50 protein-coding genes (2 of these 50 cut by a window edge) are annotated in these 57,146 nt (G+C 62.6%); 29 read left to right on the top strand and 21 right to left on the bottom strand.

Features of this window, described 5'->3' with window-relative positions; genetic code table 11:
• On the top strand, positions 1-2,777 hold the 3' portion of the coding sequence (gene dnaE / locus NKI41_RS11135; RefSeq protein ID WP_352682957.1) for a DNA polymerase III subunit alpha. 751 nt of this gene lie to the left of the window's left edge; only the last 2,777 of its 3,528 coding nucleotides appear in the window; its start codon lies beyond the left edge, outside the window; it ends in the stop codon at positions 2,775-2,777.
• A gap of 14 nt (positions 2,778-2,791) precedes the next feature.
• Here the strand turns inward: dnaE and NKI41_RS11130 are convergent, their stop codons facing one another.
• Positions 2,792-3,673, bottom strand: coding sequence for a DMT family transporter (locus NKI41_RS11130; protein WP_352682956.1), 882 nt, complete (start codon positions 3,671-3,673; stop codon positions 2,792-2,794).
• Positions 3,674-3,846: 173 nt separating this feature from the next.
• On the opposite strand from NKI41_RS11130, the gene NKI41_RS11125 reads away from it, so the two are divergent.
• Entirely contained in the window at positions 3,847-4,347 is a 501-nt protein-coding gene (locus NKI41_RS11125) for a hypothetical protein (RefSeq protein WP_352682954.1), read from the top strand.
• 150 nt (positions 4,348-4,497) lie between these two features.
• Here NKI41_RS11125 and NKI41_RS11120 read toward each other — a convergent pair whose 3' ends face one another.
• Positions 4,498-5,826: a DNA polymerase IV gene (locus tag NKI41_RS11120; RefSeq protein ID WP_352682952.1), complete on the bottom strand. Its 1,329-nt coding sequence runs from the start codon at positions 5,824-5,826 to the stop codon at positions 4,498-4,500.
• A gap of 68 nt (positions 5,827-5,894) precedes the next feature.
• Between NKI41_RS11120 and NKI41_RS11115 the strand changes: the two genes are divergently transcribed.
• Positions 5,895-6,470, top strand: coding sequence for a GNAT family N-acetyltransferase (locus tag NKI41_RS11115; protein WP_352471783.1), 576 nt, complete (start codon positions 5,895-5,897; stop codon positions 6,468-6,470).
• A 96-nt stretch (positions 6,471-6,566) separates the two neighbouring features.
• A complete protein-coding gene (locus NKI41_RS11110; protein ID WP_352682950.1) occupies positions 6,567-8,147 on the top strand; it encodes a hypothetical protein in 1,581 nt (526 codons plus the stop codon).
• 9 nt (positions 8,148-8,156) lie between these two features.
• Here NKI41_RS11110 and NKI41_RS11105 read toward each other — a convergent pair whose 3' ends face one another.
• Both NKI41_RS11105 and NKI41_RS11100 read right to left on the bottom strand, forming a co-directional pair.
• Positions 8,157-8,810 (bottom strand): hypothetical protein, encoded by a 654-nt coding sequence (locus tag NKI41_RS11105; RefSeq protein WP_352682947.1) that lies wholly within the window; start codon positions 8,808-8,810, stop codon positions 8,157-8,159.
• Positions 8,807-9,106 carry a DUF3572 domain-containing protein gene (locus NKI41_RS11100; RefSeq protein WP_352471779.1) on the bottom strand — a complete coding sequence of 100 codons (300 nt, stop codon included), beginning with the start codon at positions 9,104-9,106 and terminating at the stop codon, positions 8,807-8,809. Before NKI41_RS11100 ends, NKI41_RS11105 begins: the two co-directional genes overlap by 4 nt.
• A 217-nt stretch (positions 9,107-9,323) precedes the next feature.
• Between NKI41_RS11100 and NKI41_RS11095 the strand changes: the two genes are divergently transcribed.
• The 8 genes from NKI41_RS11095 (at position 9,324) to NKI41_RS11060 (ending at position 17,845) form a co-directional block, all read left to right on the top strand.
• The gene (locus NKI41_RS11095) at positions 9,324-9,695 is read left to right on the top strand and encodes a response regulator (RefSeq protein ID WP_006334976.1); all 372 of its coding nucleotides are present in this window, start codon (positions 9,324-9,326) and stop codon (positions 9,693-9,695) included.
• A 33-nt stretch (positions 9,696-9,728) separates the two neighbouring features.
• Positions 9,729-11,102, top strand: a complete 1,374-nt coding sequence (locus tag NKI41_RS11090) for a PleD family two-component system response regulator (protein ID WP_352540644.1) — start codon at positions 9,729-9,731, stop codon at positions 11,100-11,102.
• A 461-nt stretch (positions 11,103-11,563) separates the two neighbouring features.
• On the top strand, positions 11,564-12,298 hold the full coding sequence (locus NKI41_RS11085) for a FadR/GntR family transcriptional regulator (RefSeq protein ID WP_023679986.1): 735 nt from the start codon (positions 11,564-11,566) through the stop codon (positions 12,296-12,298).
• On the top strand, positions 12,295-13,482 hold the full coding sequence (locus NKI41_RS11080) for a PLP-dependent transferase (protein WP_352682945.1): 1,188 nt from the start codon (positions 12,295-12,297) through the stop codon (positions 13,480-13,482). The genes NKI41_RS11085 and NKI41_RS11080 overlap by 4 nt, the downstream gene beginning before the upstream one ends.
• A 29-nt stretch (positions 13,483-13,511) precedes the next feature.
• Entirely contained in the window at positions 13,512-14,789 is a 1,278-nt protein-coding gene (locus NKI41_RS11075; RefSeq protein WP_031212851.1) for an ABC transporter substrate-binding protein, read from the top strand.
• A gap of 212 nt (positions 14,790-15,001) precedes the next feature.
• Complete coding sequence (locus NKI41_RS11070; RefSeq protein ID WP_352613811.1) at positions 15,002-15,925, top strand: carbohydrate ABC transporter permease; 924 nt, start codon at positions 15,002-15,004, stop codon at positions 15,923-15,925.
• Entirely contained in the window at positions 15,925-16,773 is an 849-nt protein-coding gene (locus NKI41_RS11065) for a carbohydrate ABC transporter permease (RefSeq protein WP_352502457.1), read from the top strand. Before NKI41_RS11070 ends, NKI41_RS11065 begins: the two co-directional genes overlap by 1 nt.
• A 4-nt stretch (positions 16,774-16,777) precedes the next feature.
• Entirely contained in the window at positions 16,778-17,845 is a 1,068-nt protein-coding gene (locus NKI41_RS11060; RefSeq protein WP_352682943.1) for an ABC transporter ATP-binding protein, read from the top strand.
• A gap of 68 nt (positions 17,846-17,913) precedes the next feature.
• Here NKI41_RS11060 and rpmG read toward each other — a convergent pair whose 3' ends face one another.
• The 9 genes from rpmG to NKI41_RS11015 all read right to left on the bottom strand — a co-directional run bounded on the left by rpmG (position 17,914) and on the right by NKI41_RS11015 (position 27,596).
• A complete protein-coding gene (gene rpmG / locus NKI41_RS11055) occupies positions 17,914-18,081 on the bottom strand; it encodes a 50S ribosomal protein L33 (protein ID WP_006201775.1) in 168 nt (55 codons plus the stop codon).
• 318 nt (positions 18,082-18,399) lie between these two features.
• On the bottom strand, positions 18,400-18,768 hold the full coding sequence (locus NKI41_RS11050; protein ID WP_352471772.1) for a YybH family protein: 369 nt from the start codon (positions 18,766-18,768) through the stop codon (positions 18,400-18,402).
• Positions 18,769-18,819: 51 nt separating this feature from the next.
• Positions 18,820-19,281 carry a YqfO family protein gene (locus NKI41_RS11045; RefSeq protein WP_352471771.1) on the bottom strand — a complete coding sequence of 154 codons (462 nt, stop codon included), beginning with the start codon at positions 19,279-19,281 and terminating at the stop codon, positions 18,820-18,822.
• 110 nt (positions 19,282-19,391) lie between these two features.
• Complete coding sequence (locus tag NKI41_RS11040; protein WP_352502459.1) at positions 19,392-20,567, bottom strand: MFS transporter; 1,176 nt, start codon at positions 20,565-20,567, stop codon at positions 19,392-19,394.
• A 16-nt stretch (positions 20,568-20,583) separates the two neighbouring features.
• Complete coding sequence (locus NKI41_RS11035) at positions 20,584-21,318, bottom strand: NUDIX hydrolase (RefSeq protein WP_352682941.1); 735 nt, start codon at positions 21,316-21,318, stop codon at positions 20,584-20,586.
• A gap of 72 nt (positions 21,319-21,390) precedes the next feature.
• Entirely contained in the window at positions 21,391-21,843 is a 453-nt protein-coding gene (locus NKI41_RS11030) for a DUF983 domain-containing protein (RefSeq protein ID WP_023679976.1), read from the bottom strand.
• Complete coding sequence (rnr, locus tag NKI41_RS11025; protein ID WP_502898793.1) at positions 21,843-24,149, bottom strand: ribonuclease R; 2,307 nt, start codon at positions 24,147-24,149, stop codon at positions 21,843-21,845. Before rnr ends, NKI41_RS11030 begins: the two co-directional genes overlap by 1 nt.
• A gap of 6 nt (positions 24,150-24,155) precedes the next feature.
• On the bottom strand, positions 24,156-26,771 hold the full coding sequence (gene topA / locus NKI41_RS11020) for a type I DNA topoisomerase (protein WP_352682939.1): 2,616 nt from the start codon (positions 26,769-26,771) through the stop codon (positions 24,156-24,158).
• A gap of 447 nt (positions 26,772-27,218) precedes the next feature.
• Positions 27,219-27,596, bottom strand: a complete 378-nt coding sequence (locus NKI41_RS11015) for a COG4315 family predicted lipoprotein (protein WP_352471767.1) — start codon at positions 27,594-27,596, stop codon at positions 27,219-27,221.
• A gap of 188 nt (positions 27,597-27,784) precedes the next feature.
• On the opposite strand from NKI41_RS11015, the gene NKI41_RS11010 reads away from it, so the two are divergent.
• Entirely contained in the window at positions 27,785-28,531 is a 747-nt protein-coding gene (locus tag NKI41_RS11010; protein ID WP_352471765.1) for a cytochrome c biogenesis CcdA family protein, read from the top strand.
• Between the two features lie 24 nt (positions 28,532-28,555).
• On the opposite strand, the gene NKI41_RS11005 is transcribed toward NKI41_RS11010, so the two are convergent.
• A complete protein-coding gene (locus NKI41_RS11005; protein ID WP_352502463.1) occupies positions 28,556-29,449 on the bottom strand; it encodes an SDR family oxidoreductase in 894 nt (297 codons plus the stop codon).
• A 129-nt stretch (positions 29,450-29,578) separates the two neighbouring features.
• Between NKI41_RS11005 and NKI41_RS11000 the strand changes: the two genes are divergently transcribed.
• Complete coding sequence (locus tag NKI41_RS11000) at positions 29,579-30,526, top strand: AraC family transcriptional regulator (RefSeq protein WP_352502464.1); 948 nt, start codon at positions 29,579-29,581, stop codon at positions 30,524-30,526.
• 129 nt (positions 30,527-30,655) lie between these two features.
• Positions 30,656-32,017: a bifunctional UDP-N-acetylglucosamine diphosphorylase/glucosamine-1-phosphate N-acetyltransferase GlmU gene (gene glmU, locus NKI41_RS10995; protein ID WP_352682937.1), complete on the top strand. Its 1,362-nt coding sequence runs from the start codon at positions 30,656-30,658 to the stop codon at positions 32,015-32,017.
• 1 nt (position 32,018) lies between these two features.
• Here glmU and NKI41_RS10990 read toward each other — a convergent pair whose 3' ends face one another.
• On the bottom strand, positions 32,019-32,372 hold the full coding sequence (locus tag NKI41_RS10990) for an ADP-ribosylation/crystallin J1 (protein WP_352502466.1): 354 nt from the start codon (positions 32,370-32,372) through the stop codon (positions 32,019-32,021).
• A gap of 227 nt (positions 32,373-32,599) precedes the next feature.
• Between NKI41_RS10990 and glmS the strand changes: the two genes are divergently transcribed.
• Together glmS and NKI41_RS10980 are read left to right on the top strand one after the other, a co-directional pair.
• A complete protein-coding gene (gene glmS / locus NKI41_RS10985; RefSeq protein WP_352682935.1) occupies positions 32,600-34,423 on the top strand; it encodes a glutamine--fructose-6-phosphate transaminase (isomerizing) in 1,824 nt (607 codons plus the stop codon).
• A gap of 80 nt (positions 34,424-34,503) precedes the next feature.
• Positions 34,504-35,256 carry a DUF502 domain-containing protein gene (locus tag NKI41_RS10980; protein ID WP_023680026.1) on the top strand — a complete coding sequence of 251 codons (753 nt, stop codon included), beginning with the start codon at positions 34,504-34,506 and terminating at the stop codon, positions 35,254-35,256.
• On the opposite strand, the gene recG is transcribed toward NKI41_RS10980, so the two are convergent.
• Positions 35,208-37,316, bottom strand: coding sequence for an ATP-dependent DNA helicase RecG (gene recG, locus NKI41_RS10975; protein WP_352682933.1), 2,109 nt, complete (start codon positions 37,314-37,316; stop codon positions 35,208-35,210). The genes NKI41_RS10980 and recG overlap by 49 nt on opposite strands.
• A 91-nt stretch (positions 37,317-37,407) precedes the next feature.
• On the opposite strand from recG, the gene NKI41_RS10970 reads away from it, so the two are divergent.
• The 6 genes from NKI41_RS10970 (at position 37,408) to NKI41_RS10945 (ending at position 44,393) form a co-directional block, all read left to right on the top strand.
• Complete coding sequence (locus NKI41_RS10970) at positions 37,408-37,695, top strand: FAD assembly factor SdhE (protein ID WP_023680023.1); 288 nt, start codon at positions 37,408-37,410, stop codon at positions 37,693-37,695.
• A 13-nt stretch (positions 37,696-37,708) separates the two neighbouring features.
• The gene (gene mfd / locus NKI41_RS10965; protein ID WP_352682931.1) at positions 37,709-41,206 is read left to right on the top strand and encodes a transcription-repair coupling factor; all 3,498 of its coding nucleotides are present in this window, start codon (positions 37,709-37,711) and stop codon (positions 41,204-41,206) included.
• A gap of 179 nt (positions 41,207-41,385) precedes the next feature.
• The gene (locus tag NKI41_RS10960) at positions 41,386-42,759 is read left to right on the top strand and encodes a class II 3-deoxy-7-phosphoheptulonate synthase (RefSeq protein WP_352540630.1); all 1,374 of its coding nucleotides are present in this window, start codon (positions 41,386-41,388) and stop codon (positions 42,757-42,759) included.
• Positions 42,760-42,908: 149 nt separating this feature from the next.
• Positions 42,909-43,328, top strand: a complete 420-nt coding sequence (locus tag NKI41_RS10955; RefSeq protein ID WP_352682929.1) for a GFA family protein — start codon at positions 42,909-42,911, stop codon at positions 43,326-43,328.
• Positions 43,329-43,405: 77 nt separating this feature from the next.
• Complete coding sequence (locus tag NKI41_RS10950) at positions 43,406-43,765, top strand: diacylglycerol kinase (protein WP_352471749.1); 360 nt, start codon at positions 43,406-43,408, stop codon at positions 43,763-43,765.
• Between the two features lie 40 nt (positions 43,766-43,805).
• Positions 43,806-44,393, top strand: coding sequence for a hemerythrin domain-containing protein (locus NKI41_RS10945; RefSeq protein WP_352502472.1), 588 nt, complete (start codon positions 43,806-43,808; stop codon positions 44,391-44,393).
• A gap of 3 nt (positions 44,394-44,396) precedes the next feature.
• On the opposite strand, the gene NKI41_RS10940 is transcribed toward NKI41_RS10945, so the two are convergent.
• Together NKI41_RS10940 and NKI41_RS10935 are read right to left on the bottom strand one after the other, a co-directional pair.
• The gene (locus tag NKI41_RS10940; RefSeq protein WP_352502473.1) at positions 44,397-44,984 is read right to left on the bottom strand and encodes a DedA family protein; all 588 of its coding nucleotides are present in this window, start codon (positions 44,982-44,984) and stop codon (positions 44,397-44,399) included.
• Complete coding sequence (locus NKI41_RS10935; protein ID WP_023680015.1) at positions 44,981-45,544, bottom strand: DUF1003 domain-containing protein; 564 nt, start codon at positions 45,542-45,544, stop codon at positions 44,981-44,983. The genes NKI41_RS10940 and NKI41_RS10935 overlap by 4 nt, the downstream gene beginning before the upstream one ends.
• An 83-nt stretch (positions 45,545-45,627) precedes the next feature.
• On the opposite strand from NKI41_RS10935, the gene NKI41_RS10930 reads away from it, so the two are divergent.
• The 5 genes from NKI41_RS10930 to gltX all read left to right on the top strand — a co-directional run bounded on the left by NKI41_RS10930 (position 45,628) and on the right by gltX (position 52,225).
• A complete protein-coding gene (locus tag NKI41_RS10930) occupies positions 45,628-46,341 on the top strand; it encodes a DNA-3-methyladenine glycosylase I (protein ID WP_352682926.1) in 714 nt (237 codons plus the stop codon).
• A gap of 65 nt (positions 46,342-46,406) precedes the next feature.
• Positions 46,407-48,089, top strand: a complete 1,683-nt coding sequence (locus NKI41_RS10925) for an NAD+ synthase (RefSeq protein ID WP_352682924.1) — start codon at positions 46,407-46,409, stop codon at positions 48,087-48,089.
• A gap of 27 nt (positions 48,090-48,116) precedes the next feature.
• Positions 48,117-48,530 carry a GNAT family N-acetyltransferase gene (locus NKI41_RS10920; RefSeq protein ID WP_352682922.1) on the top strand — a complete coding sequence of 138 codons (414 nt, stop codon included), beginning with the start codon at positions 48,117-48,119 and terminating at the stop codon, positions 48,528-48,530.
• A 382-nt stretch (positions 48,531-48,912) separates the two neighbouring features.
• Positions 48,913-50,718 (top strand): ABC transporter ATP-binding protein, encoded by a 1,806-nt coding sequence (locus NKI41_RS10915; RefSeq protein ID WP_352613797.1) that lies wholly within the window; start codon positions 48,913-48,915, stop codon positions 50,716-50,718.
• A gap of 133 nt (positions 50,719-50,851) precedes the next feature.
• Positions 50,852-52,225, top strand: a complete 1,374-nt coding sequence (gene gltX / locus NKI41_RS10910; protein WP_352682920.1) for a glutamate--tRNA ligase — start codon at positions 50,852-50,854, stop codon at positions 52,223-52,225.
• On the opposite strand, the gene NKI41_RS10905 is transcribed toward gltX, so the two are convergent.
• Positions 52,143-53,327 carry a DUF2865 domain-containing protein gene (locus NKI41_RS10905; protein WP_352682918.1) on the bottom strand — a complete coding sequence of 395 codons (1,185 nt, stop codon included), beginning with the start codon at positions 53,325-53,327 and terminating at the stop codon, positions 52,143-52,145. The two genes, gltX and NKI41_RS10905, sit on opposite strands and share 83 nt — an antisense overlap.
• 115 nt (positions 53,328-53,442) lie before the next feature.
• Here NKI41_RS10905 and NKI41_RS10900 point away from each other — a divergent pair, with 115 nt between their 5' ends.
• The gene (locus tag NKI41_RS10900) at positions 53,443-54,216 is read left to right on the top strand and encodes a DUF1287 domain-containing protein (protein WP_352682965.1); all 774 of its coding nucleotides are present in this window, start codon (positions 53,443-53,445) and stop codon (positions 54,214-54,216) included.
• A 12-nt stretch (positions 54,217-54,228) separates the two neighbouring features.
• Here the strand turns inward: NKI41_RS10900 and NKI41_RS10895 are convergent, their stop codons facing one another.
• Entirely contained in the window at positions 54,229-56,553 is a 2,325-nt protein-coding gene (locus NKI41_RS10895; RefSeq protein WP_352682916.1) for an NADP-dependent malic enzyme, read from the bottom strand.
• A 225-nt stretch (positions 56,554-56,778) separates the two neighbouring features.
• Positions 56,779-57,146, bottom strand: partial view of a hypothetical protein gene (locus tag NKI41_RS10890; protein WP_352471736.1) — the 3' portion only. It continues 70 nt past the right edge of the window; 368 of the gene's 438 nt are visible here — the last part of the coding sequence; the start codon falls outside the window, past its right edge; it ends in the stop codon at positions 56,779-56,781.

Below are 57,146 nucleotides of genomic sequence, written 5' to 3'. Positions count from 1 at the left end.
CCATCGCCGAAGGTTCCGTGGTTGCGGCCGACAATCGCCGCCGCCTTTCGCCCGACCACTTCCTGAGAGGCCAGGCCGATATGGCGAGGCTGTTCGCCGACCTGCCGGAAGCAATCGACAACACCGTCGAGATCGCGCTGCGCTGCTCGTATTACCCGAAGACCCGCAATCCGATTCTGCCGCGCTTTGCCGGCCGCGATGTCGCCGACGCCGATGCTGCGGTCAAGGCGGAGGCGCAGGAGCTTGCCAGGCAGGCGCATGAAGGGCTGGAGGCGCGGCTGGCGGCGCACGGCCCGATGCCCGGCTATACCGTCGAGCAATATCGCGAAAGGCTGGATTTCGAGCTCGGCGTCATCGAGAAGATGAAATATCCGGGCTATTTCCTGATCGTTGCCGACTTCATCAAATGGGCCAAGGCACAAGGCATTCCGGTCGGCCCGGGCCGCGGTTCGGGCGCCGGCTCGCTGGTCGCCTATGCCACGACCATCACCGACATCGATCCACTGCGTTTTTCGCTGCTGTTCGAGCGCTTCCTCAATCCCGACCGCGTGTCTATGCCCGACTTCGACATCGACTTCTGCCAGGACCGGCGCGAGGAAGTCATCCGCTACGTCCAGCAGAAATACGGCCGCGACCAGGTTGGCCAGATCATCACCTTCGGCACGTTGCAGGCGCGCGCGGTGCTGCGCGACGTCGGCCGCGTGCTGCAGATGCCTTACGGGCAGGTCGACAAGCTGAGCAAGATGGTGCCGTCGAACCCGGCCAATCCGGTCAAGCTCGCCGACGCCATCGCCAACGAGCCGCGCTTTGCCGAAGAGGCGGAGCGTGAGCCGATCGTGCAGACGCTGCTCGATACGGCGCAGAAACTGGAAGGTCTTTATCGGCACGCCTCGACGCACGCCGCCGGCATCGTCATCGGCGACCGGCCGCTGTCGGAGCTGGTGCCGATGTACCGCGATCCGCGCTCGGACATGCCGGTCACGCAGTTCAACATGAAATATGTCGAGCAGGCCGGGCTGGTGAAATTCGACTTCCTTGGCCTGAAGACGCTGACGGTGCTGGACAGGGCCGTCAAGCTGATCCGCCGCCGCGGCATCGAGATCGATCTTGCCCACATTCCGCTCGACGACCCCGAAACCTACGCCATGCTGTCGCGCGGCGAAGTGGTCGGCGTGTTCCAGGTGGAAAGTGCCGGCATGCGCAAGGCGCTGATCGGCATGCGGCCCGACTGTATCGAGGACATTATCGCGCTGGTCGCGCTCTACCGGCCGGGGCCGATGGAGAACATACCGACCTACAACGCCAGAAAGCACGGCGAGGAGGAGATGGCGTCGATCCACCCGAAGATCGACCATCTCGTCAAGGAGACGCAAGGCGTCATCGTCTACCAGGAACAGGTGATGCAGATCGCGCAGGAGCTCTCCGGCTATTCGCTGGGCGAAGCCGATCTGCTGCGCCGCGCCATGGGCAAGAAGATCCGCGCCGAGATGGACAAGCAGCGCGAGCGCTTTGTTTCGGGCGCGGTCGAGCGCGGCGTCGGCAAGCCGCAAGCCGACTTCATCTTCGACCTGCTGGCAAAGTTTGCCGACTACGGTTTCAACAAATCGCATGCCGCCGCCTATGCCGTCGTCTCCTACCAGACCGCCTATCTGAAGGCGCATTACCCCGTCGAATTCCTGGCGGCATCGATGACGCTCGACATGGGCAATACGGACAAGCTCGCCGATTTCCGCCAGGATGCGCTGCGCCTCGGCATCGAGGTGGTGGCGCCGTCGGTCATGACGTCGTTCCGGGATTTCGAGGTCGGCGAGAACCGCATCTTCTATTCGCTGGCCGCGCTCAAGGGCGTCGGCGATGCGGCGGTCGAGCACATCGTCGCCACGCGCGGCGAAAAACCCTTCAAGAGCCTCGCCGATTTCTGTGAAAGGGTCGATCCGAAGATCGTCGGCAAGCGCGTCTTCGAAAGCCTGATCATGGCCGGCGCGCTCGACTGCTTCGGTCATGACCGCGCGGCGATGATGGCCGGCGTCGAGCGGATGATGGGGCTGGCGTCGCTGGCGCAGCAGAATGCCGTCACCGGCCAGCATGACATCTTTGGCGCCTCGCTCGGCGCACAGTCGCAGGCGCTCAACTTGCCGGCGACCGATCCCTGGCTCGCCGCCGACCGCCTGCACCGTGAATTCCAGGTGGTCGGGTTCTATCTCTCGGCGCATCCGCTCGACGAATACAAGGCGGCGCTGCAGAAAATGCGGGTGCAGACCTGGGGCGAGTTTTCGGCCGCCGTCAAACGCGGTGCTGCCGCCGGCCGGCTCGCCGGCACGGTGACCACCAAGCAGGAGCGCAAGACGCGCACCGGCAACAAGATGGGCGTCGTGCAGTTCTCCGACACGTCCGGCCAGTATGAAGCGGTGCTGTTTTCCGAGGGGCTGGCGCAATACCGCGACCTGCTCGAACCCGGCCGCTCGGTGGTGATCACCGTTTCGGCCGAGGACAGGCCTGAAGGCGTCAATCTGCGCATCCAGACCGTGCAGTCGTTGGAGGAAGAGGCAAGCCGTATCCAGAAAGCGTTGCGCATCTTCGTCAGAAATGACGCACCGGCATCGACAATCCAATCGCAGCTTGGCCAGCGTGGCGACAGTCAGGTGAGCATCATCGTCATCAAGGAAGGCGGCGAGGGCGAGGTCGAGATCGAGTTGCCCAACCGCTACCGCGTATCGCCGCAGATCGCGTCGGCGATGCGGGCGGTGCCGGGCGTGGTCGAGGTGGAACTGGTCTAAGAGTTAGCGCACGCTTATGAAGCGGCGATCTCCGCCGGTTGCGGTGCTCTCCGCTGCAGATTGAGCAGATTGCCGAGCAGGATCAGCAGGGCGCCACCGGCGGTGAAGGCGTCGATCTGCTCGTGATAGAGCAGCCATCCGATCACCGCCGACAGCGGCACGCGCAAAAAGTCCATTGGCGAGATGACCGTCGCATCGGCATAGACAAGTGCGCGGGCCATGCAGAAATGCGACGACATGCCGGTGAAGGCGATGAGCAGGATCCACGGCCAGAGCTCAAGCGGCGGGTTGCGCCATTCGTAAAGCGCCGGGACGAGGCCAAGCAGCGACTGGATGATCAGCATCCAGAAGATGATGCGCACGACGCTGTCCGTCCGCGTCAGCGATTTGACGAGGACCACCGAGACGCCGAAGCAGACCGCGGCTCCCAGCACGATGACATGTCCCGGATTGACCGCGCCGACGCCCGGACGCACGATGATCACAACGCCGATCAGCCCGAGCACGATCGCCGCGAGCCGTGGCCGGGACAGCCTTTCGCCGAGGAAACCGACGGCCAGCAAAGCGGTCCAGATCGGCGTCGTGAATTCGATCGAGATCAGTACCGCAAGCGGGATCAGCGTCAGGGCGTAGAGCCAGGCAGCCTGGCCGGTATAGTGGACGACGTTGCGGGCGATATGAGCCAGCGGGCGTCCGGTGCGCATCGCCGCAAAACCGCCTGACATCATGACCAGCGGCAACAGGATGAAAAAGCCGATCACCGAGCGCAGCTCGAGCACCTGGAAGACGTTTAGTTCGGCCGTCGTGGCGCGGCCGGCCACCGACATCGCCAGGAACGAGGCGATCGACAGCGCCATCCAGAACGCGGCCTTGGGGATCGAGGGTGCGGGTGCCATGCGGCTATGTCGCAAGCCGGAGCGCTCATCGCAACCGCTAGCCGACGCATTCTACTGGGCCAGCCGCGCAGCGTTGCAAACAGTGATGTTGAAGCCGGAACCCGCCGCTGAGGGGAGCGTTGGTCCCTCAGTGTTTGCGTGCTGTGTTTTGGATACCAACGAGGAGCGGTCCGATGAAATCACTTGCACGATTTGTACTTGCCGGCTGCCTGACGGCCGGGGCAGCGCATGCCGACGATCCGGATTTTCTTCGCTCATTCCAGGGGAATTTCGCCGGCAAAGGCATCGTCAAGGTGACCACCGATGCGCCGACGGTGAATGTCTCCTGTCATTTCAATTCCGACGCAACGTCGAGCTCGCTGTCGCTCGACGGCAGCTGCCGCGGTCTTATCGTGGTAACGCGCGCCATCAGCGCCGATCTCAAATCGAGCGGGACGAAATACACCGGCACCTATGTGGGATCGCGCACCGGGCCGGCGCAATTGAGCGGCAGCCGCTCCGGCAACGCAATCAATCTCGGCATCCGTTGGGCCAAGGAGGTCAATGGCGATCGCAAGGCGCAAATGACGGTCGAGAAGAACGGCGAGAATGGCATGCGGCTGATCGTCGTCGATACCGATCCGAAAACCGGGAAGAGTGTGGTGACCACCCGGATCGATCTGCAGCGCACGTGACTGGGGCAAGTTGATATTCAGGTGAGGCCGGCCTGCGAAAGGCGGTTTCCTGCGCATCCAGTGCTCACGTACTCACAAGTGCGCTCCGCTCCGGTTCTCGGAAACCACCCTTCTCGACTCGGCCTGACCTGAATCTCAAACATGCCGGTATCATTCCTCGACCGGTTCGGGCGGATGGGCATCGCGGCCCTTGCCGAAGGTATAGCCGGTTTCCACCGCCCTGCGGCCGAACTTGCCGCGCAGCGTGTCGATGGCGCCTTCGGCCATGGCGCGCTTGCGTGACTGGACGTCGACCAGGTCGGGCGGGTCCGCCCGGTCATCGTCGGAGAGATCGCTGACGCCAATGCCGAGCAGCCGGTATTTCGTGCCATCCGCTTCCTTGCGCAGCAGCTCGAGCCCGGTCTGAAAGATGCGGTCGGCCAGCCGGGTCGGATCGCCGAGCTGGCGATTGCGCGTGCGGATCTTGAAATCCTGGGTCTTCAGCTTGAGGACGACGGTGCGTCCGGCAATGCCGGATTTCTTCAGCCGGGCCGAGACTTTTTCCGACAGCGCCCTCAGCACCGAAACCAGTTCGTCGACGGAGGCGATGTCGGTATCGAAAGTGGTTTCCGCCGAGACGCTTTTCGCGTCCTGGTCGGGAACGACGCGACGGTCGTCCTCGCCGCGCGAAAGCCGGTAGAGCCGGTCGCCCATGACGCCGTAGCGGCGCATCAGATCGCTACGTTCCATGCGCTGCAACTGGCCGATGGTGCGGATGCCGTCGCGCTCGAGGGTGGCGGCAAAGGCCTTGCCGACCCCCCAGATCAGCGTCACCGGCTGCTCGGCCAGGAAGCCGATAGCCTCGGCCTCGCCGATCACCGAAAAGCCGCGCGGCTTGCGGAAGTCCGACGCCACCTTGGCCAGGAACTTGCAGTAGGAAAGGCCGGCCGAAACGGTGATGCCGATCTCCTTTTCCACGCCGAGTGCGAAGCGCGCCAGCACCACCGCAGGCGGCAGGCCATGCAGGCGCTCGGTGCCGGCGAGGTCGAGAAAGGCCTCGTCGATCGAGAGCGGCTCGACCAGCGGCGTCAGCGCCTGCATCATGGCGCGCACCTCACGGCCGACGCGGACGTATTTTTCCATGTCCGGCGGCAGGACCACCGCTTCCGGGCAGGCTTCGAGCGCCTTGAACATCGGCATTGCCGAGCGCACGCCGTGGATGCGGGCAATGTAGCATGCGGTGGAGACGACGCCGCGCTTGCCGCCGCCGATGATCAATGGCCGGTCCTTCAACGCCGGGTTGTCGCGCTTTTCGACCGCCGCGTAGAACGCGTCGCAATCGATATGGGCAAGGCGCAGCCGGTAGAGCTCCGGATGGCGGGCGAGCCGTGGACTGCCGCAGCGCTCGCAACGGCGTGCCTCGCTGCGCTGAAAACTCAGGCAGTCGCGGCAAAAACCGTGTTCGGGATTGTTGACAGGGGCCGCCATCGCTGCGAACATAAAGAGAACAAATGCAATGGTACGTCAGGACGGATGCCACGACAAGGCGGTGGGCCGGGAGAGAGCTCATGAATACGACCATAGCGCCGCTAGTGCCCGAGCTTTGGGCGGATTTCGAAGATCTTTTCGGTAGGCAAGGCGCCTGCTACGGCTGCTGGTGCACACATTTCCGGCTGTCGCCCGCAGCGCGCCGCGCGAGCAACCGGGAGCGCAACAAGGACCACATCAAGGCGCGGATCGAGGCCGGGCCGCCGCCGGGCCTGTTGGCCTTCGAGGGTGGCCAGGCGGTCGGCTGGATGCAGATCGGCCCGCGTGCCGACGTGCCCGAATGGAACAACCAGGGCAGGGGGTCGGCGCCGATCGACCCCGCCGACGCCAGCGATCCGGGCGTCTGGGCGATCTCCTGCTTCTTCATCCGCACCAAAGCACGCGGCAAGGGCCTGTCGCACCGCCTGGTCCAAGGCGGCATCGAGTTCGCCCGCGAGAACGGCGCGCGGCTGATCGAGGCCTGCCCGATCGACCTGTCGAAGGATTCGCGCTCGATCGGGCTGTTCGTAGGCTCGTCGCGGGTCTTCGAGAAGGCCGGGTTCCAGCGATTGGTCGAACGTAAGCCAGGCCGACCGCTGGTGCGGCTGGTGCTTTAGCCGGATGCGCTTTTGGCCTACAGTCGGCGTCTTGCGGCTGTAACGCTGTTTCACTAATACAAGCAATGATTTGGCCCGAGACAACGGAGAATCGACGTGAAGCGTGTATTGCCACTTGTTCTCGCCGTCGCGTTTAGCGCGCCCGCTTTCGCCCAGACCGTCGACACCCAAGGCGCGAAGAAGCTTACCGATGATCTGGCACATTATTTCGGCAGGCAGGGTTTCGATATCGGGCTGGTGAAAATCACTGCCGACGGCGATGCGTACAAACTCGCCGTCGATTTCAAGCCGCTCGTCGCTTTGCTGTCGAAACAGGATTCCTTCAAGTTCGACGTCACGCCTTACGACATGCGGGTCAAGCCGCGCCAGGACGGGCAGTGGGACGTGTCGGCGGATACGTCGCTGACCGGATCGTTCGATTTCAAGGGGCCTCAAGGGCCGCAGCACATCGACTTTTCGGTGTCGAACAACAAGTTCACCGGTGTGTATGATCCGGCCCTGGTGGCCTTCGTCAGCGCCACGGGGTCAATGGACGCTATGACGATGAAAACCCGGGAGCCGAAGCAAGAGGCCGATGTCTCTGCCGGTGCCGGCACCGCCACGCTAAATTCGACGAAATCGGCGAACGGCGGCATCGATTTCACTGTCGCGGAAAAGATCTTGAATTTTGCTGAAGTCCTCAAAATCAACGATCCCGAGCGAGGGTTGAATTTCCCGGTCACCCTCAATGCGCCGGAATTTTCGGTGCATGCAAACGGCAAGGGTGTTCGGACAAAGCCGTTGATGGATCTGCTTGCTTTTGCCGTCGCTAATGAAGACGAGGCGAAACTGAAAGTAAATCAGGCGGAACTTAAGTCACGTCTCCTTGCGGCGTTGCCTGTCTGGGAAAGAATCGACGGAACGTACGCCTTCAAGGATTTCGCAATTGAGAGCCCAGTCGGCAAGTGGGGTGCGAAGCAGTTGGATTTGGCCAGCGGCATGGATGGCGTCTCCCAGAACGGCAAGATCAACTATGGGATCAAGGCCTCCGGTCTGACGATCCCCCGGCAATTGCTGCCCGCCTGGACTGGTCCACTGGTGCCGACGGATATCGACCTCAACTTCGGCGGTGCCAATATCGATCTCGACACGATGGCGAAGAAGGCGATCGAAGCCTTTGATCTCAATAAGAATCCGCCGTTGCCGGGGGAATTCGGCAAGGTTTTGGTCGCCGATTTCAAGGCCAAGAAACCCAAAGTAATCCTCGGCCACTCGACCGTGAAGAATGGCGACGTCGAAGTCGCCATGGAAGGCGAGATGACTTTCCCGGGCGGCGAAAAGCCTGATGCGACCGTGACCGTCGCTGTGGCCGGCTACGACAGGATCGTCGATGCCTTGAAGGAAGGCGCCAAGAGCGATGAGCAGATGGCGCAGGCCTTCCCCTTTGCGCTGGCCGTCAAAGGTTTTGGCAAGACGCTGCCGGATGGCCGGCTGGAATGGGTGATCAACACCAAGGCCGATGGCTCCGTTGCGGTCAACGGCGCCATGCTGAAGGGGCCGGATGAAGTCCAGGACGACAGCGCCGGCCAGGATGACAACTCGGGCGATGATGGCGCGAATGGAACGGACAATTCGACCGGGGGCGAGGATTCGGACGGCGGCGACAATGGCGGGGCAGGACCGAAGCTGCAGCCCTGAGCGCTCCCATTAAAGCCCCAGAGCGCTCGCGATCTTCGGCGCGGCGTCGCGCCAGTCTTCGACGACTCTGACGCCGTCCGGCGGCGGCGGCAGGAAAGCGCGCAGCGAATTGTCGGCCATCAGATGGAAGAGATACGCATCGGCGACCGAGTTCTGCACCGACACAAGATTGGACGGCTGATCGTCGACGAAAGCGACCGGGCGGCCCTTGTTGCCGCGCAATTTGGCCACCGCCGGTCCCTTGGCCATTTCGGTGGTCAAAAGCGGGTAGGGCAATCCGAGCGCGTCGAGATGCGCACGGCGCACCACGCGGTGCTTGTGCGGCATGGCGGTTAGCAGAACGATCTCGGCGCTGTCGCTAAGCGCTGCAAGAGCATCCTCGGCACCGTCGGTGATGCTTTGCCAAGCGGCCTGGGCGTCAAAGAATTCCCCCAGAAGTGCCGTAACCTCGGGCTGTTCGATCAAACGGCCGCTCGCCGTTTCGGTGATGTTGCCGGTGAGGCGGAAGGAAGCCAGCGTCAGGCCGAAGCCGCGCGATTTGAGGAAATGCGGAAACGGCCGGATGAATTCGAGCACGACGTCGTCGACGTCGAGCACCATCAGCGGCCGGTCGTCGTCGGCCAGCTCCTCGATCTGCCGCGCCGTCTCGGGATCGTCGCTCATACCGAATGCTCATGATTGTCGTCGCCGAGCGGCAGCGCCCGCAATGCCTTGCCGACTGCGGCGGGCGGCGTTCCGGTCTCCTCGGAAAAACGCATCAGCGTCGGCTCGTGGGCAAGGATGAACTGCAGCACGCCGGCCAGGAATCCAGGCTCGCCCGCCGCCCGGCGGATGGAATGGGCTTCGATGCCGGTGATCGCCAGGAAGCGGGGCAGAAGTTCCGGATCGGCGGCGACGAAGCCCAACGCCTTTACGGCAAGGGTTTCCGCTTCCTCGCGCATTGACGCTGCGTTTGCCATCGCTACCTTCCTTCATGGGCGGAATCGTTCTGTTTTCGCAGTAGTGGCAAGTGTCGCCGGCAGCAAGCTCGCCGATCTGGAATCCGAACGCTTTTAGGGCGGCCGGTTTGCGTTTCGTCAATCATATTGCCGTATAGTGGGAACAGGTTTGGTGCGTGCCGACAAGGGGCGCATGACGGCACCCTTCGAGTGGAAGGTCAGCCGGGACGGGAAATCGATGCCAAAGAAGGTTATGATCGTCGAAGACAACGAGCTCAACATGAAGCTCTTTCGCGACCTCATCGAAGCGAGCGGCTACGAGACGGTGCGCACACGCAACGGCCTGGAAGCGCTGGATCTGGCGCGGCAGCACAGGCCGGACCTCATCCTGATGGACATCCAGCTGCCGGAAGTGTCGGGCCTCGAGGTCACCAAATGGCTGAAGGAGGACGATGATCTCCACGTCATCCCGGTCATCGCCGTCACCGCCTTCGCGATGAAGGGGGACGAGGAGCGCATTCGCCAGGGCGGCTGCGAGGCATATATCTCCAAGCCGATCTCGGTGCCGCGTTTCATCGAAACCATCAAATCCTACCTGGGCGATGCCTGATGTCCCTTTCCAGCCGAGCCGGAGCTTTGTGAAATGACCGCGCGGATCCTCGTCGTCGACGACATCCCAGCCAATGTCAGGCTGCTGGAGGTTCGGCTGCTCGCCGAATATTTCGAGGTCCTGACCGCCACCAACGGGCCGGACGCGATCGAGATCTGCGAGAACGGCAAGGTCGACGTCGTGCTGCTCGACGTGATGATGCCCGACATGGACGGGTTCGAGGTCTGCCGGCGGCTGAAGGGCGACCCGGCGACATCGCACATCCCTGTCGTGATGATCACCGCGCTCGACCAGGTTTCGGACCGGGTGCGCGGCCTCGAGGCCGGCGCCGACGATTTTTTGACCAAGCCGGTCAACGATCTGCAGTTGATGACGCGCGTCAAGAGCCTGGTCAGGCTGAAATCGCTGACCGACGAGCTGCGGCTGCGCGCCTCGACGACACGCAATATCGGCATCGAGGAGCTTTTGAGCCGCAACTTCGCTACCGACGATGCGGTGCCGAAGGTGCTGCTGGTCGACGAGCGCAAATCCTCGTTCGAGCGCATCCAGAAGATGCTGCGCGGCAGTGCCGATCTCGACGTCGCCAACGATCCGCATGCAGGCTTCTTCCAGGCCGCCGAGCAGCCGTATGAATGCGTGATGATCTCGACGGCCTTCGCCGATTTCGACCCGCTGAGGCTCTGCTCGCAATTGCGCTCGCTCGATCGCACCCGTTTCCTGCCGATCATCCTTCTGGCGGACGAGGGCGAGGAGGGGCGTATCATCCGCGGCCTCGAACTCGGCATCAATGATTATCTGATGCGGCCGATCGACCAGCAGGAGCTGACCGCGCGGCTGCGTACGCAGGTGCGCCGCAAGCGCTACAACGACCAGCTTCGCGCCAGCGTCACCCAGACCATCGAGATGGCGGTGACCGATGCCCTGACCGGCCTGCACAACCGGCGCTATCTCGACAGCCATCTGCAGACGCTGTTCGACCGCGCCGTGGCACGGCGCCGGCCGCTGTCGGTGATGATCACCGATCTGGACCGCTTCAAGAGCATCAACGACGCGCATGGCCATGACGGCGGCGACGACGTGCTGCGCGAATTTGCGCGGCGGCTGCGCAAGAATGTGCGCGGCATCGACCTGGCCTGCCGCTTTGGCGGCGAGGAGTTCGTCGTGGTGATGCCGGACACCGACGGCGCGGTGGCCGAAAAGGTCGCCGAGCGCATTCGCGCCGAAATCGCCCAGCTGCCGTTTCCCGTCGGCGCCGAAGGCAAAGCCGTCGAAGTCACCGTCAGCGTCGGCGTGTCGTCGGTGCTGAAGGGGGTAGACACGGTCTCCGCGCTGATGAAACGCGCCGACCTTGCGCTCTACGAAGCCAAGAGCGGCGGCCGCAATCGCGTCGTCGCCAAGGCGGCTTAGCACCGAACACCAATTGCCGGGTCAACGCGACAAGGTTACGAATTTACCTTAATCCAAGCGATTTGCGAGGCTTGGTTAAGAAACGGTTGATTTCCATAAGTTGTTGCGCAAATGTGCAGCCCTTAGACGTAACCGGCACGAGGCTAGATCGCCGGTTCGACCCGAAGAATACCCCATGATGCTCAGGTCCGCCGCATCTCCTGGGTCCGTGGGGTCGGCCGGCCGGCGCTGGCACATAGTGGCCTCCTCGTACCGCTGCCAAACGCCGGCCGGCCCCCAATTTTCAAAACACATCAGGATTCTACGCCAAGACCCGGAAAACGCTTGGTTTTTGTTGCGGCAGCGACAGCGACCTTTGAAATAGCCGGCTGGGCAGGGCGTATGCGCCCGCAGTCGATTGACAGGGCCGGTCTTCTATGCAGAAATTGGTTGGACCATTGAGCCATTTGGTGACCGTTGGCATGACCGAATTCGGCCTTTCCCCCATACAGGCAACTGCTCGCGACGACGCGGTGCTCAAGGCGCTGGCCGGCTTTGTGATGCGGGAAGCTCTCGGGCCCGGCCAGAGACTGCCGACCGAACGCATCCTCGCCGAGCGCCTCAAGGTGAGCCGCAACACCGTGCGCGAGGCGTTGACGCGCTGGGAAGGGCTCGGCCTGGTCGAACGGCGGCAAGGCAGCGGCACCTATCTCAAGGGAGTGGTCTCGCTGGACATGCTGCACATGCCGCTGACGCTGGCCGGCGGCAATGATTTCACCAGCCTGATGCAGACGCTGGAAATCCGCCGCGCGCTGGAGGCGGAAGCCGCCGCCCTGTGCGCCGTCCGCGCGGGCCAGGCAGATCTCGTCGAGATCGGGCGCAAGCTCGACATTATGGAGCAGGCCTTCCACACTCGCGCCGGGATGTCGGCGGAGGAGGACTGGGAATTCCACCAGTCGATCTACCGCAGTTCCGGCAATCCGCTGTTCGAGCAGATCATCGCCGCCATGCACGAACTTTTCCATCGTTTCTGGGAGCATCCGCTCGGCGTGCGTGATTTCGGCCACGCCAGCTTTCCTTACCACCGCACCATCTACGAACGCATCGCCGCGCACGATCCGGAGGGGGCCCGGGCCGAGGCGCTCAAGCTGATCGCCACCGTCGAGGACGATCTGAAGCGCGGCGCGGCCAAACTCGAACTTTCAGGCCAGAAATGAGCGATCATCCCGCCGGTTTCGAAAACGACTATCTCGCCGAGGCAGCGACGCTTCTCGCCCATGACGAGCCTTTCCCCGGCGGCGCGGTGGTCCCGCCGATCTACCAGACTTCGCTCTTCACCTTCGCCAACTATTCCGAGATGGCCGACACATTCGCCGGCAGGCGACGTCAGCCGATCTATTCGCGCGGCGACAACCCGACGGTCATGGAGTTCGAGGCGCGTGTCGCCGCTCTCGAAGGCGCGGAGGCCGCGCGCGGCTTTTCCAGCGGCATGGCGGCGATCAGCGCCACGGTGCTTGCTTTCGTCGGTGCCGGTGAGCGCATGGTTGTCGTGCGCAATTGCTACGGCGATGCCTACCGGCTGTTCGAACGGCTTTTGCCACGGCTCAACATCAAGGTCGACTATGTCGACGGTTCCGATCCGGACGCGGTCGCGGCAGCACTTCCCGGCGCGAAGCTGCTCTACCTGGAAAGCCCGACGTCGATGATGTTCGAGCTCCAGGACATAACCCAGCTGGCGCGGCTGGCCAAAGAGCAGGGCATCATCACCTCGATCGACAATTCCTGGGCGACGCCGGTGTTCCAGAAGCCGATTTCGCACGGTGTCGACCTGGTGCTGCATTCGGCCTCGAAATATCTCGGCGGCCACAGCGACACCGTCGCCGGTGTGGTGGCCGGTTCGGCCGCCCATATCCGACATATCAACGAGCAGACCTATTCCTATCTCGGCGGGAAACTTTCGCCTTTCGAGGCCTGGCTGTTGCTGCGTGGCCTGCGCACATTGCCGCTGCGGTTGCCGCACCATATGAAGAGCGGGCTGACCATCGCCGAACGGCTGAAAGCGCATGACCATGTCGAGCGGGTCAACCACCCGGCCTATTCCAACCATCCAGGCAAGGCGACGCTTGCCGGCTATGCCGGGCTGTTCTCGTTCGAAGTGACGGAAGACGTCGACATCCCGGCTTTCGTCGATGCGCTGAAACTCTTTCGCATCGGCGTCAGCTGGGGCGGCCATGAGAGCTTGGTCGTTCCGGCAAAGGCCTCGCTCGAGCAGACGCCGGGCCTGAATTCGATGGCGCGCTTCGGCGTCAGCCCACGAACCATCCGCTTCAGTGTCGGATTGGAAAGTGTCGAAGACCTGTGGGCGGATGTTGCCCAGGCCTTCGACAGAGCAAAAAGATAAAGGAGCCGTTCAAAATGGGAGTGCTGAACATGAAAAAACTGAGCATCCTTCTTGGTGCCGTCGCGGGTCTGGCGATTTCCGCCGGCAGTGTGCTGGCCGATTCCACGGTCAAGATGGTCGAGGTCATCACCAGTCCGCCGCGTACCGAATTCCTCAAGAAGCAGATCGCCGAATTCGAGGCGGCCAATCCGGGTGTCAAGGTCGAGCTGGTATCGCTGCCCTGGGGCCAGGCGTTCGAGAAGTTCCTCACCATGGTGCAGGCCGGCGACACGCCCGACATCGTCGAGATGCCGGAGCGCTGGATGGGCCTCTATGCGACCAACGGCCAGCTCGAGGATCTCGGGCCATACATGGCCAAATGGGACGATGCCAAAACGCTTGGCGAGCGTGCCAAGCAGTTCGGCTCGACGGTCGATAACAAGCAGTACATGATCCCTTACGGCTATTACCTGAACGCGCTGTTCTGGAACAAGAAGCTGTTCAAGGAGGCCGGTCTGGACGGTCCGCCGGCGACGCTCGATGAATTCGTCGAGGACTCCAAAAAAATCTCGGCGATACCGGGCAAATACGGCTACTGCCTGCGCGGCGGCCCGGGCGCCTTCAACGGCATGCATATGTTCATGAACATCGCCGCCGGCAAGGGCGGGTATTTCAACGAGGACGGCACCTCGACCATCAACGAGGAAGGCTCGGTCAAGGGCCTGCAGATGCTCGCCGACATGTACAAGAACGGCCTGGCGCCGAAAGATGCGGTGAGCTGGGGTTTTAACGAGACCGTCACCGGCTTCTACAGCGGCACCTGCGCCATGCTGAACCAGGATCCCGACGCGCTGCTCGGCATCGCCGACAAGATGAGCGCCGACGATTTCGCCGTGGCGCCGATGCCGGTCGGGCCGAGCGGCAAATCCTATCCGACGCTCGGTTATGCCGGCTGGGCGATGTTCGCCAATTCCCAGCACAAGGACGATGCATGGAAGCTGATGGCGACGCTGTTGTCGCCCAAGGACAATCTGGAATGGGCAAAGGAAGTCGGCGTCATTCCAATCCACAACGGCGCCGACCAGGACGCCCACTTCAGGACCGAGCAGTTCAAAGGCTGGTTCGAGGAACTGAACAACGGCGACAAATACGAGATGGTGACGCCGCCGACTCACCTGGAAAACCTTGGCAATTTCGTAGACCAGGTGGCGATCAAGAATTTTCAGGAAGTGCTGCTTGGCCAGAAAGCGGCCAAGGACGTGGCTGACGAATGGGCCAAGTTCCTGACCAAAGAACAGCAGGACTGGCTGGCCAAGAACAAGAAATAGCTCTTCTTCCTTCTCCCGTTCACGGGGAGAAGGTGTCACGAAGTGACGGATGAGGGCGGCGCCAACCCGTCGTGGCTCGTGTTGCCTCTCATCTGCCTGCCCGTCCTCCGCAGCAGCTGCGCTGCAGCTGCGGAGGGTGGACCGGCATCTCCCCGTAAACGGGGAAGGCGCTGTCGCCAGCCCGTGCTTACCCAGGAGACGATCCAGTACCAATGACCTATGCCGTGTCCGAAATCCGATCCGCCGGCAGGCCGCGAAAGAAGCGGCTATCCCACGCCGTGATCGAGCCTTGGCTCTATCTCAGCCCGGCGATCGCGCTGCTGGTCGTCGTGCTCCTGGTGCCGCTGGTTATCGGTGTCGGCTACTCGTTCCGCAAATTCTCCGCTTTCAAATCCGAATATGTCGGGCTTGGGCAGTATCAGGCGATGCTGTCGGATCCTGTGCTCGGGCAGGCGCTCGTCAACACGCTATGGTGGACGGCAGCCAGCCTGTTCTTCCAATTTTTCCTTGGACTTGGCCTGGCGCTGCTGCTCGATACGCCGTTCCGGGGCAGAAAGATCGTGCAGGCCGTGGTGTTCCTGCCTTGGGCGGTACCGTCCTTCCTCTCGGGCCTGACCTGGGCCTGGCTGTTCAACCCGATCATCGGGCCGCTGCCGCATTGGCTCTACGCCTTGGGGCTGAAAGCCGAGCCAACCAACGTGCTCTCCGATCCCTCGACAGCCATGTGGGGGCCGATCGTCGCCAATGTCTGGTTCGGCATTCCCTTTTTTGCCATCACCCTTTTGGCGGCGTTGAAGTCGATCCCGTCAGAACTGCATGAGGCGGCGGCGATCGACGGCGCCTCGCCGTGGCAGCGCTTCACCAAGGTGACGCTGCCGTTCCTGGCGCCGACCATCGTCATTACCGTCATGCTGCGCACGATATGGATCGCCACATTCGCCGACCTGATCTTCGTCATGACCGAAGGCGGGCCTGCCGGTTCGACCGCCACAGTGCCGGTCTATATCTATGTCAGCGCGTTCAAGTCGCTGGACAAAGGCTATGCCTCCGCAGTGGCGGTCCTGCTGCTTGTGCTGCTCATCGTCTACGCGGTTGCGCTTATCGGCATCCGCCGTTCGCTGGTGAGGCACGTCTGATGATTGCCGGACGCTCCGCTTCCTCGCGCGTCCTCGGCGGTATCGGCCTTTACGGCGCCATCGCCGCCTATATGGCCTTCGCGCTGTTCCCGATCTTCTGGACGTTGAAGATCTCGGTTACGCCGGAGCGGCTGCTCTATTCCGAAGGCATCACTTTCTGGCCGTCGCAAGCGACGCTGCAGAACTTCGTCACCGTGCTCGAAGCCACCGATTTTCCACGCTATTTCCTGAACAGCGTTATCGTTTCGGTGTCGACGGCAGCCTTCGTAACGGTCATTGCCACGCTGGCCGGCTACGCCATGTCGCGATTTTCCTTCCGCGGCAAGGCGACCCTGGCCATCCTGCTTTTGCTCACCCAGACTTTTCCGCTGGTGATGGTCATTCCGCCGATCTACCGCATCATGGGGCAGATCGGCCTCATCAACAGCCTGACCGGCCTCGTCATCATCTACACCGCGTTCAATACGGCCTTTGCGACCTTCCTGATGCAATCTTTCTTCGACGGCATCCCGCGAGACCTGGAAGAGGCAGCGATGATCGACGGCTGCACGCGCCTGCAGGCGATGCGCAAGGTGATCGTGCCGCTGACGCTGCCCGGCATGGGCGCGACGCTCGGCTTCGTCTTTACCGCCGCCTGGAGCGAGTTGCTGTTTGCGCTGATGCTGATTTCCAGCGACGACCAGAAGACCTTCGCGGTCGGCCTGCTCACCTATATCGGCAAATTCGCGGTCGACTGGGGACAGATGATGGCGGCTTCCATCCTGGCGCTGATCCCGGTCTGCGTCTTCTTTGCCTTCCTGCAACGCTACCTCGTCACCGGCCTTACCGCCGGCGCCGTCAAGGGATAGATCGATGGCCTCCGTTACACTCGACAAAGTCCGCAAAGACTATGGAGCGGTGCGCGTTCTGCACGCAGTCGATCTCGAAATCGCCGACGGCGAGTTCGTCGTTCTGGTCGGTCCGTCCGGCTGCGGGAAGTCGACACTGCTGCGTATGATCGCCGGGCTGGAGGAGGTCTCCGACGGCGAAATCCATATTGGTGAGCGCCTGGTCAACGATATTGCGCCAAAGGACCGCGACATTGCCATGGTATTCCAGTCCTACGCGCTCTATCCGCACATGGACGTGTCGAAGAACATGGGCTTCAGCCTGATGCTGAGAAAGGCCGGGAAGCCGGCGATCGATGCAAGGGTGGACAGTGCCGCCAAGCGGCTCGGGCTCGATGCGCTTCTGCAGCGCCTGCCTCGGCAATTGTCCGGCGGCCAGCGTCAGCGCGTCGCCATGGGCCGTGCCATCGTACGCGACCCGAAGGTCTTTCTCTTCGACGAGCCGCTTTCGAACCTCGATGCCAAGCTGCGCGTTCACATGCGTGCCGAGATCAAGGCGCTGCACCAGCAATTGAAGACCACTTCGGTCTATGTCACCCACGACCAGACCGAAGCGATGACAATGGCCGACCGCATTGTCGTCATGCATGACGGCCTCGTCCAGCAGGTCGGTGTGCCGCTCGATCTGTACGACCGGCCGGTCAACATGTTCGTCGCCGGGTTCATCGGCTCGCCCGGCATGAATTTTCTGTCTGCCGTGGTTGAAAAGGGCGCCAAGCCGGATGCCATCCTGGCCGACGGCCAGAAGCTGAGGCTGCCGGACGGCCTGCCGCTCAGGGATGGCGATGCGATCACCGTCGGCTTGCGGCCCGAGCATATCCGGCTCGCCGACAATGGCGCGCTGAAGGGCGAGGTGGGTGTCGTGGAGCCGCTCGGCCTGTCCACCCAGTTCTATGCCAGGCTTGCCGGCCAGCAGGTCTGCGTGTTTGCCATGGGCCGGGCCAGCGTGAAGCCGGGTGAGGCCGTGCGCCTGTCGGCTGATCCGGCATCGCTCCATCTGTTCGATCCGGCAAGCGGCGATCGCATCGGCTAGCCCTGTATCCCCGAAATGAAAAACGCCGCCCGGAAGGCGGCGTTTCGGTACTGCGAGAAAAAACCCGATTACTTGATCTTGGTTTCCTTGAATTCGACGTGCTTCTTGGCGACCGGGTCGTATTTGCGGAACGACAGCTTGTCCGTCTTGGTGCGGCTGTTTTTGCTGGTCACGTAGAAGAAACCGGTGTCGGCGGTCGACAGAAGCTTGATTTTGATGTTTGCGGCTTTGGCCATGATGTTCGTCCGTTGAATGTTCCTGGAGTTTTGGCCGCTGGAGCACGGGAAACACCCGGACGCGGGAAACTTGCCGCGACACATAAAGAACGCGCCCGGAAAGTCAACCCTTGTCCAGGTTCTGTGTCGTAAGCAGATGAGTTGTCCGGATTAGGTAGCACATGAGTTGTCCGGGTTTATGCCAGCCGATGGAGGCTGGGGACGAAGCGGACATTGAGTGCTACCAAAACCCGACAAGTTGATTGGGTGCCGACAGCCGCGGGAGGCTCCTGTGTGCCTCCGGCCGTCCTCTGGGTGGCGTCTCAGTTTGAATGCTGGCTATGAATATCGAGCGATGGACGGCTGATCGATCACCCAAAGCCAGTTCCCGTCACCTTGCCGGCGAGCGATTTCCGCAGTAACGGTGCCGTCGGCAAGGCGCGTGGAAGTGAGCGCCAAATCCCTGTTGATGATAGCCGGACGCTGATCTCCGAGATCAAACTTTCGTCCCGCTGCCACCAACTTGGCGTAAAATCGGCGGATGGCATCTCTGCCGCAGGCCAACTGTCCGTTGCCGGTATCGAGGATGGCACCGGGTTCGTAAAGAGCAGCCATTCCTTCCGCGTCTCCCGCTTGCTCGCGAGAAACCAATAGCCGCGCCAGGTCCTGGGGATCGCTTGCCGGTTTGCGGTTTGCTTCATCATTCATCGGCAGGCTTCCTGACAGCCAGATTCAAACCGAGATACGACCAGGTTCCGGTCACTCCGCCGCGACGGTTTCCGGTTGTAACGCCTTCTTCCAGTCTCCCGTCGTGTTCCACCAGCGGTTCGGGTTGGTGCGGTCGTCGAGACCCTTGGAGCGGCTGGCAAGCAGTGGCTGAATGCGGATCACCGGTTCCTGATAGCTGTGAACCTGATAAATCGCCTCGACGACGCGTGCGGCGAGCTTCTGGTCATCAGGCAGTTCGAACGACACCTCGACAGTCCCCGACCGCCTGCGCAATTCCGTCTCGGCGCCGGCGGCGGCACCTTCAAGCGGCCGGTAACGTTCGATGCCGTCCGCCGACTGAAAGGCATTGCTGTCATATTTGCCCATTTCGAGCGGCGCGATCGCGACCACCGCCTCCATGATGCGGTCGACATCGGCTGCCGGTGCCTGAAAGGTCACCAGCAGCAGCAATTCCATCCGCAGCGATTTCGTTTCAAAGCCACTATCGATCATCCGAGGTCTCCCTGCTTATGCACTTTGGGGGAGCATATACTCGAGCCCTCCTGACATGGTTGTGTCAGGAGTTGGTCAGCAGTGGGAGCGATGTCGGCAGCTGGGCCGACTCAGAGGATTTTGCGGAGCAGCCTGGTGCCGACCAGCACGATATAGCAGGCGAAGAACAGGCCGAGCGCCCAACCGAAGCCCGACGGACCGAAAGCGTCCATGCCGATGCCGATCGCCTGCGGGCCAAGCACCATGCCGACGCCGTAGCAGAGCACGAAGGCGGCGTTGGCGGAGGCCAATTCGTGGCCGGAAAGCTGCGAGCCGAGATGCGCCAGGCCGATTGTGTACATGGCAGCGACCACACCGCCCCAGACGAACAGAAGCGCTGCCATCAAATGCCAGTTCTGCGCGAAGTACGGCATGAAGACCGTGCCGGCAAGCCCGACGGTGGCACAGGCCATCAGCAGATAGCGACGGTCGCTTACGCGGTCGCTGATCATGCCGATCGGGATCTGCAACAGCACGTTGCCAAGCCCGATCATGGTGAGCAAAAGGGCGGCGTCCGCCTCTGAGTAGCCGATGCGGCTACCGTAGACCGGGAACAGTGCAAAGCCGCCGGTCTCGACCGCGCCGAACACCAGCACGGCCGCGGTCGCCGTCGGCACCAGCCAGATGTAACGCAGGAAATTGCTGGTTTCGCCGTCCGAGACGATCGTCGGGCTCTCGTTGCGTGCCGCCAGGACCGGTATGGCAGCGAGCGTAACCAAGGCGATGGTAACGCCGAAGGGCAGGAAGCCACTGCTGCCGAGATGGGCGAACAGCCAAGGCCCGGCGGCAAAGCCGAGAGACAGCACGGTGGCATAGATGCCGAGGACCAGTCCGCGCCGGTGTGGCGGCGCCGAGGTGCTGATCCAGAATTCCGACAGGATGAACAGCACCGTCAGCGCGATATGCAGCAGCACGCGCAGCGGAAACCACATCCAGAAAGCTGGCGCGAAATGGAAACCGACAAAGGCCAGCGCCCCGGCGGCGATCATGGCAAGCATCGTCCAGGCGACCCCGAACCGCATGGCAAGCGGGGTGGCGAGCGGCGCGCCGGCGATAGAGGCGAGGCCGGCGACCGCGGTGTTGAGACCGATCATCGACGCGGAATGGCCACGCGTTTCCAGGATCACGCTGAGCAGCGGCATGCCAAGGCCGATGGCAATGCCGACGACGCTGATCGACGAGATCGCCGCGACCATCGGCAGCCAGTGTACGCGTTCCTTGCCCTGCGGCTGGGTATCGACTGTCATGGAATGCCTGGCTGCTCTAGAGAATTTCGCGGACGAAGCGATTGCGGACAAGCCGGTAGAACGGCACGGGACTGCCGGGGCTCAGCAACGGATCCCAGGCGAGCCGCATTTCCAGTTCCTCCAGGACCGTGCGCGTGATGTCTGGAATATCGGCTTGCCTGGCCTTGGCCAGCGGCAGCCAAACGACGTCCTCCAACTCGTTGGTCGGACCGCCACCCGGCAGTTCAACGGCGACATCGTCGCGCCATGCGGCGAGAAAGCGCGTATCGAAGCGGCGCACCCGGTTGGGCGGGGTGATGGCGCGTGCGACGAAGCGCAGCGCTTGCAGTGATGGGATGACCCCGTGTTCGACAAAGCCCTGCCAGTCGCGCCTGGCGGTTGCGAACACGCCTTTTTGACCGATCAGCAGGCCGGCCTCCTCATAGGTTTCGCGGATTGCCGACAAGGCAATGGCGCGGGCGCGAGCCGGGCTGGTGCGACCGATGCCAGCGGTCAATCTCGCTTCTTCCTCGGGATGAAGTGCGGTGGCTGTCGAGATGCGGCTGTCGGCCGGATCGGTGCGGCCGCCGGGAAACACGAATTTTCCCGGCATGAAGGCATGACCGGCGTGGCGGCGGCCCATCAGCACCAGGAATTCGTCGCCTTTGCGGTCAAGCAGGATCAGCGTCGCGGCGTCGCGCGGGCGTATAGGCTTGGCCTCGAGCGCGATCCGCTCAACCTTGTCGACTTCCGCCTTGGTCATAACGTCCATGCGGTCGACCTAGCGGAATCTTCTCCGATGCGAAAGTGGCGTCCAGCCATGCCGATTGCGCCAGCCTCGATTTCAAGCCTCGGGATGCGACTCGATCAGATCTTCTTCACCGCCAAAGCCGTGCATATAAAACGCCCATTGCAGGCCGATGACAGCGCCCTTGACCGGCTGCAGCAGGACGACGGCCAGAATGATGGTCAATGGCACCCAGATGGCGATGTGCTGCCAGGTAGACAGCGTCGAGGTCGCCTCGACACCCATGAAGGCCCCGAGCACGATGTGGCCGACAATGACGACCACGAGATAGGCCGGCAGGTCGTCGGCGCGATGGTGGTGGAGCTCCTCGCCGCAATGATCGCATTTGTCAACGGTCTTGACGAAGGCGCGAAACAGCTTGCCCTCGCCGCAATGCGGGCAGCGGCCGAGCATGCCGCGCTTCATTGCCGTCCATAGCGGCCGGGCGGTCCGGCCCGAGTGATGTTCGCCACCGAAAATCCGTTCTTCCACCTGCAGTTCTGTTGGCATTACCGTCTCCTGCCGCGCGAGCCTGGACGCGATTGCGACGCCCGGGCGCGGCCTTTGGCCTTGTGGAACGACCGTTTGGAGCCGGGCAGCGGCTTGGGCTCGGTCAGCATCTCGAAACGCATCGCGCCGGCCATCGGCGCCACCTCGATCAGGCGAACCTCGACGCGATCAGCAAGCTGATAGCCCTTGCCGGTGCGTTCTCCGAAAAGCGATCGAGCAGTTTCGTCGTATATATAGTAGTCGCCGCCCAGGGTTGAAACCGGAATGAAGCCATCCGCGCCGTACTGCGGCAATTGGACAAACAGGCCCGATTTGGTGACGCCCGAGATGCGGGCGTCGAAACGGTCGTCGATGCGCTCGGCGAGATAGGCGGCGATCAGCCGGTCGACCGTGTCGCGCTCGGCGGCCATCGCGCGCCGCTCGGTCGCCGAAATCAGCGCCGAGACCTCTTCCAGCCGCTCCGCCTCGTCCTGCGTCAGGCCCCCCGGACCAAGGCCGAGTGCGGCAATCAGCCCACGATGCACGATCAGGTCGGCATAGCGACGGATCGGCGAGGTGAAATGCGCGTAGCGCTTCAGGTTGAGGCCGAAATGGCCGATATTGGCGGGCGAATATTCGGCCTGGCTCTGCGAGCGCAGCACCACTTCGTTGACCAGCCCCTCATTATCGGCGCCGCGCACGCGAGCGAGGATGCCGTTGAACTGGTTCGGCAGCATTTGCGCGCCGCGCGCCAGCGACAGGCCGAGCGTCTGCAGGAATTCACGCAGCGATTCCTGCTTGGCGAGCGAGGGCGCATCGTGGATGCGGTAGACCAGCGCCTGGCGCTTCGCCTCGAGTGTCTCGGCGGCGGCGACATTGGCCTGGATCATGAACTCTTCGATCAGTTTGTGCGCGTCGAGCCGCTCCGGCACGACGACCTTGTCGACGGTGCCGTCCTGCTTGAGCAGGATCTTGCGCTCGGGCAGATCGAGTTCGAGCGGCTGGCGGGTGTCGCGGCCGCGCTTCAGGATCGCGTAGGCGTCCCATAGCGGCTTCAGCACCGTATCGAGGATCGGGCCAGTCGTGTCGTCCGGTGCGCCGTCGATCGCCGCTTGCGCCTGCTGATAGGCGAGTTTCGCCGCCGACTTCATCATGACGCGATGGAAGGAATGTCTGAGTTTGTGGCCATCGGCCGAGAAAGTCATACGCACCGCTATCGCCGGACGATCCTGGCCCTCGCGCAGTGAACAGAGGTCGTTCGAGATGCGCTCCGGCAGCATCGGTACGACTCGGTCGGGAAAATAGACCGAATTGCCGCGCTTCAGCGCTTCGCGATCGAGCGCCGTGCCATAGCGCACGTATGCAGCGACATCGGCAATGGCGACGGTGACAATCACGCCGCCGGCGTTCTTCTCGTCGGTGTCGGGCATGGCAAACACCGCGTCGTCATGATCCTTGGCGTCGGCCGGATCGATGGTGAGCAGCGGCAGCTCGCGCCAATCCTCGCGGCCGGCAAGCGTCGCCGGCTTGACTGCCTCCGCCTGGGCGATTACGTCGGCGGGGAAAATATGCGGAATGTCGTGTGCGTGGATGGCGATCATCGAGACCGCCTTTTCGCTGGTCAGCGACCCCAACACCGCCAGAACCTTGGCTCGCGGCAGCCCGTAGCGCGAGGCCCGTGCCGGCTCGACCTCGACCAGGTCGCCATTCTTGGCGCCGTTCTGGAATTCCTTGTCGACGACCAGCTCCGGCTGACGCCTTTCCACCGGTTCGATGCGGAACGTGCCGTCCTTCAGCACACGGAAAACGCCGAGAACCGCATCGGTGCGCTTCTCGAATATCTTCATCACCCGGCCCGTATAGGCCGGGCCTGCCGGATCGTCGGTCGGAAAGGTCTTGGCCAGCACGCGGTCGCCGATGCCCGGCGTCGGGCCATTGCCGCCGCGCGACACGCGGATCGCTATGACCGGAGGTTCGCCATTGCCAATCGCTTCGGTCGGGTGCGCCAGCAGCACACCGTCGGCGTCACGGCCGAAGATGTCGAGCACCGCGACGTGGGGCAGGGCGCCGACACGGGCAAGCCGCTTGCGCTCCTTGGTCAGCAGGCCTTCATCCTGCAGGTCGCGCAAGACGTCCTTCAGCCAGATACGGTCTTCGCCGCGCAGCGCAAACGCCTTGGCGATGTCGCGTTTTCCGGCGCGGTCCGGATTTTCGGCGATGTAACGCAGTATCTCGTCGCGTGAAGGCCGGTAATTGTCCCTGACCTTGGCACGGGTATCGGCGGTGCGCAGATCGCCGTGGCTTCTTCCGGAGACTTTGCGCGCCAACCCGTCCTATCCCTTTTTCCTGGCCGCCGGTTTTTTGGCCGCAGCCGGTTTCTTGGCAGGCGCGGCCGCTTTGCGGAAGGGCTTCCTGGCGCCGTTGCCGCCCTTGGCTTCCTTTTCCGCAATGAGCGCCACCGCATCCTCGATCGTCACCGATTGCGGATCCTTGCCCTTCGGCAGCGTCGCATTGACCTTGCCGAAATTCACATAAGGCCCGTATTTGCCGTCGCGCACGACTATGTTGCCGCCGCCGGCAGGATGCTCGCCTAGTTCCTTGAGCGCAGCGGCTGTGCCGCCATTGCGGCCGCCTTTGCCCTTCAATTGCTTCTCGGCGATCACCGAGACGGCGCGATTGAGGCCGATCGAGAACACGTCCTCGATGCTGTCGAGATTGGCGTAGGTGCCGTCATGCAGCACGAACGGCCCGTAGCGCCCCAGCCCGGCCGAAATCATCTTGCCGGATTCCGGATGCTTGCCGACGTCGCGCGGCAGCGACAACAAGGCGAGCGCCTTTTCGTGATCGATCGAATCGACCGTCCAGCCCTTGGGCAGGCTGGAGCGCTTGGCATCCTTGCCGTCGCCGCGCTGGATATAGGGGCCGAACCGGCCATTGCGCAGCGTGATCTCCTCGGCGGTATAGGGGTCCTTGCCGAGCACTTTGGTGCCGTCTTCACCACCGCCGTTCTCGCCATTGGGATTGGCGGCGTCGCCGAGCTGGCGGGTGAAGGAGCATTCGGGATAGTTCGAACAGCCGACGAAGGCGCCGAACTTGCCGAGCTTCAGCGACAGGTTGCCGGTGCCGCATTTCGGACAGATGCGCGGGTTCGAACCGTCTTCCCGCGCGGGAAAGACCAGCGGCGCCAGTTCCTCATTCAATGCATCGAGGACGTCGGTGACGCGCAACTCCTTGATGTCGGCGACGGCGCCGGAAAAATCCTTCCAGAAATCGCGCAGCACGTCCTTCCATGCGAGCTTGCCGTCGGAAATCTCATCGAGCTTTTCCTCCAGCGAAGCGGTGAAGTCGTACTCGACATAACGCTCGAAGAAGCTTTCGAGGAAGGCCGACAATAGCCGGCCCTTGGCCTGCGGCACCAGCTTGCGCTTGTCGATGGTGACATAGTCACGATCCTCGAGCGTCTTCAGGATCGCCGTATAAGTCGACGGCCGGCCGATGCCCAACTCTTCCAGCTTCTTGATCAGCGAAGCTTCCGAATAACGCGGCGGCGGCTCGGTGGTGTGCTGGGTGGCGTTGATCGCCTCGCGTGTGAGCTGCTCGCCGGCACGAATCTCGGGCAGGCGGCGGCTTTCCTCGTCTTCCGAATCTTCTTCCTTGTGCTCGATGTAAGCGGCAAGGAAGCCGTCGAAGCGAACAACCGAGCCTACAGCACGAAGCTCGGCGGTGCGCGGGCCGTTGATGGCCTCGACCTCGACCGTGGTGCGCTCTATCTCGGCCGGCTGCATCTGGCTGGCGATGGCGCGTTTCCAGATCATCTCGTAAAGCCGCGCCTGGTCAGCGTCGAGATACTGCCTGACGGAAGCCGGCGTGCGCATGAAATCGGTCGGACGGATCGCTTCGTGCGCCTCCTGGGCATTCTTGGCCTTGGCGGAATAGTAGCGCGGCTTTTCAGGCAGGTATTTAGGGCCGAATTCCTTGGCAATCGCATCGCGCGCGGCAGAGATCGCCTCCGGCGCCATCTGCACGCCGTCGGTTCGCATGTAGGTGATCAGGCCGGTGGTCTCACCGCCGATCTCCATGCCCTCATAGAGCCGCTGAGCCACCTGCATGGTGCGGTTGGCCGAAAAGCCGAGGCCCGATGAGGCTGCCTGCTGCAGCGTCGAGGTGGTGAAGGGCGGCCCGGGATTGCGCTTGGTCGGCTTGGCTTCGACCGACGCCGCCTTGAAGCTGGCGCCTTCGAGCATCGCTTTGATGTCGTCGGCCTGCGCCTTGTTGGAAATGTCGAGCTTTTGCAGCTTCTTGCGCTCGAAGGCGGTCAGCCGCGCCTCGAAATTATCCTTGCGCGGCGTACCGAGAATGGCGGCGACCTGCCAGTATTCCTCGCGGATGAAGCGCTCGATCTCGGATTCGCGGTCGCAGACCAGACGCAGCGCCACCGACTGGACGCGGCCGGCGGAGCGGGCGCCGGGCAGCTTGCGCCACAGCACGGGCGACAGCGTGAAGCCGACCAGATAGTCGAGCGCACGGCGAGCGAGATAGGCATCGACCAGCGGCGCGTCGATCTGGCGCGGATTGGCCATCGCCTCCAGCACGGACGCCTTGGTGATGGCGTTGAAGACGACGCGGCTGACCGGCTTGTCCTTCAACGCGCGCTTTTGCTTCAGCACTTCCAGGACATGCCAGGAGATCGCTTCGCCCTCGCGGTCCGGATCGGTGGCGAGGATCAGCCCGTCGGCGTCCTTGACCGCCTTGGCGATATCGGCGAGACGCTTTCCAGACGCGGTGTCGACGGCCCAGGACATGGCAAAGTCCTCATCCGGACGCACCGAGCCATCTTTGGCCGGCAGATCGCGGACATGGCCGAACGAGGCCAGAACCTTGTAGTTCTTGCCGAGGTACTTGTTGATTGTCTTCGCCTTGGCCGGCGATTCGACGACGACGACGTCCATACGGTCTCATATCAGTTGTGATGCGGCAGAAGAATTCCGCTGCGCGCGACGAAATCTCGTTCAATGTGTCGCTCACATGGCCGCGCTTTTGCATCCGGTCAAGGCCAAGCAGTCAAAATGCGGCCCTGTACCGAATGCGCAACCCAACGGCGCGCCATGCGATTTCCGCAATCCTGGACGAGGGAAATGAGCAGCCTATCGCTGGACAAACCCGGCAATTGATCCTGGAGAACGGGACAAACTCTCCCGCGGATATAAGAGAAACATCGAGCACGCGCCAGCCCTGCTTGAACAGATGCTGTGAAGCGCGCAATCGGTAGCCCGGCATTTTGCTCGGACAGTCGCAAGGAAGTACCGTGCTGAAAAGCTGGCCGCCGGGGCGGTTGGGTCGAGTTCCCAGCGACCAGCCGTGTTGCTGCCTGTTACAGCCGATTAGAAGCTCAAGGCCTAGTCGGCCTTGGCGATATGCCAGACGCCGCCGACACCCTCGCCGGTCACGTCGCCGGCCTTCTTGTCCTTGATGAACGTGTAGAGCGGCTTACCTTCGTAGGCCCACATCCTGGTGCCGTCGGTGCGGTCGACGATCGTCCACTCGCCCTCGGCCTTGGCGTTGGCGTCAGCCTTCAGCGGCGGCCAATTGGCGGCGCATTTGTCGTAGCAGTTCGACTTGCCCGCCTCGTCCTTGTCGTAGGTGTAGAGCGTCATGCCGCTGGCGTCGGTGTAGATCTTGGTGCCGCCGACCTCCGCTTCCTTCCACGCCTCGGCAGCGAAGGATGCGGCAGTGCCGAGCAAAAGCGCGGCCATGCCAATTGCGATCGTTTTCATGGACTTCTCCCTGGGTCATTTCGAAAAGCGTGCGGAACAACGCAGTTTCGTTTGATCAACGCTGCCTGGCTGCCCTTTCTTCCCGGGCGGGCGCCGACTTGCTACCCAATGTGATGGGGCCACGCGATGGTGATTGGCGGACGGCTGTTGTCGCGGCTATATGGCTGCGCAGTCATCGGGAGACGGAAATGGCATTGGACGTCGGCTATGTCAGTGCGATCGGGGCGGGAGCAATTTCCTTCCTGTCCCCCTGCGTGCTGCCGCTGGTGCCGCCTTACCTGTGCTATATGGCCGGCGTGTCGGTCGACGATTTCCGCGGCGAGGCCGGCATTACGGCAAAGGCCGGCGCGCGAGGCGCGCTGATTAATTCCTCAATCGCCTTCGTGCTCGGCTTCTCGACCGTCTTCGTCGCGCTCGGCGCCGGCGCCTCGACCATCGGCCATTTGCTGCGAGTCTGGCAGGAGCCGCTGGCAATGGCGGCAGGCGTGCTGATCATCCTGATGGGGCTGAATTTCCTCGGCGTACTGCGCATCCCTTTGCTTTCACGCGAGGCGCGCTTCCAGTCACAAGGCAAGCCGGCCAGCCTGATCGCCGCTTACGTCATGGGCCTGGCCTTCGCCTTTGGCTGGACGCCCTGTATCGGCCCGGTGCTGGGGCCGATCCTGACGCTTGCCGGCGGCCGCGAGACGGTGGGCGAGGGCGCGCTGCTGCTCGCCGCCTATTCGCTCGGCCTCGGTATTCCCTTCCTCGTTGCGGCGCTGTTTTCAGGCGCCTTCATGCGCTTTCTCGGGAAATTCCGCGTCCATCTCGGCCGCGTCGAAAAGGCCATCGGCGCGTTGCTGGTGGTCGCCGGCGTGTTTTTCCTGACCGGCGGCGTGCAGGCGGTGTCCTATTGGTTGCTCGAGAATTTTCCGGTGCTGGGGCAATTGGGATAGGTTTGCCGCCCGACATGGGTCTGTTCAGCCTTCGAAATAGCCCGGCTGGTCGATATCAGCGATCAGCCCGGGTCCGCTCGGCTGCCACCCCAGCAGCGCCTGGGTCCGTTCGCTCGAGGTCGGAACATCCATCGCCGCGAACATAGCGAACCAGCCAAAATGATCGGCGGCTTCTTCCGCGGACTTGGCGACGACCGGCACATTCAGGCGCCGGCCGATCACGCCGGCGATGTCCTTGAACGGCACGCCTTCTTCGGCGATCGCGTGATATCGCCCGCCATCGGCTCCATGCTCGAGCGCAAGCCGGTAAACGCGGGCGGCATCGAACCGATGCACGGCAGGCCAGCGATTGAGCCCTTCGCCGATATAGGCCGACACGCCCTTGTTGCGAGCGAGGTCGATGAGAATAGGAACGAAGGCGTGGTCGCCCTTGCCATGGACCGACGGAGGAAGGCGCACAACCGACGCGCGCACCCCGCGTGCCGCCAGCGCGGCGGCTGTCGCTTCGGAGGCGCGGGGATACGAAGCGGAAGAGGGGACAGGCGCATCTTCCTCGGTCGCGATATGGCCCCGCGCCTGGAGCGCGGTTCCGGAGGTGACGAGCAGGGGCCGCTCGGAGCCTTCGAGTGCACCGCCCAAGGCCTCGATGGCGCGCCGGTCCATCTCGCAATTTTGCGCGAATTTCGAGAAGTCGTGGTTGAAGCCGGTATGGATCACTCCATCAGCTGCGGCTGCGCCCCTGCTGAGGCTTTCGAGGTCGTCGAGGTCACCTCGATGCACCTCGGCTCCGGTGGCTGCAAGCGACTTGGCCGACGCCGCCGAGCGGGCGAGGCCGAGCACCTGATGGCCGGCGCCGATGAGTTCTTGAACGACGGCAGAACCGACGAATCCGGTCGCTCCGGTAACGAAGACACGCATCACGACTTCTCCTTGTTCGTTTCTGACCACGACCATTTTCGCGGCTCAGTTGTGTCGTGATAGGCGCTTGAGAAAATACGATCTATGCGGTAAAGTCCGTATTATCTTCGCAATCGTCCGGAATGACCTGTGGATCCCCTTTCAGATGTGCTCTCGCTGCTGAAGCCGCGAAACTATATGTCGGCCGGTTTCGATGCTGGTGGTGAATGGTCGATCCAGTTCCCCGACCAGCAGCAAAGCATCAAGACCGGAGCGGTGGTCTCCGGCCGGTGCTGGCTGTCTGTGGAGGGCGTTGCTGACGCAGTGCGCCTTGAGACGGGAGACTGCTTCCTGCTGCCGAGTGGACGGCCTTTCCGCCTTGCAAGCGACATGAGCTTGACGCCTGTTGAAGCCGTCAAGATTTTTCCGCCTGCGCGAGCCGGCGGTGTCGTGACCCACAATGGCGGTGGTGATTTCTTTCTGGTCAGCAGCCGCTTCGCGCTTGGCGGCAATCATGCCGGCATGCTGTTGCGGATGCTGCCAGCCATTGTGCATATCCGCAAAGAGTCGGACCAGTCGGCGCTGCGCTGGTCTGTGGAGCGGATGATGCAGGAGCTGCGCGAGCCGCAGCCGGGCGGCTTTCTGATGATCCAGCACCTCGCCCACATGATGCTGGTTCAGGCGCTGCGGCTGCATCTTTCGGAAGGATTGAAAGGTGGCATCGGCTGGCTCTTTGCCCTCGCGGACAAACAGATCGGCGCGGCGATCAGCGCCATGCATGACGATCCGGCGCATGGCTGGACGCTACAGGAACTGGCGGAACGGGCCGGCATGTCGCGATCGACCTTTGCGCTCAGATTCAAGGAGACGGTTGGCGCGTCGCCGATGGACTATTTGACGCGCTGGCGAATGCTGCTGGCTGGCGACCGGCTGACGAATTCCAGCGATCCCGTCGCCGTCATAGCGCTTTCGCTCGGCTACGAATCCGAAAGCGCCTTCAGCACAGCCTTCAAGCGGGTCATGAACTGTTCGCCACGGCAATACGGCCGTGGCCGAGCCCCCAGCTTCGCATCACGCAACGAGGCGGAAGCCGCCTGAGCCGATCGGCTTGAGCGTGTCGCGGGTTGGAGGTTCCACCGTCTCACCGGAATTTAACCGCATTGGTGCAGCATGGCGCCGGTGCTACTAACGCTTCGATTCCAGACCCTTTCAACGGTTGCTGTCCCCATGAGCCAGAGATCCTGCCTGTCCATCATCCTCGCCGCCGGTGAAGGCACGCGCATGAAGAGTGCAGTGCCGAAAGTGCTGCACACAATCGCGGGCCTGCCGATGGTTGCCCATGTCGTCAAGGCGGCCGAAGCCGCCGGCAGCGGCGAATTGGCGCTGGTGATCGGCCATGGCGCCGATGAGATGCGCAAGGCTGCACTCAAGTTTGCGCCGAGGGCCGAGGCTTTCGTTCAGGAAAAACGTCTCGGCACCGCGCACGCCGTGCTTGCCGCACGTGCAGCAATATCAAAAGGTTATGACGATATCTTGGTGATGTTTGGCGACACGCCGTTGATCGATCCGCAAGCGCTCGCGGCGGCGAGGCTGAAGCTGGCGGAAGGTGCGGCCGTCGTCGTGGTCGGCTTCCGTACGGAAAATCCTTCGGGCTACGGCCGGCTTATCGAAAAGGCCGGCAAGCTCGTGGCCATCCGCGAGGAGAAGGACTGCTCGGACGAGGAGAAAAAGATCACCTTCTGCAATGGCGGGCTGATGGCGGTCGCCGGCAGGCACGCGCTGAAGCTGCTCGATCAAGTCGGCAGCAAGAACGCCAAGGGCGAGTATTATCTCACCGACATCGTCGAGATCGCCGCTGCCCAGGGATTTGATGTCGTCGCCACCGAAGCCAGTTTCGAGAACGCGCTCGGCATCAACAACCGTGCCGAGCTTGCCCAGGCGGAAGGTATCTGGCAGCAGCGCCGGCGGCGCGAGGCGATGCTTTCTGGCGTTACGCTGATCGCGCCCGAAACTGTGTTCTTCTCGCACGACACCGAGATCGGCGCCGATACGGTCGTCGAACCCAATGTCTGGTTCGGGCCGGGCGTGAAAATCGCGACGGGGGCCAAGATCCATGCCTTCAGCCATATCGAAGGCGCCACCATCGCGTCGAATTGCGATGTCGGGCCGTTCGCGCGGCTGCGGCCCGGGGCCGATCTGAGAACCAAGGCCAAGGTCGGCAATTTCTGCGAGGTCAAGCAGGCGATCGTCGAGGAGGGCGCGAAGGTCAACCATCTGACCTATATCGGCGATGCCCGCATCGGTGCCGGCGCCAATATCGGCGCCGGCACCATCACCTGCAATTATGACGGCTATTCGAAATTCTTCACCGATATCGGCGAGGGCGCCTTCATAGGCTCGAACTCCTCGCTGGTGGCGCCGGTGTCCATCGGCAAGGGCGGCTACATCGCCTCGGGCAGCGTCATTACCGAAAGCGTACCCGACGATGCGCTGGCTTTCGGCCGCGCCCGCCAGCGGACTCTACCCGGCAAGGGCAAGGAGTTGCGAGAGCGTTTTTCTCAGGCCGCGGCGGCCCGCAAAAAAGGGTAGACTAGCGGAACTCGGCGACAAGCTGGATTTCGCCAACAATTGCATCGTTGAAGGCCGACAGGTCTTCGGCCGGAATCCAGTATTCCAGATGCGCCCGGCTGCCGGCATGCTGGACGCTGTAACGGTCCAGAAAGCTGCGACTCACCTCGAAACGCGTCACGAAACCTGATCCGCTCGCGGGCACGTTCCAGTCTCGGGCGATCTGGGTGGCATAGGCCTCGCTGGTAACCGGATAGAAGATCGGCTGATCGGCAAGTCGAGGAGGAAAGGCGCGCATCCCTGCCCTCTGGATCAACTCCAGTTCGCGGGGACCAACCGGACGCCAAAGCGTCACCGTGTCAATTCGTTCGTTCATAGCCGCATCATGTCTTTGACTGATTTCTGGAGCCGTTGAGCCGAGATAGGATACATAAGCGGAGAAACTGAGCAATTGCAGTAACCGGATTGCAAGTGCGCCCTGTCATGGTGCATCTGTGCAGGATAGTCCGGCTGATACCGGACGAAATGGAATGTGATTTTTCGCGACAGCCCGGCAGTCTCTAAATAGCGCCGGGTTTGAGGTCGGAATCGGGGGCAAGCGCCATGTGCGGTATCGTTGGAATTGTCGGTGACTCGCCGGTCGCGCCGCTTATCGTCGATGCGCTGAAAAGGCTCGAATATCGCGGCTATGACTCGGCCGGCGTCGCCACGATCGAGCACGGCAGGCTTGACCGCCGCCGCGCCGAGGGCAAGCTGGTCAATCTCGAGCGCCTGCTGAAGGACGAACCGCTCGACGGCATGATCGGCATCGGCCACACGCGCTGGGCCACGCATGGCGTTCCGAACGAGAGTAATGCGCATCCGCATTTTTCCGACGGCGTCGCCATCGTCCATAACGGCATCATCGAGAATTTCGCCGAATTGCGCGACGAGCTGATGCGCGACGGCTACAGCTTCACCTCGCAGACCGATACCGAAGTCGTCGCGCATCTGGTGGCGCGCGAACTGGCCAGGGGGCTGAAGCCGGTTGAGGCGGCGCACAAGGCGCTGAAGCGGCTGGAAGGCGCCTTTGCGCTCGCCATCATGTTCAAGGGCGACGAGGATCTGATCGTCGGCGCGCGCAATGGCCCGCCGCTCGCGGTCGGTCATGGCGACGGCCAGATGTTCCTTGGCTCCGACGCCATTGCGCTTGCCCCTTTCACCAATTCGATCACCTATCTGGAAGACGGCGACTGGGCGGTGGTGCGCCGCAACGAGGTCGATATCTTCGACATGGGCGGCAACAAGGTCGACCGCAAACGCCAACAGTCGCTCAGCACGAGCTTCATGGTCGACAAAGGCAACCGCCGCCATTTCATGGAAAAGGAAATCCATGAGCAGCCGGAAGTGATCTCGCACACGCTGGCGCATTATGTTGATTTCGTCAGCGGCGTCTCGAAGCCGCTCGACCTGCCGTTCGATTTCGCCAAGATCGACCGGCTGGCGATCTCGGCCTGCGGCACCGCCTATCTCGCCGGGCTGATCAGCAAATACTGGTTCGAGCGCTATGCGCGGCTGCCGGTCGACATCGATGTCGCTTCGGAGTTCCGCTATCGCGAGATGCCGCTGTCGAAGAACGATGCCGCTTTCTTCATCTCGCAATCGGGTGAAACCGCCGACACGCTGGCATCGCTGCGCTACTGCCGCAAGGCTGGCATGAAGATCGGCGCGGTCGTCAATGTGCGCGAATCGACCATGGCGCGCGAATCCGACGTCATCCTGCCGACATTGGCCGGCCCGGAAATCGGCGTCGCTTCGACCAAGGCGTTCACCTGCCAGCTTTCCGTGCTGGCCTCGCTGGCGGTGCGGGCGGGCGTGGCGCGCGGAACGATTTCGCAGGAGCAGGAGAAAACGCTGATACGCGAGCTGTCGGAAGCGCCGCGTTATGCCAACCAGGTGCTAAAGCTCGACGGGCAGATTGAAAAGGTCGCGCGCGACCTCTCGCACTACAAAAACGTGCTTTATCTCGGCCGCGACACCAATTTTCCGCTGGCCATGGAAGGCGCGCTGAAGCTCAAGGAAATTTCCTATATCCATGCCGAAGGCTATGCTGCCGGCGAGTTGAAACACGGCCCGATCGCGCTGATCGACGAGAACATGCCCGTCATCGTCATCGCCCCGCATGACCGCATCTTCGAAAAGACCGTGTCGAACATGCAGGAGGTCGCGGCACGCGGCGGCAAGATCATCCTGATCACCGACAGCAAGGGCGCCGCACACGCTACGGTGAAGACGATGGAGACGATCGTTTTGCCGGACGTGCCGGAAATCATCTCGCCGATCATCTACGCGCTGCCGATCCAGATGCTCGCCTATTTCACCGCCGTGTTCATGGGCACGGATGTCGACCAGCCTCGCAACCTGGCGAAATCGGTAACGGTGGAATAGGTCTCGTTTAAAAACTTCGCCATTCCAAAGCGGCTTGGGGTTCAGTAGTGTCGCGCTGCAAACACACGCTGCGGTGAACCATGTCGGATGCTCTCAAGACCTCAGGCATGACCCGGCTGAGAAACTATTTCCTGACCGGCTTCGTCGTTTGCGCGCCGCTGGCGATTACTGCCTACATTGCTTGGTCGCTGATCGGCTGGGTCGATTCCTGGGTGAAACCCTACATTCCGGTACGCTACAATCCGGACACCTACCTGCCGTTTCCAGTGCCGGGTTTTGGGCTGATCGTTGCCTTGATCCTCATCACCTTCATCGGCTTTATGACCGCCAATATCGTTGGCCGCGCCATCGTCAATTTCGGCGAGCGCCTGCTTGGCCGCATGCCGCTGGTGCGCGGCATCTACCGTTCGCTGAAGCAGATTTTCGAGACCGTGCTGTCGAACAAGGGCGACATGTTCCGCCAGGTCGGGTTGGTCGAATATCCGCGCAAAGGGGTCTGGTCGCTGGTCTTCGTCGCCAGCGAGAAGGAAACCGAGATCAACCAGAAGCTCGACCGGGAAGGCGATCCGCTGATTGCCGTATTCATGCCATGTACGCCCAACCCGACGACGGGCTTTCTGATGTATGTGCCGAAATCCGACATTGTGCTGCTCGACATGACAATCGAGGACGGAGCCAAGCTGATCGTGTCGGCCGGCTTGGTGGCGCCGGCGGTCAAAATGGTGACGGTGAACGGCGAGCAGATCCACGGCGCGCTTGCCAATCCGCCGCTCGACACGATGCCTCAGCCGGCACGCAGGAGCCGCACGGCCTCGTCGCGGCCGAACAGATAGAGCAACAGGCGCAGCGCCGTGCCGCGTTCGGACTGCAGTTCCGGATCACGCGACAGGATCAGCCGCGCATCGTCGCGAGCGGCCTCGAGCAGGTCGGCATGCGCCTCGATGCGCGCCACCTGGAAGCCCGGCGTGCCGGACTGGCGGGTGCCGAGCAACTCGCCTTCGCCGCGCAGCTTCAGATCCTCTTCGGCGATACGGAAGCCGTCCTCGGTCTCGCGCATTACCGATAAACGGCGTTTTGCCGTCTCGCCGAGCGGATCCTTGTAGAGCAGCACGCACGATGAAGGCTTGTCGCCACGCCCGACCCGGCCGCGCAATTGGTGCAGTTGGGCGAGGCCAAAACGCTCGGCATGCTCGATGACCATGATTGTCGCGTCCGGCACATCGACGCCGACCTCGATGACGGTGGTGGCGATCAGGATACGGGTGTCGCCCTGCTTAAAGGCGCGCATCGCCTCGTCCTTGTCGGCGCCTTTCATGCGACCATGCACCAGGCCGACGCGGTCGCCGAACAGCGGCTTCAGCGAGGCAAAACGGTCCTCGGCCGACATCAGCTTGATCTCCTCGGATTCCTCAACCAGCGGACAGATCCAGTAGATTTTCTGGCCATCGGCGACGGCGTCGAGCATGCGTCCGATCAGTTCGTCGAGCCGTTCAAGCGGCAAGGTGACGGTGCGGATCGGCTGGCGGCCGGCCGGCTTTTCCGTCAGCTTCGACACATCCATGTCGCCGAATGCAGTCAGCACCAGCGTCCGCGGTATCGGCGTTGCCGTCATCACCAGCATGTCGGGCGCATCGCCCTTGGCGGTAATGGCAAGGCGCTGATGGACGCCGAAACGGTGCTGCTCGTCGACGACGGCGAACACGAGGTCACGGAACGTCACCGTTTCCTGGAACAGCGCATGGGTGCCGACGACGATGTCGATGTCACCATTGGCCAGCCCGGTCAGCGTGTCGGCACGCTCGCGGCCCTTTTCGCGACCTGTGAGGACGGCGACACGCAGGCCGGCCCGTTCCGCCAACGGCGCAATCGTTGCCAGATGCTGGCGCGCCAGGATTTCGGTCGGCGCCATCAATGCCGCCTGGCCGCCGGCCTCGACGGCACGCGCCATGGCAAGCAGCGCGACCACCGTCTTGCCGGAGCCGACATCGCCCTGCAAAAGGCGCAGCATGCGTTCGGGGTCACCGAGATCGGCGTTGATTTCGGCAAGCGCCATTTCCTGCGACATGGTCAGCGAATAGGGGAGTGCCACGCGCAGTTGTTCGACTATGCGGCCGTCGCCGACGAGTGGCCGGCCAGATAATCGGCGGACCTTGGCCCGCACCAGCGCCAGCGATACCTGGCCGGCCAAGAACTCGTCATAGGCAAGGCGCCGCCACGCTGCGCCGTCGACAGAGACGTCGATCGGGTCGGCAGGATTGTGGATGCGGTTGAGCGCATCGCTGAAAGCAGGAAAGGCATGGCGGCGCCGGAACTCACCGTCCTGCCATTCGGGCAGCACCGGCAGGCGGGCCAGCGCCTGGCCGATGGCCCGGCGCAGCACCTTGCCCGAGAGCCCGGCGGTCAGCGGATAGACCGGCTCGACCAGCGGCAGGTTTTCCGCGTCACCGGCAAGTGCGATATGGTCGGGGTGAACCATGGTCGGGCGGCCGTTGAACCATTCCATGCGGCCGGAGACGACGACATGCTCGCCTGCGGGCATTGCTTTTTCGAGATAGGCGGCATGGGCATGGAAGAAGGTCAGCGCGATCTCGCCGGTGTCGTCATGGGCGTAGACCCGGTACGGGACCGACCTGTTGCCGCGTGGCGGCGGCTGGTGGCGGTCGATGCGGACGTCGAGCGTAACGATGGCGCCTTCCGCCGAGCCGGCGATGCCCGGCCGGTTGCGGCGGTCGATGACAGTATGCGGCAGCACGAACAAGAGATCCCCGGCGCGCGCGGCCCGGTCGCCGAGGTCGGCTGCTACGACTTTTTCGATCAGGGCGCCAACTTTTGGCCCGACCCCGGCAAGCGAGGTGATCGGGACAAACAGCGGATCGAGGAGGGAGGGACGCATGATGTCAGCTTATGTTGCAGCGACTGTAGCGCAAGGCTGACACCGCCTTCTATCCACGCTATATGCGCCGCCTGGGCAAGGATGTTGCAAGATGACTGGAACGAAACGATCAAGCGAGGGGCTCGATGCCCGCCGCCGCAAGCTTCTGTTTCGTTCGTGGCACCGCGGCATGCGCGAGATGGACCTTATACTCGGCAGCTTCGCCGACGCCGAGATCGGCGCCTTGACCGGCGACGAAATCGACCAATATGAGAGGCTCCTCGACATTCCCGACACCGAATTCCTGCCTCTCGTCACTGGCGAACGCCCGGTTCCGGCGGATATCGACTGTGCCGTCCTGCAAAAAATCCTGGCTTCGCGCCGGGAGATGACCTTCTGAACAACGTGTAGCCATGAGCCTTATCCCTACGATCGGTCTGCCGAAAGGCCGCGCCGGCCAGTTCATCGTCGATGGCGTCGCCGACGGCTACGAAGCTTTTGCGCTGGTGCAGACTGCGCACGAGATCGCCCCTGACAAGCCGGTGCTGTTCGTGGCGCGCGACGGGCAGCGTCTGCCTGCGATCGTCGAGGCGCTTGCCTTTGCCGCGCCGGGCCTTCCGGTGCTGGAACTGCCGGCCTGGGACTGCCTGCCTTACGACCGCGTCTCGCCCGGCGCCGACGCCGCCGCAAGGCGGCTCGATGCGCTGGCAGCGATGATCGCGCTGGCGAAGAAGCCGCACCGCGCCGTCGTCCTCACCACGGCGAATGCGCTGTTGCAACGCATTCCGCCGGCTGAACTCGTCGAGGCGCAGACCTTCCACGCCAAACCCGGCAACCAGATAGACATGAACGTGCTGGTGTCGCGGCTGGAGAATTCCGGCTTCGAGCGAGTGCCGACGGTGCGCGGTATCGGCGAATTTGCGGTGCGCGGCGGCATTCTCGATCTCTTCGCGCCCGGCTGGACGGAGGCACTGCGCCTCGATTTCTTCGGCGATACGCTGGAATCGATCCGCGTCTTCGACACCGCAACCCAGCGCACCATCGGCCAACGCAAATCGATGGCGCTGCAGGCGATGAGCGAGGTGGCGCTGACGCCGGAAACCATCAGCCGTTTCCGCCGCGCCTACATCGAAGCCTTTGGTGCGCCCTCCCGCGACGATGGGCTCTATGCGGCGGTCAGCGAGGGCAGGCGGTTTGCCGGCATGGAGCACTGGCTGCCGTTCTTCTATGAGCGGCTGGAAACCGTCTTCGACTACCTGCCCGATGCGCCTGTGGTTTTCGACCATCTGGCGCATGAGGCACTGGCCGAGCGCCACACTCTAATCCTCGACCACTACGAAGCGCGCAAGAAGCAGGCCGACGGCGCCTTGAAGGACGCGGTGCCCTACAAGCCGGTGCCGCCGGATCTGCTCTATCTGTCGCCCGAGAACCTGATTGCCTCGCTTGGCCCGCGCGAGGCGATAGATTTCACGGCCTTCGACGCGCCCGATGCCGGCGCGAAAAAGGTGTTCCATGCCGGCTCGCGCCACGGCCGCAGCTTCGTCGAGGAACGCGCCGATCCTAACGCCAACGTTTTCGACGTCGTCGTCAAACACATTTCCGACGAGCGCGCTGGACGCCGCCGTGTCGTCGTCGCCGGCTGGACTGAAGGTTCGCTCGACCGGCTCGGCCAGATCCTGGTCGAGCATCACCTTGGCAATCTGAAGCCGGTGGCGACGCTTGCCGAAGCCGAAAGGCTTGAGCCAGGGCAGGCGGGACTGGCCGTGCTGCCGCTCGAATCCGGCTTCGAGACTGAGAAACTCGTCGTCGTCGCCGAGCAGGACATTCTCGGCGACCGGCTGATCCGGCGCTCGAAGCGCAAGAAGCCTGCGTCCGACTTCATCGCCGAGGCTTCGGCCTTGTCGTCAGGCGATATCGTCGTCCATGCCGACCATGGCATTGGCCGTTTCATCGGGTTGCGTACCATCGAGGCGGTTGGTGCGCCTCACGATTGCCTCGAGATCCACTATGCCGGCGACGATCGGCTATTCTTGCCGGTGGAAAACATCGAGTTGCTGTCGCGCTATGGCTCGGATTCGGCCGAGGCGACGCTCGACAAGCTTGGCGGTGGCGCCTGGCAATCGCGCAAGGCGCGGCTGAAGAAACGCCTGCTCGACATGGCCGGGCAGCTGATCCGCATTGCCGCCGAGCGGCAAATGCGGGCAGCACCGGCGCTGGTGCCGGCGGAAGGCCTCTATGGCGAGTTTGCAGCGCGTTTTCCCTATGAGGAGACCGATGACCAGCAGACCGCGATCGATTCAGTCGTGGATGATCTAGGCGCCGGAAAGCCGATGGACCGACTGATCTGCGGTGACGTCGGCTTCGGCAAGACCGAAGTTGCACTTCGCGCCGCCTTCATTGGGGCGATGGAAGGCTTTCAGGTGGCCATAGTGGTGCCGACGACATTGTTGTCGCGCCAGCATTTCAAGACTTTCTCGCAGCGCTTCTCCGGCCTGCCGATCCGCGTCGCCCAGGCCTCGCGGCTGGTCGGCGCCAAGGAATTGGCGGAGACCAAGAAGGGCATCGCCGAAGGCCAGATCGACATCGTCGTCGGCACGCATGCACTGCTCGGCTCCTCGATCTCGTTCAAGAATCTTGGTCTGCTGATCATCGACGAGGAGCAGCATTTCGGCGTCAAGCACAAGGAGCGGCTGAAGGATCTGAAGACCGACGTCCACGTTCTGACTTTGTCGGCGACGCCGATCCCACGCACGCTGCAGCTTGCCTTGACCGGCGTGCGCGAGTTGTCGCTGATCGCTACGCCGCCGGTCGACCGCCTGGCGGTGCGCACCTTCATCTCGCCCTTCGATCCGCTGGTCATCCGCGAGACGCTGCTCAGAGAACGCTACCGCGGCGGCCATTCCTTCTACGTCGTACCGCGCATCAGCGATCTCGCGGAAATCCATGATTTTCTGCGCGAATCTGTACCTGAGCTGAAAGTGGCGGTGGCCCATGGCCAGATGCCGCCCGGCGAGCTCGACGATATCATGAATGCCTTTTATGACGGCCAGTACGATGTGCTTTTGTCGACCACCATCGTCGAATCTGGCCTCGATATTCCGACTGCCAACACGCTGATTGTGCATCGCGCCGACATGTTCGGCCTGTCGCAGCTCTATCAGTTGCGTGGCCGCGTCGGCCGTTCGAAGGTGCGCGCCTATGCGCTGTTCACTCTGCCCGCCAACCGCAAGCTAACCGATACAGCCGAGCGTCGGCTGAAAGTGCTGCAGTCGCTCGATACGCTAGGCGCCGGTTTCCAGCTGGCCAGCCACGACCTCGATATCCGCGGCGCCGGCAATCTGCTTGGCGAAGAGCAGTCGGGCCACATCAAGGAGGTCGGCTTCGAGCTCTACCAGCAGATGCTGGAGGAGGCGGTGGCCGAAGTGAAGGATTCCGGCGAGGTGCAGGACGGCGGCTGGTCGCCGCAGATCGCCGTCGGCACGGCGGTGATGATCCCGGAAAGCTACGTCCCGGATCTGCAGCTCAGGCTGGCTCTCTATCGCCGTCTTGGCGATCTCGAAAATACGGAAGAGATCGATGCTTTCGGCGCCGAGCTGATCGACCGGTTCGGGCCGCTGCCGGAAGAGGTAAAGCATCTGTTGAAGATCGTCTTCATCAAGGCGCTTTGCCGCAAGGCCAACGTGGAGAAGCTCGACGCCGGGCCGAAAGGCGTCGTCATCCATTTCCGCAAGCGGGAATTCCCCAATCCGGTCGGGCTGGTCAAGCTCATCGGCGAACAGGGCTCGCTGGCCAAGATCCGACCCGACCAGAGCGTCGTCTTCAGCCGTGACTGGGCGACGCCCGAGAAGCGGCTGGCTGGCTCAGCGGTTGTCATGACGCAGCTGGCGCGGCTGGTGGAGAAGGCGGCGTAGCAGCGCGTCGCTGGTGCTCTGGGCACAGCCGCACCGGCACTTTCGCAGTGCCGTGCTCATTCGCCACGCGACCACTTCCGGTCTAGAATAGGAAATCGGCTTCGTGTATGGAGCCGCGACCCCATATGGGGCGGATTGGCGGGCGATGGCGTCCGTGTGAAAGAGCGTTAGGTGCTTCGATGACGAAATGGTCGCCGAATTCGTGGAGAGCTAAGCCGATCCAGCAGGTTCCTGCCTATCCGGATCTTGCCGCGCTGAGGAACACGGAAGCCCAGCTTGCCACGTTTCCGCCGTTGGTTTTTGCAGGTGAGGCACGCAAGCTGAAGAAGCAGCTTGCAGCCGTCGCTGCCGGTGACGCATTCCTTCTGCAGGGCGGCGATTGCGCCGAGAGCTTCGCCGAGCATGGCGCCGACAATATCCGCGACTTCTTCCGCGTCTTCCTGCAGATGTCGGTGGTGCTGACCTTCGCCGGCGCCCAGCCGGTGGTGAAGGTCGGCCGTGTCGCCGGCCAGTTCGCCAAGCCGCGCTCGTCCGACAATGAGACCAAGGGCGGTGTAACGCTGCCGAGCTATCGCGGCGACATCATCAATGGCATCGAGTTCGACGCCAAGTCGCGCATTCCCGATCCTGCAAGACAGGAGATGGCGTACCGCCAATCGGCGGCGACGCTCAACCTTTTGCGTGCCTTCGCCCAGGGCGGCTACGCCAGCCTGGAGAACGTGCATCAATGGATGCTCGGCTTCGTGTCCGACAGCCCGCAGGGCGAGAAATACGAATCGCTCGCCAACCGCATCACCGAGACGATGGACTTCATGAAGGCCGTCGGCATCACCTCGGAGACCAATTACGCGCTGCGCGAGACGGATTTCTACACCAGCCACGAAGCGTTGCTGCTCGGCTACGAGGAGGCGCTGACCCGCGTCGATTCGACCTCCGGCGACTGGTACGCCACCTCTGGCCACATGATCTGGATCGGTGATCGCACGCGCCAACCCGACCATGCGCATGTCGAATATTGCCGCGGCATCAAGAACCCGCTCGGGCTGAAATGCGGTCCGTCGCTGACGCCGGATGGCCTGTTGCAGCTCATCGACCTGCTCAATCCGGAGAACGAGCCCGGCCGGCTGACGCTGATCGCCCGCTTCGGCTCCGACAAGGTTGCCGACCATCTGCCCAAACTGCTGCGCGCGGTGCAGAAGGAAGGCCGCAGCGTGGTGTGGTCGTCCGACCCGATGCACGGCAATACGATCGAGGCCGCCGGCTACAAGACACGGCCATTCGACCGCATCCTGAAGGAGGTGCAGACCTTCTTCGAGGTGCACCGCGCCGAAGGCACGCATCCGGGCGGCATCCATGTCGAGATGACCGGCAAGAACGTCACGGAATGCACCGGTGGCGCCCGCGCCATCACCGCCGAAGAGCTGCAGGACCGCTACCACACCCATTGCGATCCGCGCCTCAACGCTGACCAGGCGATCGAGTTGGCGTTCCTGGTCTCCGATCTGCTCAAGAAGACCCATCCGGTCCAGCACAAGCAGGCCGTTAACGGCTGATATGATCTGAACTTTGATGTCATTGAAGAAGCGCCGGGCGAAAACCGGCGCTTTTTGTATTCAATCCCGCCGGTGTCGCATTTGCTCGTGCCTAACGCGCGCAAAACTGGAATCCTGCCAGGCGATGGCAATTGCATCGGGAGGCCGACATGGCTGAAAGTCACACCGGATCATGCTTGTGCGGGGCAGTGCGGTTCCAGACACTAGGACCGCTACGCGGTGTCGTCTACTGCCATTGCTCGCAGTGCCGGAAGCAGAGCGGGCATTTTTATGCGGCGACCAACGTTGCCGACCGCGACATTACAATCACCGGCGCGGAGAGCATCACCTGGTACGAGGCCTCTTCGTTCGCCAGGCGCGGCTTCTGCAAGACATGCGGCTCTCTGTTGTTCTGGAAGCCGAGCGATGACGGCTATGTTTCGGTGATGGCAGGGCTGTTCGACGCGCCAACTAGGCTCCAAGGCGAATGTCATATCTTCGTCGGCGACAAGGGCGATTATTACGCCATCGATGACGGGCTGCCGCAGTTCGAGAAGTCGACGCCGTCGATCAAGGTGGCAGACGGCTGATTCTTTGCAGAGGCCGCCTTATTCCCTTGGTCCAGCCATTGCGCTATCCCCTGCCGGTGATTCCGAAGGGTTTTGGCATGCAGCGACTGATCGACGCTTTTTACAATTCGGTGCGGGCGTTTCGCAAACTGGCCGCCGGCGAGGAGGCCTTCCAGCTGGAGCTGACGCTGCTCGTGCTTGCCTTGCCGCTCGGCTGGTTCCTTTCGGAATCGTGGCGCGGCTATGCGTTGCTGATCGGCGCGGTGCTGCTCATGATCATGATCGAGGTGCTGAACACCGGCATCGAGGCGGCATGCGACGCGTTCAGCCGCGAATTCAACGTCGATATCCAACTGGCCAAGGATTGCGGTTCGCTGGCGGTGCTGATTTCGGTGGTGATCGCTGCCGGGGTATGGGGCGTCGCCGTCATCGAGCGGATCCTCGGGGTACCGATCTGACGTTTCAGACACTACATGCAGGTCAACTGAGGGGCCCGACATGGCCGATACCACCGGATTTCTGTTGCTTGAACGTGAGGGCCTGCCGGACGATCTGCGCTGGCTGGTCGAAAAATATCCGCGCGAGGACTGGCAGGCGCATGCCAATATCCACGGCATAGCCAATATGTGGCTGCAGCGGCACGACATGTTCCGCGAGCTTGGCGGCATGCTCACCAATGGTATCGGCGATTATCGAGAAAGTAGGCTGAACGCGCCGGAATTCGCGCGCTGGTTCGCGCCGCGCCTCAACCATTTCCTCGGCAATCTCGACGGCCATCACAATGTCGAGGACCATCATTATTTCCCGGTCTTCGCCAGGGCCGAGACCCGTCTGAAGCGCGGCTTCGAGATTCTCGATGCCGATCACCACACAATCCATGAGGGACTGGAGCGCAATGCCGAGGCGGCAAATGCCTTCATCCGCACGCTTCAGAAGAGCGAAGACAAACAGCGTTTCGCCGCCGATGCCTATGCCGACGAGAACGGCCGGCTGATCGCCATGTTGACCCGGCATCTTGCCGACGAGGAAGACCTGATCATTCCGCTGATCCTCGAGAAGGGTGATCGCGCGCTCGGCATTGATTGACGATCAGCTTCCCTTGTGGAGTTCCTTCTTGGCGACGATATGGGCCGCGAGCCAGCCGAGGATGGCCACAACGAGGCCGATTGCCAGAGCGATCAGTAATCGCTCGTGACGAGCCAGCGCTTGGCCGACGATGTGCTCCGCGCCCAGCCCGAAGACATAACCGACAGTGCAGAACAGTGCCGCCCAGACCACCGATGAGATGGCGTTGAGGATGACGAAGCGCGCCGCCGCAATGCCCGACAGCCCGGCGGCGATGCCGCCGACCAGGCGGAGGCCATAGATGTAGCGGTTCGACAGCACGAAAATGTTGGGATGAGAGGTGACAAGGCGATAGGCGTGGCTGAAGCCCGGCCGGGCTCGGAGCCTGATCACGAATTTATGGTCGGCGAAGCTCCGTCCCAAGATGAAGAAGAACGTGTCGCCACCGAAGGCGCCGAGCGCGGCTGCGAGAAACGCCTGCCACGGGATGAAGACATGCTGATGCGCAAAAAAACCGCCAAGAATTGCGGCGCTTTCGCCCTCTGCGACGCAGCCCAGAAAAACCGCGACCAATCCATATTGCTCAATGAGACGATGGATGACTTCCGTCATGAAGACGTTCGCTGCTTCGACAGAATGTCGTCGATGCGCTTCACCTGCTCGGCCAGCCGGGCGATCTCGTCTCGCATGCCGATGATCTGGCTGTGGCGCAGTTCGTCGAGCTTTTCGTGTAACGCCATGATCTCGATCTCGGCCTTGAGATTAACCTCATAGTCGTGGGCGGCGTCGATTCGATCGCGCTCCGTCTGGCGGTTTTGCGCCATCATGATCACTGGCGCCTGCAGGGCGGCAACCATGGAAAGCACGAGATTGAGGAAGATGAAGGGATAGGGATCGAAGGCGGCGCGCGACAAGAGCCAGACATTGCCTGCCGTCCACAGGATCAGGAAGCCAATGAATGCCAGGATGAAGGACCAAGAGCCGCCGATCCGGGCGATGGTGTCGGCCAGGCGATCTCCAAACGTCTGGTGAAAGGCGACGGCCTTGTTGGTGTCCTTGGAGATCGTGGTGCGCTCGAGCGTAGATTGCAGTACCCGGCTTTCGAGCGCGCTGAGGCCGTCCGGCTTTCGCTTCAGCCAGCGGCTTGCCAGGTCCTCGATCGTTTTGTTCATCGTCGCCTCCGTCGTCCGCGATGAGGTAGAAGCTGCCGGTTCCTACGGGAAGTGGTAGATTGACGCGATGGGGTCAGGAAACAATGGTGGATTTTCAGAAAATTCGCGCCCGTGCAGCGAAGCGCAAAGGCGGTGAGGCAGCGCTGACGTCGCTGCTGGGTCCTATGCCCGACAATGCCGCGGTGGCAAGGATTACGGACGACCGGATCCTGTCGACCATGGCCGAGCGGGTTTTTGCCGCCGGCTTTGTCTGGCGCGTCATCGAGCAGAAATGGCCGGGTTTCGAGGAAGCATTTCTTGGCTTCGAGCCGAAGCGGCTGCTGTTCCAGCCTGACGATTTCTGGCACGATCTCACAGCCGACAAGCGCATCGTCCGCAATCCGCAGAAGATCAAATCCGTACGCGACAACGCAGCCTTCGTCGAGCGCGTGTCGAAGGAGCATGGCAGCTTCGGCAAGTTCCTGGCCAATTGGCCGGCGGATGACCAGGTCGGATTGATGGCCTATCTCGGCAAGCATGGCAGCCGGCTCGGCGGCAATACCGGCCAGTATTTTCTGCGCTGGCTGGAGTGGGACGCCTTCATCGTCTCGGCCGACATGGCGGCAGCGCTGCGCGACGCCGGGCTCGACCTCGCGCAGAGCCCGACATCGAAGAAGGACCTGGACAAGATCCAAGTGCAGATAAACGCCTGGGCGGCGGAAACCGGGCTGCCGCGCCGGCACATTTCGCGCATTCTGGCAATGTCGATCGGCGAGAACCATCCGCCGGAAGCCTTGCGCGAATATATGGGCGAATAGGATCGACTGTTTGGTCCAAACGAACGCCATTGCCCGACGAATTTTGCCGCGCTAAACCCACGGGCATGATAGACAAGACCGCTCCAGACATATTGCGCATCGCCGTCGCCCAGCTCAATCCGACGGTCGGCGACGTCGCCGGCAATCTTGCCAAGGCACGCGAGGCGAGGGCGGATGCCGCCCGCCAAGGCGCCGACCTCGTGCTGTTTACCGAGCTTTTCCTTGCCGGCTATCCGCCTGAGGATCTGGTGCTGAAGCCTGCCTTCCTGAAGGCCTGCGAGCGGGCGGCGCAGGATTTCGCCGGCGATACCGCCGACGGCGGCCCGGGTTTCGTCATCGGCACGCCGTTGAAGCGCAAGACCGGCACGCACAATTCGATCATCTTTGCCGACGGCGGCAAGATCCTTGCCGAACGCTACAAGCTCGATCTGCCGAATTACGGTGAGTTCGACGAGAAGCGCGTCTTCCAGGCCGGCCCCGAGATCCAGGGGCCGGTCAATTTCCGCGGCGTACGCGTGGGAGTGCCGATCTGCGAAGATATCTGGGGCGAGGTTGCCGTCTGCGAGACGCTGGCCGAAAGCGGCGCGGAAATCCTGCTGGTCCCGAACGGCTCGCCCTATTACCGCGGCAAGGTCGACGTCCGCCACCAGATCGTTATCCGCCAGGTCATCGAATGCGGACTGCCGATTATCTATGCCAACCAGCTTGGCGGTCAGGACGAGCTGGTTTTCGATGGCGCATCGTTTGCCATAGGTTCTGACAAGACGCTGGCCTTCCAGATGAGCCAGTTCGAGGAGACGGTCAACGTCACCACCTGGAAGCGAAAGAATGACATCTGGGTCTGCTCTGACGGACCGATGTCGAAAATCCCGGAGAAGGAGGAGGCCGACTACCGCGCCTGCATGTTGGGCCTGCGCGATTACGTCAACAAGAACGGCTTCAAGAATGTCGTGCTCGGCCTCTCAGGCGGCATCGATTCGGCGATCTGCGCGGCACTTGCCGTCGACGCGCTCGGCGAGGAACGGCTGCGCGCCGTGATGATGCCTTACCGCTACACTTCGAAGGACTCGCTCAAGGATGCCGAGGACTGCGCCCGCGCACTCGGCTGCCGCTACGATATCGTGCCGATCTTCGAGCCGGTCGAAGGTTTCCTGCACGCGCTGACGCAGCTTTTCGAGGGCACCAAGGAAGGTATTACCGAGGAGAACCTGCAGAGCCGTGCACGTGGCACTATCCTGATGGCGATTTCCAACAAGTTCGGCTCGATGGTGGTCACCACCGGCAACAAAAGCGAGATGTCGGTCGGCTACGCGACGCTCTACGGCGACATGAATGGCGGCTTCAATCCGATCAAGGATCTTTACAAGATGCAGGTCTATGCATTGTCGCGTTGGCGCAACGCGCATGTGCCGCCGGGTGCGCTCGGTCCGTCCGGCGAGGTGATCCCGACCAACATCATCGACAAGGCGCCCTCGGCGGAACTGCGAGAGAACCAGACCGACCAGGATTCGCTGCCGCCCTATCCAGTGCTCGATGACATATTGGAGTGTCTGGTCGAGAACGAGATGGGCGTCGACGAGATCGTTGCGCGCGGCCATGACCGGGCGACGGTGGCGCGTGTCGAGCACCTGCTTTACGTCGCAGAATACAAGCGCCGGCAGGCGGCGCCCGGCGTGAAGATCACCAGGAAGAACTTTGGCCGCGATCGCCGTTATCCCATCACCAACCGGTTCAGGGATCGCGGGTAGGCCATTGGCCTGCGTAACGGTTTAGCCATGGCCGACCTTGAAATCAGCTTTGACCCGTCGCGGATCGACTTCCGGGCGACGTCCGACATTTTGAAGGAGAGCTATTGGGGCAGCGGCCGCAGCGATGAACTGCACCGCCGCGCTTTTGCCAACTCACTGTGCGTCGGCGCCTATGTCGGCGGCAATCAGGTCGGCTTCGGCCGGGCGATCACCGACCGTACGGTATTTGCCTATCTCGCCGACATAATTGTCTGGCCCGGGTATCGCGGACAAGGCATCGGAACCCGGCTTGTCCAGGCGCTTATCGACCACTCGGACGTCAAGACGGTCACGCATTGGAGCCTGTCGACCAACGACGCCCATGCGGTTTACGAGAAGCTCGGCTTCAGGCCTTCCACCGATGGCCGCTATATGCGCCTCGACCGCATCCCGGCAACCTGAACAGAGGCAGCGCACAACCCGCGATTGTTGCAAAATCGTCTCACTGCTTGGACCAGATGCGCTTTTGGCTATCTACTGACTTGGCGCGGCGTTGAGGCGTCTCTATAAACACCTCTCCGCGATTCCCCTTCAGGAGGAACCGAATGCCAGGATTTGACATCGTTATGCGAGGCTGCGAAGCCTAGGTCTTGGTCAGTGCGCCGCGAGATAGCCTCGCGGCAAGGCTGAACCGAGGCAGGTATTTCGCCGCTGCCGGTCGCCGCCCCTCTACAGGGCCGCCAAATACGCCAAACCTCCGCATCTCCGGGCGCCAAACGGCGCCGACGCGGTTTTTCAATTTCTACTTTCGTGGGATCGGGCTCGTTTGCGCCCGAATGACATCATGACTCGTTTTCGAATAGATTTGCGCGCGGGCGCCTTTCGCAGCGTTCTTGGCTTCACGCTCAGCCATTGGCGGTGTCAGCCGTGGCGGCTTGCCGGCATTATGGGCACATTCCTGCTGTCGACCTTGGCCGACGTGCTGACGCCGCTCTATTCCGGCCGGCTGGTGGATGCCGTCGCCAGCAGTGCTGCGGCCGACGATGTTGCGTGGAACGCGGCGACAGCGGCCTTTTCGATGCTGGTGGCCCTGGCGCTCACCGGTGTCGTGCTGCGCAATCTCGCCTTCATGGCCATTGTCGAGCTGACGTTGAAGATGATGGCGGATATCGCCGCCGACGCCTTCCACCGCGTCCAGCGCTTCTCCACCGACTGGCACGCCAACAGCTTCGCCGGATCGACGGTGCGCAAGATAACGCGCGGCATGTGGGCGCTCGACCTGCTCAACGACACGATCCTGATCGCGCTGCTGCCATCGGTCGTCATGCTCGTCGGCTCGACGCTGCTGCTTGGCTGGTTCTGGCCGCTGATGGGTGCTGTCGTCGCCACCGGTTCGGTTCTGTTCATCGCGGTGACGACGATGCTGTCGCTTGGCTATGTGGCGCCCGCGGCAAGGCTTGCCAATGCGTGGGATACACGGCTCGGCGGCTCGCTGGCCGACGCGGTAAGCTGCAACGCCGTGGTCAAGGGTTTTGGCGCCGAGGAACGCGAGGAGACGCGGCTTGCCGAGGTCGTCGCCAAATGGCGCGGTCGCACGCGCCGCACCTGGATGCGCGGCACCGTCAACGGCACCACGCAAGGGACGATGCTGCTGCTTTTGAGGGCAGCGGTCATCGGGTTCTCCCTGCTGTTGTGGTCGTGGGGGCAGGCGAGCGCCGGCGATGTCGCCTTCGTGCTGACCTCATTCTTCGTGCTGCAAGGCTATCTGCGCGACATCGGCACACATATCCGCAATCTGCAGCGCTCGATCAACGACATGGAGGAACTGGTCGACTTCCAGTCCGAACCACTCGGCATCGAGGATCGGCCCGGAGCCAAACCGATCCGGATCACCGATGGCCGTATCACCTTCGACAATGTCACGTTCCACTATGGCAGCCACCGCCTGCCGCTCTATCGCGACTTTTCGGTGGACATCGCGCCGGGCGAACGGGTTGGGCTGGTTGGCCATTCGGGCTCCGGCAAGACGACATTCGTCAAGCTGATCCAGCGCCTCTACGACGTGACTGCGGGCAATATCCTGATCGACGGCCAGGATATTGCGAATGTGGCGCAGGCGTCGCTGCGCGCACAGATCGCAATCGTCCAGCAGGAGCCGATCCTGTTTCACCGGTCGCTGGCCGAAAACATCGCCTATGCTCGGCCGGCCGCCACGCAGGCCGAGATCGAGCACGCGGCGCGATTGGCCAGCGCGCATGACTTCATTGCCAATTTGCCGAAAGGCTATGGCACGCTGGTCGGCGAGCGTGGCGTAAAGCTATCGGGTGGTGAGCGTCAGCGCGTTGCAATCGCACGCGCCTTTCTTGCCGATGCGCGCATTCTCATCCTGGATGAGGCAACGTCGAGCCTCGATTCGGAATCGGAGGTGCTGATCCAGCAGGCGATGGAGCGGTTGATGGTCGGCCGCACGACGCTGGTCATTGCCCACCGGCTGTCGACGGTGCGGGCGCTGGACAGGCTTTTGGTGTTCGATCGCGGCCGCATCGTCGAAGAGGGCTCGCATGACCAACTGATCCGGCTGCAAGGCGGCATCTACCGCCGGCTGTTCGAACGCCAGGCGCTTGAACTGACCAAAGGCCTGGTGATCTGACGGTTGCGGTGCCGCGCGTCTTGATAGACGTGCGGCGCTGCAGTCTTTTCTTCGCCTTTGTCATGTTCTATGTCTGCCGCCGAGCGCGGGGGCGCGTCTTGTCAACAGCAAAACCATCCGGTACGCCCCGCTCATGACAGTTACCGTCCGTTTCGCCCCGTCACCGACCGGCCGCATCCATATCGGCAATGCGCGCACCGCTTTGTTCAATTGGCTGTTCGCCATCAAGAACAAAGGCCGCTTCATCCAGCGCTTCGACGACACCGACGTCGCCCGTTCGACGCAGGAGTTTTCCGACGCTATCCTATATGACCTGCATTGGCTGGGCATCTTCCCCGATGCCACGGAGTACCAGTCGCGGCGGGTCGAAATCTACGATGCCGCACTGGAGAGGCTGAAGGAGGCGCGCCTCGTCTATGCTTGCTATGAGACGCCTGAAGAGCTCGACCTGAGGCGCAAGGTGCGCCGCACGCGTGGCCTGCCGCCAGTCTATGGCCGCGAGGCGCTGACGCTGGCACCCGAGCAGGTGGCGGAATATGAGGCCGATGGCCGGCGGCCGCACTGGCGCTTTCTGCTGCCCAACTTCAGCAGCGATCCGCTACAGCCGGAGCGCACCGAAATCGACTGGAACGACCTGGTGCGCGGCGAAGAGACCGTCGACCTCGCCTCGCTTTCAGACCCGGTTCTGCGGCGTGAGGACGGCACCTACCTCTACACATTGCCTTCGGTTGTCGACGACATCGACATGGGCGTCAGCCATGTCATTCGCGGCGACGACCACGTCACCAATACCGGCGTCCAGATAGCCCTGTTCCGAGCACTTGGCGCGGAGCCGCCGGTGTTCGGCCACCACAATCTCCTGACAACGGCATCAGGCGAGGGACTTTCGAAGCGCACCGGCGCGCTGTCCATCCAGAGCCTGCGTGAGAGCGGCATCGAGCCGATGGCGATCGCTTCGCTGGCGGTGCTCGTCGGCACCTCGGAAAACGTCGTGGCGGTGCCAACGATGGCCGAGCTAGTCGAGCGCTTCGATCCGGCTGCAACATCGAAATCCGCCGCCAAATTCGACCCGGACGAGCTCTTCGTGCTCAACCGCACGCTGCTGCATCACATGCCGTTTTCCGAGGCGCGCGACCGGCTGATCGTGCTCGGCATCTCCGGCGAACAGGCCGAGTCTTTCTGGCTGGCCGTGCGCGGCAATCTCGACAGGCTGGCCGATGCGGCGATCTGGTGGCGTACGCTTCGAGACGGTCCAGAGGAGCCGGCGGAGTTTTCCGACGAGGACCGCGACTTTCTTCGCCAGGCATTCGAGTTGCTGCCGGAAGAGCCTTGGAACGGCACCGTCTGGAAGGACTGGACGGGCAAGATCCGAGCGGCGAGCGGCCGTAAGGGCAAGGCGCTGTTCATGCCGCTCAGGCTGGCGCTTACGGGACAGCCTTCGGGTCCGGAGCTTGCAGATCTGTTGCCGCTGCTGGGTCGGGAAGGAACGTTGGCCCGACGACCCTGACCTTGCGCTGCTCCGGCGGCGGCAGCGATGTCGGCGAGGGCACAGGTTTGACAGCAAGCCGTTTGATCGCCTCACGGTCGAGGCCGCCTTCTGCATTGGCCAAGGTCTCCGGGTCGGCGGCCGGATCAGGCCTAGCAACCGGCAGCGGAACGAACGGGGTGGTCGCCACGTTCGCCTCAGATTGTCCCGGGGTTGGCGGGTTGCCGGCAATGATCTCGAAATTTTGCCCCGCATTGCAGCCGCAGGTCGGCGGCCGCGGCATGTCGGATTGCTTGTAGAGGTAGGCCGTCGGCAGTTCGATATAAGGCCTGCCCGTCACCGAAGACGTCATCGACGCCGAATCGCTGTTCACGCCGCGCGTGTAGAAAACCTGCATCTCGGTGCCGGGGCAGCTCGATTCGCAATTCTTCTGATCGCGCTCGAAATCGCCCAGCGAGGCAGCATTCGACATCGGGAAGAAATAGCCGTCGCAGGTCCGCACACACATGGTGCGGAATTCGCCTTGGGGCTGGCCCATGTCGGCGCTGTTGAGCACGGTGCGGATGTTGCCCGGCTGGCTCAGTTCTTCAGCCTGGTCGGCCTCTTCGGGCTGACTGCCCAAAAGCTGGTCGAGCAGGTTTCGCTTGCCGTTTTCACGGTTGGCTTCGCGGACCGGCGGGGGCGTCGGCGCCGCCGCATCATCGCGGCAGCCATTGGCGTCAAGCAACGTCAATATGCGCGCACGATCACGTCGCGAACCACCGCCGGCAAGGTCGCCGCGCTTGGCCTGCAGGGCGTCGAGATTGGCTGCCATGCGATCGATGGTGGCGTCGAGTGCTGCGCATGCGTTGGCGTTGCGGCGAGACAGCGAAAAGCCGCAGCCGGCGCTGCTGGCCTGCCTGACGGCCTTTGAAATCTGCTGGCGCTGCCGGACGATTGCGTCGTCATATTTCCTGAGCAATGCCGGTTTGCCGCCGCCACCACGAGAAGCGGCGGCAAGATCGGCTTCAAGCTGGCGGCAGAGGCGGGAAGCGGCCTGTGCCTGAGTGGCGGCAATGCCGCACAGCACCACGGCGCCGAGCAGCGCAGCGGCCCGCGTCAGCTTCCAACTTGCGCCCGTCATCCCTCCGGAACTCCGACTGCCTGTCGTTCAGAAAGCTACCGCGCTTGCGGTTAACCGTTTGTTTAGCATACCGCCGATTCCGCCTTCAGCCCAAATCGGCGATGGCTTGCGCCTTGTGCGCGGCTTCGATCACGACCGGTGCTGTCATATCGACTACGCCACACGACATATTCGGACAGAGCCAGATCCGCGACATCCTGGCGTTGCACGAAAAAAGGCGTATTCGCCCAGAAGAATGCCCGGATCCAGCAATGCCCGGAGGCTTGGCATGACCGCGATTACCCGTCGAGCCGCACTGCAATTTGGTCTTTTGTGCCTGGCGATGCCGGTTGCCTTGGCGCAGGAAAAGCCCATCACGCCGGATTGGGGTACCAAATTGGTCGAAGCTGCCCGTGAGCAGATCGGCGTCACCACACTCTACGATCCGACCTATACACGCCTGGCCTATCCGGGCGGGGACGTTGAGCCCGAGCGGGGTGTGTGCACGGATGTCGTGATCCGTGCCTATCGCCGCGCCTTCGATCTCGACCTGCAAAAATTGGTGCATGAGGATATGCGGGCCAATTTTGCCGCCTATCCGAAGGCTTGGGGCTTGAAAGCGCCGGACCGCAACATCGACCACCGCCGTGTGCCCAATCTTGCGGTCTATTTCGAGCGGCGCGGTGCCGCCTTGCCCGTCAGCCAAGACCCCGCCGATTATCGGCCTGGGGATCTCGTCGCCCAGATGCTGCCCGGCAATCTGCCGCATATTGCCATCGTGTCGTCCAATCGCTCCACATTGGTACCGACAAGAAGACTGGTCATTCACAATATCGGCGGCGGCGCCAGGGAAGAGGACACTTTGTTTGCCTTCAGGCAGACAGGGCATTTCCGGTTCAAGCCAATCTGAGAAGGCCCATGGCTAGCCCAGCTCGACGATGGCTTGCGCCTTATGCGCGGCTTCGACCACTGCCAGTGCCGTCATGTTGACGACACCGCGCGACGTCACCGACGGCGTCAATATGTGCGCCGGGCTGTCGGTGCCGAGCAGGATCGGGCCGACATGCAGCGCGTCCATCATCGTGCGCAGCGCGGTCAGCGTGATGTTCGCCGAATCGAGATTGGGGAACACCAGCAGATTGGCTTCGCCCTTCAGCCGCGAATGCGGATAGACGCGCTGGCGCAGCTGCTCCGACAGTGCCGAGTCGGCATGCATCTCGCCGTCGCATTGCAGGTCGGGCGCGATGCGCGCCAGGATCGCCGCCGCCTGCCGCATCTTCATGGCGCTTGGCGAATCGCGGGAGCCGAAATCCGAATGCGAAAGCAGGGCTGCCTTGGGCTCGATGCCAAAACGCTGAATCTCCTCGGCCGCCAGAACGGTCATCTCCGCAATCTCCTCGGCGGTCGGATCGACGGAGACATGGGTATCGGTGAGGAAAATGATGCCGCGCTGCGAAATCAGCATGGAAAGCGTCGACAGGTCGCGATCCCTAATGCCGGCGCGTGGCCCGATGATCAGCGTGACGTTGCGCAAATGGCGCTCGAAACGGCCCTCAAGGCCACAGACCATGGCGTCGGCGTCGCCGCGCTTCAGGGCAAGGGCGGCGATCACCGTATTGTCGGTGCGCACCATGGTGCGTGCCGCTTCCGTAGTCACCCCACGGCGGCCGGCAAGCTCGATCAAAAGGTCGACATAGTGGCGGTAACGCGGATCATCTTCCGGGTTGATCAGGCCGAAATCGACGCCCGGCTTGATGCGCAGCCCATAGCGTTTCAACCGCACCTCGATGACGTGCGGGCGGCCGATCAGGATCGGTTCGGCTATGCCTTCCTCGAGCACGACCTGCGCGGCGCGAAGCACGCGCTCGTCCTCGCCGTCGGCATAGATGACGCGCTTGGCGCTTGACGTCTTGGCCATCGAGAACACGGGCTTCATGACCAGGCCGGAGCGGAAGACGAAGCGGTTCAGCTTGTCGATATAGGCGGCGAAATCGGTGATCGGCCGGGTCGCGACGCCGGTCTCGCAGGCTGCCTTGGCAACGGCGGGGGCAATGCGCAGGATCAGCCGCGGATCGAAAGGCGAGGGGATCAGGAACTCCGGGCCGAAGATCGGCGTCTCGCCGGAATAGGCGCGCGCGGCAACGTCGGACGGCTCTTCGCGGGCAAGCGCTGCGATCGCCCGAACGGCGGCCATTTTCATCTCTTCGTTGATGGCACTTGCGCCGCAATCCAGCGCGCCACGGAAGATGTAAGGAAAACAGAGTACGTTATTGACTTGATTGGGGAAATCGGAGCGGCCGGTGCAGATCATCGCATCGGGTCGCGCCGCCCGTGCCGCTTCCGGCATGATCTCGGGATTGGGGTTGGCCAGCGCCAGGATCAACGGCTTGGGCGCCATGTGGTGCAGCAATTCCGTCTTCAGCACGCCGGCGGCAGACAGGCCGAGAAACACGTCGGCGCCGGGCAGAACGTCGGCCAGCGCGCGCGCCTCGGTGTCCTTCACATAAGGGTCTTTCCAGCGGTCCATCTCCTCGACGCGGCCCTTATGGGCGACGCCGAACCGGTCGGTGACCCAGATGTTTTCGACCCGCGCGCCGAGCGAGACCAGAAGGTTGAGGCAGGCGAGCGCCGCAGCACCTGCGCCCGACGTGACGATCTTGATGTCCGAGATCGACTTGCCGGCGAATTCCAGCCCGTTGAGCACGGCGGCAGCGACGATGATGGCGGTGCCGTGCTGGTCGTCATGGAAGACCGGTATGCCCATGCGCGCTTTCAACTGCTCCTCGACCTCGAAGCATTCAGGCGCCTTGATGTCTTCCAGGTTGATGCCGCCGAAGGTCGGCTCCAGTGCCGAGATCGTCTCGACCATGCGCTCGATGCCCGGTGCATCGATCTCGATGTCGAAAACGTCGATGCCGGCGAATTTCTTGAACAGCACCGCCTTGCCTTCCATCACCGGCTTGGAGGCGAGCGGACCGATATTGCCGAGGCCCAGCACCGCCGAACCGTTGGTGACAACGCCGACCAGATTGGCGCGGGCTGTATAGTCGGCAGCGGTTGCCGGGTCGTCGCGGATTTCAAGGCAGGGGGCAGCTACACCCGGCGAATAGGCAAGCGCCAGGTCGCGCTGATTGCCCAGTGGCTTCGTCGCCTGGATTTCCAGCTTTCCGGGACGGGGGTGCTTATGGAAATAGAGCGCTGCTTCGTCGAGGTCGGATCGAGCCGCCTTCTTGCTTTCGCCTGTCATGACGGCCGCCTCCTCAGTTCAGTCCGTTTGATGTTTTGAGTCTCTTAGCATGCAGCCGAGGCTTTTCGAGAGGTGATATGTCGCAAGCGCGAGCTTACGGCTTGCACCGCCCGCCGGCCTGTACGGTCTGCCATTGAAATGTTGGGGCGATAGGCGCGTTGCTGGAGCGAGCTGCGAGCCGAATGTCTGCTTCAGGTGGTTTGCGGACGATTAGGTATTCTTTCGCTAGTTCGCTGTGGGGCTGTTGCTCCTATAAAGTGCACGAAAGAAACTCTTGGAATAGCGATCGTACCAAGCGGCAGCCCACTCGCCGACAAGTCGCTCTGTCGACGACACCCTACGCCGGTAGTCGACTGTTCGGCGGATACCTCCTTCTTCCTCAAGCTCGATGTCCAGGTGAGTAAACTTTGGGGCCGCATCCGAAAACCTGAGATACATGTATGCAAACACCGCGATATGACGTTTACCCATTGATAAGCAACGATTTTCAATCGCCACCACCGCAGACTGGACTGTGGCGAAATCCTCTAGCCTAACCGCTCGTTCTAGACGAACGAAGTCAAGGAACAATCTCCGGTCGGTAATTGCAAGGT

The sequence above is a fragment of the Mesorhizobium sp. M0601 genome (assembly GCF_040320845.1).
Classification (GTDB): Bacteria; Pseudomonadota; Alphaproteobacteria; order Rhizobiales; family Rhizobiaceae; genus Mesorhizobium.
Note: the sequence above shows the minus strand (reverse complement) of the source record. Positions and strands in the feature narration are given on the sequence as shown.

What these genes read in the sequence shown, in the direction of transcription:
- NKI41_RS11130 (WP_352682956.1), bottom strand. Translation starts at nt 3,673, where the DNA reads ATGGCACCCGCACCCTCGATCCCCAAGGCCGCGTTCTGGATGGCGCTG.
- NKI41_RS11125 (WP_352682954.1), top strand. Translation starts at nt 3,847, where the DNA reads ATGAAATCACTTGCACGATTTGTACTTGCCGGCTGCCTGACGGCCGGG.
- NKI41_RS11120 (WP_352682952.1), bottom strand. Translation starts at nt 5,826, where the DNA reads ATGTTCGCAGCGATGGCGGCCCCTGTCAACAATCCCGAACACGGTTTT.
- NKI41_RS11115 (WP_352471783.1), top strand. Translation starts at nt 5,895, where the DNA reads ATGAATACGACCATAGCGCCGCTAGTGCCCGAGCTTTGGGCGGATTTC.
- NKI41_RS11105 (WP_352682947.1), bottom strand. Translation starts at nt 8,810, where the DNA reads ATGAGCGACGATCCCGAGACGGCGCGGCAGATCGAGGAGCTGGCCGAC.
- NKI41_RS11100 (WP_352471779.1), bottom strand. Translation starts at nt 9,106, where the DNA reads ATGGCAAACGCAGCGTCAATGCGCGAGGAAGCGGAAACCCTTGCCGTA.
- NKI41_RS11095 (WP_006334976.1), top strand. Translation starts at nt 9,324, where the DNA reads ATGCCAAAGAAGGTTATGATCGTCGAAGACAACGAGCTCAACATGAAG.
- NKI41_RS11090 (WP_352540644.1), top strand. Translation starts at nt 9,729, where the DNA reads ATGACCGCGCGGATCCTCGTCGTCGACGACATCCCAGCCAATGTCAGG.
- NKI41_RS11085 (WP_023679986.1), top strand. Translation starts at nt 11,564, where the DNA reads ATGACCGAATTCGGCCTTTCCCCCATACAGGCAACTGCTCGCGACGAC.
- NKI41_RS11080 (WP_352682945.1), top strand. Translation starts at nt 12,295, where the DNA reads ATGAGCGATCATCCCGCCGGTTTCGAAAACGACTATCTCGCCGAGGCA.
- NKI41_RS11075 (WP_031212851.1), top strand. Translation starts at nt 13,512, where the DNA reads ATGAAAAAACTGAGCATCCTTCTTGGTGCCGTCGCGGGTCTGGCGATT.
- NKI41_RS11070 (WP_352613811.1), top strand. Translation starts at nt 15,002, where the DNA reads ATGACCTATGCCGTGTCCGAAATCCGATCCGCCGGCAGGCCGCGAAAG.
- NKI41_RS11065 (WP_352502457.1), top strand. Translation starts at nt 15,925, where the DNA reads ATGATTGCCGGACGCTCCGCTTCCTCGCGCGTCCTCGGCGGTATCGGC.
- NKI41_RS11060 (WP_352682943.1), top strand. Translation starts at nt 16,778, where the DNA reads ATGGCCTCCGTTACACTCGACAAAGTCCGCAAAGACTATGGAGCGGTG.
- rpmG (WP_006201775.1), bottom strand. Translation starts at nt 18,081, where the DNA reads ATGGCCAAAGCCGCAAACATCAAAATCAAGCTTCTGTCGACCGCCGAC.
- NKI41_RS11050 (WP_352471772.1), bottom strand. Translation starts at nt 18,768, where the DNA reads ATGAATGATGAAGCAAACCGCAAACCGGCAAGCGATCCCCAGGACCTG.
- NKI41_RS11045 (WP_352471771.1), bottom strand. Translation starts at nt 19,281, where the DNA reads ATGATCGATAGTGGCTTTGAAACGAAATCGCTGCGGATGGAATTGCTG.
- NKI41_RS11040 (WP_352502459.1), bottom strand. Translation starts at nt 20,567, where the DNA reads ATGACAGTCGATACCCAGCCGCAGGGCAAGGAACGCGTACACTGGCTG.
- NKI41_RS11035 (WP_352682941.1), bottom strand. Translation starts at nt 21,318, where the DNA reads ATGGACGTTATGACCAAGGCGGAAGTCGACAAGGTTGAGCGGATCGCG.
- NKI41_RS11030 (WP_023679976.1), bottom strand. Translation starts at nt 21,843, where the DNA reads ATGCCAACAGAACTGCAGGTGGAAGAACGGATTTTCGGTGGCGAACAT.
- topA (WP_352682939.1), bottom strand. Translation starts at nt 26,771, where the DNA reads ATGGACGTCGTCGTCGTCGAATCGCCGGCCAAGGCGAAGACAATCAAC.
- NKI41_RS11015 (WP_352471767.1), bottom strand. Translation starts at nt 27,596, where the DNA reads ATGAAAACGATCGCAATTGGCATGGCCGCGCTTTTGCTCGGCACTGCC.
- NKI41_RS11010 (WP_352471765.1), top strand. Translation starts at nt 27,785, where the DNA reads ATGGCATTGGACGTCGGCTATGTCAGTGCGATCGGGGCGGGAGCAATT.
- NKI41_RS11005 (WP_352502463.1), bottom strand. Translation starts at nt 29,449, where the DNA reads ATGCGTGTCTTCGTTACCGGAGCGACCGGATTCGTCGGTTCTGCCGTC.
- glmU (WP_352682937.1), top strand. Translation starts at nt 30,656, where the DNA reads ATGAGCCAGAGATCCTGCCTGTCCATCATCCTCGCCGCCGGTGAAGGC.
- NKI41_RS10990 (WP_352502466.1), bottom strand. Translation starts at nt 32,372, where the DNA reads ATGAACGAACGAATTGACACGGTGACGCTTTGGCGTCCGGTTGGTCCC.
- glmS (WP_352682935.1), top strand. Translation starts at nt 32,600, where the DNA reads ATGTGCGGTATCGTTGGAATTGTCGGTGACTCGCCGGTCGCGCCGCTT.
- NKI41_RS10980 (WP_023680026.1), top strand. Translation starts at nt 34,504, where the DNA reads ATGTCGGATGCTCTCAAGACCTCAGGCATGACCCGGCTGAGAAACTAT.
- recG (WP_352682933.1), bottom strand. Translation starts at nt 37,316, where the DNA reads ATGCGTCCCTCCCTCCTCGATCCGCTGTTTGTCCCGATCACCTCGCTT.
- NKI41_RS10970 (WP_023680023.1), top strand. Translation starts at nt 37,408, where the DNA reads ATGACTGGAACGAAACGATCAAGCGAGGGGCTCGATGCCCGCCGCCGC.
- mfd (WP_352682931.1), top strand. Translation starts at nt 37,709, where the DNA reads ATGAGCCTTATCCCTACGATCGGTCTGCCGAAAGGCCGCGCCGGCCAG.
- NKI41_RS10960 (WP_352540630.1), top strand. Translation starts at nt 41,386, where the DNA reads ATGACGAAATGGTCGCCGAATTCGTGGAGAGCTAAGCCGATCCAGCAG.
- NKI41_RS10955 (WP_352682929.1), top strand. Translation starts at nt 42,909, where the DNA reads ATGGCTGAAAGTCACACCGGATCATGCTTGTGCGGGGCAGTGCGGTTC.
- NKI41_RS10950 (WP_352471749.1), top strand. Translation starts at nt 43,406, where the DNA reads ATGCAGCGACTGATCGACGCTTTTTACAATTCGGTGCGGGCGTTTCGC.
- NKI41_RS10945 (WP_352502472.1), top strand. Translation starts at nt 43,806, where the DNA reads ATGGCCGATACCACCGGATTTCTGTTGCTTGAACGTGAGGGCCTGCCG.
- NKI41_RS10940 (WP_352502473.1), bottom strand. Translation starts at nt 44,984, where the DNA reads ATGACGGAAGTCATCCATCGTCTCATTGAGCAATATGGATTGGTCGCG.
- NKI41_RS10935 (WP_023680015.1), bottom strand. Translation starts at nt 45,544, where the DNA reads ATGAACAAAACGATCGAGGACCTGGCAAGCCGCTGGCTGAAGCGAAAG.
- NKI41_RS10930 (WP_352682926.1), top strand. Translation starts at nt 45,628, where the DNA reads ATGGTGGATTTTCAGAAAATTCGCGCCCGTGCAGCGAAGCGCAAAGGC.
- NKI41_RS10925 (WP_352682924.1), top strand. Translation starts at nt 46,407, where the DNA reads ATGATAGACAAGACCGCTCCAGACATATTGCGCATCGCCGTCGCCCAG.
- NKI41_RS10920 (WP_352682922.1), top strand. Translation starts at nt 48,117, where the DNA reads ATGGCCGACCTTGAAATCAGCTTTGACCCGTCGCGGATCGACTTCCGG.
- NKI41_RS10915 (WP_352613797.1), top strand. Translation starts at nt 48,913, where the DNA reads ATGACTCGTTTTCGAATAGATTTGCGCGCGGGCGCCTTTCGCAGCGTT.
- gltX (WP_352682920.1), top strand. Translation starts at nt 50,852, where the DNA reads ATGACAGTTACCGTCCGTTTCGCCCCGTCACCGACCGGCCGCATCCAT.
- NKI41_RS10905 (WP_352682918.1), bottom strand. Translation starts at nt 53,327, where the DNA reads ATGACGGGCGCAAGTTGGAAGCTGACGCGGGCCGCTGCGCTGCTCGGC.
- NKI41_RS10895 (WP_352682916.1), bottom strand. Translation starts at nt 56,553, where the DNA reads ATGACAGGCGAAAGCAAGAAGGCGGCTCGATCCGACCTCGACGAAGCA.